The organism is Cyanobium sp. Lug-B (genome assembly GCF_024345635.1).
GTDB classification, from domain to species: Bacteria; Cyanobacteriota; Cyanobacteriia; order PCC-6307; family Cyanobiaceae; genus Cyanobium; species Cyanobium minutissimum.
Genome location: NZ_JAGQBM010000004.1, coordinates 1 through 53,274, shown reverse-complemented (window position 1 = coordinate 53,274; position 53,274 = coordinate 1). Strand labels below are relative to the sequence as shown.

Genomic DNA, 53,274 nt, shown 5'->3' with positions numbered 1-53,274 from the left:
CCATGGCCACTGCTGGCTGAGCCCCAGCAGAAGCACGGCGGCAAACCCATCCCCCGCCCCCACCGTGTCGACCACAGGGCCGGCGGCGGCAGGGGCCACGGAAAGGATCTCGCCGTCACACCAGAGCAGGGCACCGAGGGCGCCGCGGGTGACGACCAGCGTCTCCAGCCGGTGACGCCCGGCAAAACGGTGCATCGAGGCGGCCAGATCGTCCCGATCGTCCCCGGGAGGGACGTCCGGGCTCAGCAGGGCCAGCTCCGCGGCATTCAGCTTGACGTGGTGGGCCCCATCCACCAGGGGCAGAACCGTCTCCGGCGACCACCAGGGTGTCCGCAGATTCACATCCAGGACGATCGGCCCCTGATGGCGCGACGTCAGGCTGGCCAGCGCCGCCGCCGATGCTGCATGGCGAAGGGCCAGGGTGCCGTGATAGAGGATCCCGCTGGCCGGAACCTGGCCAGGCTCGGGCGATGCGATGAAATCGTAGGCGCAGCCCGACACAATCTCATACGTGGGCTCGCCATCCACGAGGCTGACGCTCACGCGACCGGTGCCATGGATCGGATCGGTCTGCAGAGCGGACCCGTCCAGGCCCCAGTGCCCGATGGCGGAGAGAATCCGCTCGCCCCTGGCGTCCCTGCCGACCCGGCTGACGAGTCGGGGAGACTGGCCGAAACCCCTGAGGTGCCAGGCCACGTTGAAGGGGGCCCCGCCGAGGACCTCGGTGCCATCGGGGAAGCAATCCAACAGGACTTCGCCGAAAACGGTGATCGCACAGGGTGCCTGCATCCGGTCACTCCAGCTCCCGCAAGGCATCGGCATGAAAGTGGCCGATTCCTTCCAGGATGCCCGAACTGTAGTTGCCATTCATCCCCAGGAAGCCACCCCTGGCCAGATACAGACGTTCCTGGGTGCCCATGCGCATGGATTCCGCCACGGCCTGTGCCTTCACATCGGGGTGGGCATTGGCGACCAGCACGGCTGGCACGGAACTGGTGAGAACGGACAGGTCATTGCCACTGTCACCGGCAAAGATCGTCTGCTGACAGGACAGTCCCTGCTCGCGCATCAGAAACTCAATCGCCTGAAGCTTGCCCGCCCGCCGGGGAAGGATATCCAGCAGGCCGATGGCAGCGGCTTCATCAACACTGTGAACAAGACAGACGGCGACATCCCGTTCCTGCAGCCGGGCAAGGATCTCTCGGTTCAGGGTCGGAAGATCGGCCTCCCGTGGAACGAAGAAACTGAGCTTGTGGGAGTTCTGTCGGCTTTCCGGCTGCAGAGTCAAACCGGACACATCGGACAGCACCATCGCCAGATCGGACCATCCATCGCCTTGCCAGTCCGCCGAGATGTGCCTGGACCACGCCTCCAGAGGGGACCAGCCACGGTTCTGCCTGGCGTAGATGGAACTGCCCACATCGGCGATGATCCAATCAGGCTCAGGCAGTCCATAGTCATGGATCGCCTCCTCCACCAGGGCCAGATGTCGGCCACTGACGTAGGCCAGCAGCGTCTGGGGCCGGGAGACCAGCTGGGCGAAGGCCGGCCGGGCACCCACCGATTCGGTGGCCTCGCCGTTGGGCAGAAGGGTCCGGTCCAGGTCCGTGCAGATCAGGAGAGGTGGCATCAACGGGTGGCGACGGGCTGCGACATCAACGGAAAAAACCGTAGTGATCAATCGCTTCAAGGATGCCGGCTGCATGCGATCCCTCAGAGAAGTACACCCGCTCGGTATCGTTGAGCTGGTCGAGCTCATCGCGATGGGGGCTGTCCACGACCACGCCCAGCGTGTTGCCCCGGAGCATGTCCTCATCACCCCGGGAGCCTCCGTTCACCAGCACCTTCCCGAGGGGAATGTTCCAGCGGTTGGCCACGTACCGAAGGGCCTGTCCCTTGGAAGCGCGGGCAGGGACGAAGTCAAGGAACTGCCCGAAGGAAAGACTGGTGTGGGCGGACAGCTCATGCTGACGCAGGAGCGTGAGAATCTCCTCGAGGGGAGGCGCCTGGTGGTCATCGTAGTAATAGGAGAGCTTGAACCGGCTCTGGTGCTCCTTCTCCTGCAGGGTCAGTCCAGGCAGGGATTCCATGAGGCGTTGCAGGACCTGGGGGGTCCAGAGATGGTCGATGTGGTGGGTCCAGGCGATGTCCGTGGTCAATTGGGGTGGGGTGTAGATCTCCGTGCCGAGGCTGGTGATCAGGACATCGGGCATCGGGATCCCATGCACCTTCAGGAGTTTGAGCACGGAGTTCAGCCGTCGTCCGGTCGCAATGCCGAACAGAACCCTGCGATGGTGCTGCCGGATCAGCTTCACAAACTGAGCGAGAGCCTCAGGATCACCCAGCAGGGTGTTGTCGATGGCCGTGAAGATCGCGCGGGTGCGGGTCTGCACTGCCGGGGCCTTCGACAGAGGGGCCGGACGGGCCTTTTCGCGAGCCTGGAGGACCAGATCTCCCAGCCGTTCGAGATAGTTCCTGGCGTGGGCTTCCCACGAATAAAACCTGGCGACATTCACCAATCCGTTGCGGGAGAACGTGGACCACAACTCCCCATCCTCAAGAATCTGCAGCAGCGCCCTGCTGATGGAGGTCTCGTCAAGGGGATCAATCAGCAGACCATTTCTGCAGTTCCCGATGATGTCGACCGGCCCGCCCACCTCGGTGGCCACCAGGGGCAGCCCGCTCGCTGCTGCCTCCAGAAGCGTGAGCCCGAAGGGCTCGGTGAGGGCCGGGTTGACAAACACACCCTTGGAGGAGGCCGCTAACCGATAAATGTCGGCCACATCGCTGGGGGAATGGTGCTTGGGCAGGGCTACCAGCCCACTGAGCTCATGGCAGTCGATGACCAGGAGCAATTCCGTGAGGACGTTCTGGGCGCCTTCCTGGAGTTCACGGATGTCATTACGATTGCCGGCAATGATGACAAGATTCGCGAGCTTCTTGAGGCGTTCTGATGTCCCATAGGATTCCAGAAGAGAAACGATGTTCTTGCGTTTATCTGGCCTTGAGAGGGCCAGAATCATGGGCTTATCGGGTTCCCGGAGATACTTGCCAAGGGTGCTGGCAAAGGCGACGGGGCCATCCTCGGGGTCGGGGGGATGGAACTGATTCAGGTCGGTCCCCGGTGGAATGACCGACATCTTCTCCGGGGTGTAGCAATCGTAGAGCTCATATTGGTCTTCAATCTCATTATGCGTACTCGTGATCACAAGGTTGGCACTGTTCAGCACATCCTCTTCGGCACTGATCCTTTCAGCCATCCTGTAGCGCTGTTGAATCTCATCCACCGGCAATCCCAGGGCCAGAAGCCTCCGCAGCTTGTCCCGACCCAGGGAGTGGCCGGTGTGCACAAGGGGAAGGCCGGTGAGGTGGGAGAGGCGGACACCCACATAGCCGGCATCGGCATAATGGCTGTGCAGCACATCCGGTCGACGCGGCTGGCGATGGAGCCAGGAGTGAAGCTCATCTGTGAAGGCATCGAGATGGCCCCAGAGCTCTTCTTTTGGGAGGTAGAGATCCGGTCCGGCAGCGATGCGAATGATGCGTGCCTTCCTCTCAAGAGGCTCAACGGGCCTGGCGTAATCCGCAGACACCTCGGGATCCCGGATGCAGCGGGTGACCAGATCCACCTGGGCAACACCCGGTTGCTGGGCCAGGGCCCTGGTGAGCTCCACCACGTACTTTGTCTGTCCTCCGGTATCGGCATCACGACCCAATTCCAGATCCTCCCCGCGGATCAGGCCATGGATGCTGATCATCAGGATGTAAAGAGAACGGTCGGGGATATCCATCGGCATCGTTTCGGGGTCGGACAACCCTGGGGGCACTTCAAAAAATCACCCGACCCGTCCCATGCGCGACCGCGAGGGCTGGATTGTGGTGAATGAGTTGTGGTGAGAGAGAGGTGGTGATCGGAGCGCTAGACGCGCTGCTCGGTACGCATAGCGATTCTACCGCAAATCGCTGGTGACAACCCTTCCGATGGGGTGACACAGTCGTTGCATGGAGCTCTCACGACAACACCATCGAATAGCACACGAACAAACAAACCAGACCAAAGGTCACGTCCCGTGGTCGCCGCATCGACCCCACGTTGTCACCTGCCCGCCTGGACACGCCACCCTGCCGTCGATCGAGCCGTGGGCCTGACGCACGGGCTCAGCCCAGCAGCCAGCGCAGCATCAGGGCCAGCTGACCGACAATCCCCCTGCCGGTGAGCTCTTCGCCGATCAGGGCCGCCAGGAATCCGATCATCGCCACCCGTCCGTTGAGTCGCTCGACCCCGGCCAGGGCGGACCGATTCCAGGGGCGGGAGGTGGTGAGGCCCTCCCCGAACCGCTCCAGGGGCTCGTAGAGAAACGGCGGCTCGGCCGTGTCCGTACCGGGTTGCTGCCTGCTGTCTTCGTCCACGGATGATGCCCTCGGATGCGTCCAGCCTATGGGTCACCGCCAGAACGGTGGCACGCCCGCATGGTCCGGCTACAGTACAGGTGTACCAGAGGCCCGCCATGGCACCCGGCCAGATCGATCCTGCAGTGGCCCCGCTGCGGCGGGCCAACCCCCAGCGCTTCCGTGAAGCTCGAGCCGGCCACCTGGCCGTCGTCGCCATGGCCGGCAGGCCGTGGTTCATCGGCAGGATCTGCGAGCTCAGCGGCCCCACACCGGCGGATTTCGCCCGGGTGCTCAATATCGACACCGGCGACATCGAGAGAATCCCGGCACCCTGGATTGTCGAACTCATGGGCGACGGTGGACTTCTGAACGAGCGCCATCCTCGCTAGCGGATGATCAGTTCTCGAGCAGATTGATGCGGTACAGCACCTCCTCGAGGGCATCTGCAGCGGAGATGGCGCTGTAACGCTGCGGCTGATCCGGGCCGCAGCAGGAGGGCACCGGCGCCAGGACCGTCCAGGGCCGGGCATGGCAGAACTGCACGACGCTGTGGCGCTCTTCGGTGGCCCCCGGCGGCGCCACCACCCGATGCCAGCCGGTGGGGATGCGGCCGTTGGACAGACGCTCCAGCATCAGACCCGTGTTGATGATCACCCGCCCCTCCGGCGGGGCGGCCTCCACCCATTGCCCGGCCACATGCACCTGCAGCCCCGGCCCGGTGGCCCTGGGCAGGGCAGTGATCAGATTGATGTCCCCATGGGCCGCCGCCCACACATGGCCCTGCCCCGGAGCCTGGGCCATGGGGGGGTAGCGCAGGGCCCGGGTGAGGGTGGGGGCCTCACGCACCATCTCCTCGAAGAAGCCCTCGGCGCAGCCCATGCCCACGGCGATCACCCGCAGAAAGCGGCGCTGGAGATCGGCGATCGCCCGGTGGAACTCCCCCAGCACGGCGGTGATGCCGGGAACGGCCGCCTCCGGCAGGACCTGCTCGGGGTAGAGGGACGGGAACCGGAGCCGCAGGGGATGCCCGGGCGGCAGCGGTTCCGACCAGTTCAGCATCTCCTTCCAGTCCGGCTGGTCGTTGCCCGCGGCCGTCTCCACCAGCACCTCCGTGTAACCGGTCTGGCCGCTGGAGCCCGGGGCCCGGAAGCGCCGTTTGGTGTCGGCCTCGAGGGCGAAGAACCGCTGCAGGAGCCCGTAGGCGGTGTCCAGCAGGTCGACGGGCAGGTCGCTGCTGGTGTAGACGAAGCCGCTGGCCAGGCTGCGCCTCACCCCGTCGACCACGGCGTCGCGGGCGTCCGCGTGACCCCGCTCGAAGGCCAGCAGATCCACATCCAGAATCGCCTCGTGCATCGGGTGTCCCGCTCAGCGGCGGCCGTTGACGATCACCGGGCTGCCGCCGCCCCCGGCCGCCCCCGGCAGGGCCGGCACCACCGAGGTCTGGCCGTCCCACTTGTCGAGGAACAGCTTGTAGAGCACCTGATCGTCGAGGCTGGAGTTGAGGGTCTGGTAGCGCTTGGCCTCCTGCTCGGCGATCAGCACCTCCGTCTGGGCCCGCAGCAGCTGCTGCTCGGCGATCTGCTTCTGCTCGATGGCGGCGCGGTACTCCTCGGCGATCTGCAGACCGGTCAGATCCAGACCCTGCACGGTCACGTAGTCGAACTTGCGCAGCTCCTCGGCCACCTTCTCCTGCACCAGTTCGGAGATGGAGTTCCACTCGGTGGCGATGGTCACCAGTTCGTACTGGGAGAAGACCGACTTGAGGGCCTTCAGCAGGGACGGCTGGATCACCCGCGGATAGATCTGCTGGTCGTCGGTGGCGATGGTTTCGTAGATGCGGCCCGCTTCGGCGGGCTTCATGGCGTACTTCACCGTGGCCGTGGCCTGGATCACCTGCAGGTCCTTGGTGAGGGTGGAGAACTGCTCCGGCCGCACCTGGGTGCGCACATCGAAGAGGGAGGTGTTCTGGGCCAGGGGGATCTTGAGGTTGGCCCCGGGCTGTCGCGGCGCGCCGGTGACCTTGCCGAGGGTGGTGACCACCGCCACGCTGCCCGCCGGCACGATGAAGACCGTCTGGGTGAGCAGCACCAGGCCGGCGAGCGCGGCGGCGAAGACCAGCTGCCAGAGGCCGCCAAAGCCGTTGTCGGCCCCGGAGCGCATGGGGGATTGCATCGGAGACCTGGGCACCTGGGGAAGCGACGACCCTAGGCAGCGCCGCAGACCGGGGGCCGCCATGGTGGGGGCGCCCGATGGCCTGGGGAGGGCTGGTGCTGCGGTTCCTGCTCGAACTGGTCCCGCCCCTGGGTGTCGGCCTGCTGCTGGGGATGCGGTTCCCCGGGCTGCCCGGACGGCTCGCCCCGCCGTTGATCCACTGGGGCATCCCCATCAGCCTGGTGGCCCTGCTGCTGCGGGCGGGCTTCCGGGCCGAGCTACTCACGGCGGCCCTGATGGCGGCGGTCGCCTCGGGTCTGGGCCTGCTGCTGATGCGCCTGCCGGCTCTGGGCCGGCGCATCCCCGAGGGCAGCCTGCAACTGGGCTGCATCGTGGGCAACACGGGCTACTGGGGGCTGCCCGTGGCCCTGGCCCTGCTGCCGGCCGAGGCCATCGGCTTCACGATCGCCTTCGATCTGATGGCCACCCTGATCACCTGGAGCCTCGGTCCGCTGCTGGTGGAACGGCGCGCCAGCGGCGTCCGCCGCCAGCTGCTGGGGCTGGCCACCAGCCCGGCCATGCGGGGGCTGGCGCTGGCCGTGCTGCTGCAGCAGACCCCCTGGAGCGCCGCCCTGGCCGAGTGGCTGTGGTGGCCGGCCCGGCTGGTGGTGCTGGTGGCCCTGGCCCTGGTGGGGATGCGGCTGGGTCTGATGCTGCGGCGCCGCCCGGCCGGCCAGGTCGGGGGGAACGTCCTGGTTGCGCCCCTGGTGGGCAAGCTGCTGGTGCTGCCGGCGGCCATGCTGCTGCTGGCCGGCCTGCTGGGGCTGCCCTCCGCCTTGCGGGACGCGGTGGTGCTGCAGGCGGCGGCCCCCACGGCCCTCTCGGTGCTGCTGCTCACGGAAGCGGCCGGCGCCGGGCAGCGGCCGTCCCCCGAAGCCGGGGGGCCGCAGGCGGTCGAGGCGGTGGCGATGCTGGTGCTCTGGAGCACCGCCCTGGCCCTGGTCTCGGTTCCGCTGTGGTGGTGGCTGCTGAGCGGTCCGCTGGGGAGCTAGGACAGGCCGACACGCACTGCCCGTCCGCCTACGGCCATGGCCGGTTCCCTCGCCCAGCGGCTCGACCGCAGCCTGTCCCGTCTCAAGGGCATGGCCGTGCTGCCGGTGCTCATCCTGGCGGTGCCCTGGGCCCAGGAGATCATCGACCAGGTCTTCTTCGGGGGCCGCTGGAACCTGCCGATGGTGCCGGGGGGCCCCTTCCTCGGGGTGCTCACCGCCCCCTTCAGCCACGGAGGCTTCGGTCACCTGATCAGCAACAGCCTCTGGTTCCTGCCCCTGTCCTGGCTGGTCCTGGCCAAGAGCCGGGGCGACTACCTGGCGGTGTGGCTGGGGGTCTACGCCACGGCCATCCCGGTCTGGCTGTTCTGGCACCAGGCCAGCCATGGCCTCTCCGGGGTCATCTACGGGCTGCTGGGCTACCTGCTGCTGATCGGCTGGCTGGAGCGCCGCCCCCTCTCGATTCTGCTGTCGCTCACCGCGCTGGTCGCCTACGGGGGGGCGCTGCCCAGCCTGCTGCCCTTCCTGAGTCCCCCTGGGGTGAGCTGGATCGGCCACGCCTCCGGTTTCGCCGGCGGCGTGCTCGCGGCCCTGGCGATCCACCGGGAAAGCGGCAGTTAGCACCCATGGCGCCGCCCCCTGCCGAGCCCGGGCGGCCCCGCCCCGACCGCCGCCGCCGGGTGGCGCTTCTGGCGGCCGCCATGGCCATGGCGCTGCTGGTTCTGCCCCTGGCCACGGGTGTCCTGGGCGCGGTGGTCCCGCCACCGCCCACCAGCTACGACCTCGCGTGGCGCGCCCCCTTCAACCGTCCGGACCACTATCCGCTGGCGCGGCGGCCGGATCCGTCCCTCTACCGCCCCCACGGTGACTGGTTCGGTCGCCTGATCCTTCCGTCAGCGGCCGAGATGGTGCAGGGCGGCGGTGACTGGGTGTGGCTGGAGCTGGAGCAGGCCCCGGCGGACCACGAGGGCCTGGTCGGCCAGCGCCTGCGGCTGGGCTGGCGGGACGAACCGATGCTGCGGGCCCTGGTGGGCAAGGTGAGCACCCCGGTGCGGCTCGGGGAGCAGGCCGCTCTGGCGGCGCAGCAGGGCAATGTCGTGCCCAACCGCCTCGACGGCCGCAACGACGTGGGGCCGCTGCAGACCCTGGCGGGGGCCCATCCCCACGACGACATCACCGTGGCGCTGGAGGAGGTACGCGTCGAGCGGCGGGATGGCGACACCGTGCTCCGGATCGGTCGCCCGCCCCTGCAGAGCACGGGACGCTGGGTGGCTCTGGTGCGGCTGCTCTCCCGGGACCCTGCCGACCCGGAGCGCTTCCGGGTGCAGCACTACGACCGGGGCCGGGGGAACTTCGGCGGCCCGATCGAGACGGTGCGACTGCCCCGCCAGCCCCCCGATCGCCATGGCCGGCGCTTCTTCGACCCCCAGGGACTGCTGGAGTCCCCCGTCGGCACGGACGGCTGGTACCTCTATGGCGCCCCGGACAGGGCAGGGACCTTCACCGCCCAGGCCCTGGAACCGCGCCGCCTCACCCGTCTGGAGAGCGACCGGGTTCTGCGGGGCACCGCGGCCGGCCTCAACGCCATCAGCCGGGTCAACTGGAGTGATGGCGAGACCCGGCGCGGCCGCTTCAGCCGGGTGGGCCTGGTTCCCGATGGGGAGCAGGCCCCCTGGCAACCCGGTGACCGCTCCCTGGTGATCCACAACTTCGGAGGCATCGGCGGGCCCGATGGCGAGCCGATCAGCGGCTTCACGGTGACGGGCCACTTCGCCTTCGGCGCCGCCCGGGTCGTGCGCGATCCCTTCACCGGGGAGCCCCGCTTCGACCTGCGCTACCACCAGATCTACGCCAACAATCCCAACGGCATCGTCTCGGGCAGCCAGGACTGGAGCGCCTACACCGGCAACCTGCAGCGGGGCTGGCTCGGGACGCGGCCGATCTCGGACGTGCTGGTGCGCACCGATCCCCTGCTCCTGGAGGAACTGGCGATCCAGGCGGAGGTGCTGATGGCCCGCTACCGCAGCGGTGACGGCGGCGGGGTCTCCCTGGTGTCGCCGGCCATCTCCTGCGTGCAGGATTCCAGCCAGGCCCTCTGGATCGCCATCGACCAGCTGCGCCGCCGCCGCCGCGAGCTCGACGGCACCGAACTGCCCCGGCTCGCCTCCCTGGCCCGCTCCCTCGATGCCCTGCTCACCCCCTTCGGCATGGTGCGCGCCGACTGGCGCCACAACGCCTCGCTGATGGACCGGCCCGGCGATGCACCGGACCGCTTCAGGGCCAGCCCCAGCCTCTGGGATGGCCTGCTCAGCTGGCGCTCGATGCTGCCCCGCCGCGCCCACGACGAGATGGCCCGGGTGTTCCTGCGCCACGGGGATCCGCTCCATGTCCTGCGCACCAACCAGCTCCCCGGCGCCGACCGGCGCCTGGCCCCCCTGGCGCCGACCCAGCTGCTCGGTCAGCTGCCCGTGGTGGGGCTGGCTTTGCCCCGGCTGATGGATGCCTTTTTCACGCCCCTCGCCGGAACCGGCCTTTCCCTGACGGCCCTGCTGCTGGGGGCCTACGCCGCCCTCGCCCTGCCCCTGGGGCGCCGCAGCGGCTTCCTGCCGGCGACGGCTTCAGCGCTGCGGCCCTGGCTGCTGCTGCGCCGGGCCCCGGCCCTGCTGCTGTCCCCGGCCCTGGTGGAGGAGACCCTGTTCCGGGCCGCCCTGCTCCCCCATCCCCTGGAAGGTCTGGGCGCTGCGGCCACCCTCGCCTGGGGGGCCCTGAGCGTGGGGCTCTTCGTCGCCTGGCATCCGCTGGCCGGCCGGCTCTGGTACCGCCAGGGCCGCAAGCTTTTCGACGACGGCCGCTTCCTGCTCCTGGCCGCCCTGCTGGGGGTGACGTGCGTGGCCGCCTACCAGCTCACCGGGTCCATCGCGGCCCCGGTGCTGATCCACTGGCTGGTGGTGCTGGTCTGGCTGGAGCTGCTCGGGGGCCGCCGCTGGCTGGTCGAGGGGGCTCAGGGATAGGCGTTGGGCACGAAGAACTGTTCGTTCATCGGGGGGCGCTGGTAGTCGGCACCGCTCTTGCGGGGCGGCAGTTCGATCGCCTTGGGGGTCATGTCCTCGTAGGGGACCTTGCTGAGCAGGTGACGGATGCAGTTGAGCCGGGCCCGGCGCTTGTCATTGGCCTCGACGGTGAACCAGGGGGCCTCCGGGATATTGGTATGGGCGAACATCTCGTCCTTGGCCCGGGAGAACTCCACCCAGCGGTCCCGGGATTCCAGGTCCATCGGGCTCAGCTTCCAGCGGCGGGCGGGATCCTCCAGGCGGGAGCGGAACCGGGCCTCCTGCTCGTCATCGCTGACGGAGAACCAGTACTTGATCAGGGTGATGCCGCTGCGCACCAGCATGCGCTCGAATTCCGGACAGGAGAGCATGAATTCATCCACCTGCTCCGGCGTGCAGAAGCCCATCACCTTCTCGACGCCGGCCCGGTTGTACCAGCTGCGGTCGAACAGGACGATTTCCCCGGCGGAGGGGAAGTTCTCGACGTAGCGCTGGAAGTACCACTGGGTCTTCTGCTGGTCGGAGGGGGTGCCCAGGGCCACCACGTTGCAGCCCCGCGGGTTGAGCGGCTCGGTGATGCGCTTGATGGTGCCGCCCTTGCCGGCCGCATCCCGGCCCTCGAACAGCAGGATCATGCGGTACCCCACATGCTTGGCCCAGTACTGCATCTTGACCAGCTCCACCTGGAGCCGGGCCAGTTCCTTCTCGTAGAACTTGCGATCCAGCTTGGGGGGGCGTCCCTCGGAATGGTTGGCGAGGTCGTCGAAGATCGGAGAGGGCCTGTAGAGATCTGACTCACTCACACCGGAGGAGGCGAGACCGTTGCCATAGGCGCTGTCCGAGCGGTGCTTGCCTGCGGAGTCCTTCTTCTTCGGCGACTTGATCTTCAGGGTCTTGATCTTGAGACCACTCTTGTCCTTCTTGCCCATACCTTTGCCCTTCCTGCCGACAGTGGTGTGCTGTCTACGGAATAGCGGGTCAAAGGGAGCCCGAGAGCAACAAGGGACACCCGACGGCAAAGCGAGGGATTTTCTTCATGTTGGCGCCGGTGCCGGCGCGCCGCCCGTGGAAGCGAAGAAAGGGGTCGGCAGGTCGGAGGCGGCCACCCACTGGGCGATCAGCTGCTCTTGCCGCACCAGCCGGTAACGGTTCCTCTCGCTGGGATGCTGCCGGTACTGGTCCCTCAGACTCTCCAGCCTGGCCATGAGGGAGTGGTAGACGGGGTGGTTCTTGTTCATCACCTCACGGGGGAGGCATCAACAGGGGGAGGGAGGGCTCAGCCGGCGACGCTGACACCGGGGGCCCACTGGGCGATCAGCTGCTCCTGGCGCACGACGCGGTACCGGTTGAGCTCGTTGGGGAGGTGGCTGTACTGCTCGTTGAGGGAGCGGAGCTGCTGCAGCAGCGCGTTCATCACGGGATGGTCTTCGTACATGCCGGGGATTCGTCTGCTGCCCAAACCTTAACTGAATCGGAAGGGGTGCCACCCCCCGGCGTCGGGCTGGTCAGGGAACCCCCATGGCGCTCGCCTCTGGCCGATCGGCGACCGGCGCGGGAATGTCCCCGGATGGGGGGCGCGCCCCGGCCGCCGATGGACGACAGTGGATGGATCTCTGCGGGGCCTGCCCCGAAGGATGGCCGATGACCGCCCGATCGCTTCCAGCGTCCCTGCCGAAGGTCACGATCCCGAAAGTCACCATCGGTGAACTGGAGGCCAATTATTCGATGTATTGCAAGGCTCTGCGCCTGCTGGTCCGGGAAGGTCGGACCCTCAAAAAGATCCAGCGCACGGTCTGCTGGCACCGGCTCGAGCAGCTGCACCAGTGCCTGCCGAGCCAGTACAAGGACCCGGACTATCTCTTCCTACTGCTGCGCCGCGAGACCAACCGCAAGGCGGCCGGTCTCCCCTGCCCTACCTGAGACCCGCGCCCGAATCCCGTAGCAACCGTCACAACCGTCCCGCCCGGGGGCCTTCAGGATCACTGAGCGGATATTGCTTCTAGGGTTCCGGTCCCCCATTGCAGGCCTTGCCATTTCTGGCACTGCCGGCAACCGGGGGGATGCCTGGTCCGAGAGAAGCGCACCCACCGGATGCGAGAACCCTGTTCTCACCGGTGCGTGGCACGGAGGGACAAAAGCCCGGGAGACCGCCCCATCCCCACCGTGCCCAGAGGTCCGAATGAACGATCCGTCCAGCGGCCGCCCGTCCGATGCGGCCAGCGCCTTCGACCGGGGGCCCCACCCGGCCGGCAGTGAAGGGGCCCGGGCCCTGGAGAAGGAAGCCTCCCTGCCCCTCACCGGCTGGCAACAGGAAGTCGACCTGGGACACCGCTATGGCCTGGAGGCGGCCGCGAGCATCGTCGACCGGCGCATCTCCACCTTCTCCCGCGGTGAACTGCCCCATTTCGCGGGCATCAACACGTTCATGAAGGCGCCCTACATCGAGGATGTGAACCGCGTCGGCGAGTTCGACGTGGCGGTGGTGGGCGTTCCCCACGACAGCGGCACCACCTACCGGCCCGGCACCCGCTTCGGCCCCCAGGGCATCCGGCGCATCTCGGCCCTCTACACCCCCTACAACTACGAGATGGGGGTGGATCTGCGGGAGCAGATCACCCTCTGCGACGTGGGTGACATCTTCACCATCCCCGCCAACAACGAGAAGAGCTTCGATCAGATCTCCAAGGGCATTGCCCACGTGTTCGCCAGTGGCGCCTTCCCGATCATCCTGGGCGGCGACCACTCGATCGGCTTCCCCACCGTCCGGGGCGTCTGCCGCCACCTCGGCGACAAGAAGGTGGGCATCATCCACTTCGATCGCCACGTCGACACCCAGGAGACCGACCTGGACGAGCGCATGCACACCACCCCGTGGTTCCATGCCACCAACATGGCCAACGCCCCGGCTGAGAACCTGGTGCAGCTGGGCATCGGCGGCTGGCAGGTGCCGCGGGAGGGGGTGAAGGTCTGCCGCGAGCGGGGCACCAACGTGCTCACCGTCACCGACATCTGCGACATGGGCCTGGAGGCGGCGGCCAAGTACGCCATCGAGCGGGCCACCGACGGCACCGACTGCGTCTACATCTCCTTCGACATCGACTGCATCGATGCCGGTTTCGTGCCGGGCACCGGCTGGCCCGAACCGGGAGGGTTGCTGCCGCGCGAGGCCCTCAAGCTGCTGGAGCTGATCGTGCGCAACGTGCCCGTCTGCGGCCTTGAGGTGGTGGAGGTCTCCCCCCCCTACGACGTCAGCGACATGACCTCCCTCATGGCCACCCGGGTCATCTGCGACACCATGGCCCACCTGGTGGTGAGTGGTCAGCTGCCCCGCAAGTCAGCCCCCGCCTGGCTCTCCAGGGACTGCAACATGCAGGTCGACCGCGCCTGGAGATAGGGCATGCATGAAGTCGACATGACGCGCTGCCTGCTGCTGTCCATGAACGAGTGGAAGCAGCAGCACGCTCCCCGGGTGCCGGCGGTGGATCGGGTCCATCTCGAAGTGGGCACCTTCACCTGCGTCGAACCCGACCAGCTGGTGGTCACCTGGGCCGATGCCGTCAAGGGCAGCTGGCTCGACGGCGCCGAGCTGGTGATCGAGTCGGTGCCCCTGGTGGGGCGCTGCGTCCGCTGCCAGGCCACCTACAGCCCCGACCCGGCCGACGGTTTCAGCTCCCCCTGCTGCCACCACCCGATGGAGGAGATCGTCAGCGGCCGTGAACTGCGGATCCGCTCCGTCGCCTACAGCTTCGAAACCGCCCCGTCCACCAGCCCCGCCTCGCCTACCGCACCAACCACCGCTTCCCTCCCCACCGCCGCCCGCTGATCCGCCATGCACATGCCCCTCGAAGACACCCTCGGCCTCAACCTGCTGGCGGCCAACCAGCACCGGGCCGACCACAACCGCGAGCACTTCGACGCCTGGAACCTGCTCTGCCTCAACGTGATGAGCAGCCCCGGCGCCGGCAAGACCTCCCTGCTGGAGCGCAGCCTGGCCGCCCTCGCCGGCCGCTGGGCCATGGCCGTGCTCGAGGGCGACATGACCACCCTGCTGGATGCCGAGCGTCTGGAGGCCGTGGGGATTCCGGTGGTGCCGATCACCACCGGTCGTGCCTGCCACCTGGATGCCGCCATGGTCAGCGGCGGCCTCAAGCTGCTGCGCCAGCGGCTCGATCCCGCCGCTCTGGACATCCTCTGGGTGGAGAACGTGGGAAACCTGGTCTGCCCCGCCGAATTCGCCATCGGGGAGCACCGCAAGGTGGCGCTCCTGAGCGTCACCGAGGGGGACGACAAGCCGCTCAAGTACCCGGTCATGTTCCGGGAAGCCGACTGCGTCCTGATCACCAAAGTGGATCTGCTGCCCCACCTGCCGGTGGATGTGGAGCGGATCGAGGCCCACATCCGCCAGGTGAACCCCCGCACCGCCGTGTTCCGCCTCTCCGCCACCACCGGAGAGGGTTTCGAGGCCTGGCACGACTGGCTCGACGCCCAGCGCCAGGCCGTCCAGACCTCCCCCGCCCTGATGCACGCCTGATGAGTCACCAGCATCCCGCCTCCGACCCCACCACGGCCCTGCAGGCCGACCTGCGTTCCAAGGGGGTCCGCTACGCCCTGGCGAGCTTCGTGGATCTGCACGGGGTGAGCAAGGCCAAGGCCGTGCCCCTCGAGCACCTCGGCCAGATGATGGCCGGCTCCGAACTGTTCACCGGGGCAGCCCTCGACGGCGTTCCCCAGGAGGTGAGCGACGACGAGGTGGCCGCGGTTCCCGATCCCGCCAGCGTCACCGTGCTCCCCTGGCAGCCGGAGGTGGCCTGGTTCGCCAGCGACCTGCACCTGCACGGCCGGCCCTTCGAGGCCTGCAGCCGCCACATTCTCGGCCGGGTGCGCCAGGAGGCGGCCGCCATGGGCTTCCGCTTCAACCTCGGCATCGAGACCGAGTTCTTCGTGCTGAAGAAGGGGGCCGCGGGGGGCTGGGTCCCCTTCAGCGACCGCGACACCCTCGACAAACCCGCCTATGACGTGCGCGGCCTGCTCGACAACCTGCCCTGGCTGGACGAACTGGTGCAGGCGATGAACGGCCTGGGCTGGGGGGTCTATTCCTTCGACCACGAGGACGGCCCCGGCCAGTTCGAGACCGATTTCGACTACGCCGACGTGCTCACCATGGCCGACCGGCTCACCTTCTTCAAGCTGATGGCCAAGGAGATCGCCCATCGGCACGGTCTGCTGGCAACCTTCATGCCCAAGCCCTTCGGGGATCGCACCGGCAGTGGCGCCCACTTCAACATGTCCCTGGCGGACGTTCAGACCGGGGCCAACCTGTTCACCACACCCGAGGCGACCCCCGGCAAGGTCACCCGGCTGGCGGAACATTTCATCGCCGGTGTGCTGCGCCACGCCCCCGCCATCTGCGCGGTGATCGCCCCGACGGTCAACAGCTACAAGCGCCTGGTGGCCCAGGGGAGCATGTCGGGATTCACCTGGGCACCGGTGTTCGTCTGCTACGGCAACAACAACCGCACCAACATGCTGCGCATTCCCTCACCCGGTGGCCGGGTGGAATGCCGAGCTGCCGACATTTCCTGCAACCCCTATCTCGGCGCTGCCCTGATGCTGGCGGCCGGGTTGGAAGGGATCCGAGAAGAACTGGATCCCGGCGCCCCCAACCTGGTGAATGCCTACACACTCAGCGCCGCGGAACGGGCCGAACGGGGCCTGAACATGCTGCCCCGAACGCTCGGTGAGGCGGTGGAGGCCTTCGCGGCCGATCCACTTGCCGAAAGCGTATTCGGTGATGCCATGTTCCAGGCGTTTGTCTCCTACAAACGTGAAGAGTGGGAGTCCTACCACTCGGCTGTTTCCGAATGGGAACAGCAGCGTTACCTGGAGTTCTTCTGAGCCTCTTCACGGGGGGCTCCCTTCACCCATCCACCCACGCAACCAGGTCTCGAACCCAGCCCACTTTCCAGTTCACCATCGACTCGGAAACGCGCCTGAACCGGTCGTCTTCCCATCCGAGCAGCCACCGCCCCTCCCCCGATTTCCTGATGTTGAAAGCCACCTTTTTCCGTCGTCAACGCCGGGCCATCGCCCTCGCCCTGATGGCCGCCCTCGGGGGAGGATTGCTGGCCGGTTGCCAGCAGCCGGCCAGCCAGGAGACGCCCGTCAAGATCGGCTACAGCGCCTGGCCGGGCTGGTTCCCCTGGAAGGTCACCGAGGTCAAGGGGCTGTTCGACAAGCAGGGGGTGGCGGCTTCGATGCAGTGGTTCGACGGCTATCTGGATTCGATCAACGCCCTCAACGCCGGCCAGCTGGACTGCAACAGCCAGACCCTCAACGACACGATCAGTTCGGTGGCGGGTGGAGCGGATCTCCAGGTGGTGCTCCAGAACGATTTCTCCACCGGCAATGACCAGATCATCGCCGCGGCCGAGATCAAGTCGATCCCTGATCTGAAGGGCAAGAAGGTCGCCGCCGAGGAAGGCACCGTCGACCACTTCCTGCTGCTGAAGGTGCTCAAGGATGCGGGCCTCTCCGCCAAGGACATCACCTTCGTTCCCCTCGAAACCGGTGCCGCCGCCGCCGCCTTCGCGGCGGGCAAGGTGGATGCGGCGGGCGTTTATGCGCCATTCACCACCCAGGCTCTGAAGCGGCCGGGTAGCCGGGCCCTGGCCACCTCCAAGGATCACCCCGGGGCGATCAGCGATCTGCTCGTCTGCCGCACGGAATTCGTCGCCAAGAATCCCGAGAAGGTCCAGAAGATCGTCAACGCCTGGTTCGCCACGCTCGCCACGATCAAGGACGACCCCGCCGGCACCCTGCCGATTCTGGTGGAACGCTCCGGCGTGAGCGAGGCCGAGTTCAAGGAGTACAACGCCGGCACCACCATCCAGACCCTCGAGGAGAACCGCAGCAACTTCAAGCCGGGCACCACGATGCTGTCGCTGCCCTATGCCGCCGAGCAGATCAGCGCCTTCCTGGTGGAGACGGGCCTGGCCAAGACCAAGCCCGACCTCACCAACCTGCTGAATTCCCAGTTCGTCGACAACGCCCGTTGAGCACCATGGCCCGGTCCCCCGCCCTGCGCCGCCTCCTCAGCCACCCCTGGGTTCTGGGGGTGCTCGGCATCCTCACCGTCTTCCTGATGTGGTGGCTGGTCACCGCCAGCGGCATGGTCGACAAGCTCTTCCTGCCGAGCCCCGGAGCGGTGTGGCTGGCGGGCAGCGACCAGTTCCAGCGCGGCATCCTGGTGGCGGATGCGGTGGCCAGCATCCAGCGGGTGTTCATCGGCTTCGCCATCTCGGCAGGGCTGGCCCTGCCGATCGGCATCGCCATGGGCACGAACCGGACCATCTGCCACTTTCTCGAGCCACTGATGGCGCTGATCCGCTACATGCCGGCGCCCGCTTTCATCCCCCTGCTGATCATCTATTTCGGTCTTGAGGAGTTGCCGAAGGTGATGCTCATCTTCATCGGCACCTTCTTCTTCAATACCCTGATGATCATGGATGCGGTGAAGTTCGTTCCCTCCGAACTGGTGGAAACGGCCCTCACCCTGGGAGGCCGGGGCCTGCCGATCCTGACCCGGGTGGTGGCCCCCTACATCGCCCCCCAAGTGCTCGACACCTACCGGATCAACATGGCCTCGGCTTGGAACCTCGTGATCGTCGCCGAACTGGTGGCCGCCAACGAGGGACTGGGTAAACGCATCAGCCTGGCCCAGCGATTCCTGCGCACCGATGAGATCTTCGTCGGCCTGATCGTGATCGGACTGATCGGCCTGATGATCGATCTGGGTTTCCGGTTTCTGATGCGACGGTCCTGTTCCTGGGCCAATTGAACCCCATGCATCTCCAGGTTTCCCAGGTCTCCAAGAGTTTCGGCGAGGGGCGGGATCGCAAGCTCGTTCTCGAGAACATCAGCTTCGAACTGGTCTCGGGTCAGTTCATGGCCCTGGTCGGCAGTTCCGGCTCCGGCAAGTCCACCGTGATGCGGCTGATCGCCGGTCTGGAGCGGCCCAGCGAAGGCACCATTCAGCTGGATGGCGTGCCGGTCCGGCGCCCCGGCTCCGACCGGGGCATGGTGTTCCAGAAGTACAGCCTCTACCCCTGGCTCACGGCGGCGCAGAACGTGGCCTTCGGCCTGTCGCTCCAGGGACGGGACAAGGCGGAGATCCGCGAGCGGACCGCCTACTTCCTCGACGTGGTCGGGCTGGCGGACGCGGCCCGGCTGCTGCCCCGGGAACTCTCGGGGGGCATGCAGCAACGGGTGGCCATCGCCAGGGCCCTGGCGACAGAGCCCAAGGTGCTGCTGCTGGACGAACCGTTCGGGGCGCTGGATCTGCAGATCCGCGAATCGATGCAGGAATTCCTCCACGACCTCTGGAAGCGCACCGGACTCACCGCGCTGCTGATCACCCACGACATCGAGGAGGCGCTGCTGCTGGCCGGCACCGTTCACATCATGGCGCCGCGGCCCGGCCGGATCGTCCACAGCGTCGATGTCCGTCTGGATCGCTCCGACCTGCGCCACCTGCGCGTGTCCCAGCCCTTCCTGGAGCTGCGGGAGGAACTGGCCAGCCGCCTGCGCAGCCTGGATGGTTCCCTGCTCTGAGCGTTCCGTCCGACCCGTCCTGACCCACCGTTCCATGGACACCGCCACCCGGGCCGCCTTTCTGCCGCCGGATCTCTACGGCTCCCCGGCCGTCGCCGCCCTCGAGCGCGAGCACTACGCCACCCGCTTCTGGCACCCCGTCGCCGCCGCCGCCGATCTGCCGCCGGGGCATGTGCGGGCGCTGGAGCTGCTGGGGCTTCCCGTACTGCTCTGCCACGGCCGTGATGGGGCCGTGCGGGCCTTCCGCAACCGCTGTCCCCACCGGGCCGTGGCCTTCCACGAGCCGGCGGAAGGCAGCGTGGCCTGCCGCCGGCTGGTCTGCCCGTACCACGGCTGGACCTACGACCTGGGCGGAACGCTGCTGGCGGCCGCCAGGGAAGGGGAGTTCGTCGACCCGTTCGAGCGCGGCGCCTGGCCGCTGGAGGCCCTCGACTGCCAGGTGCGGGCCTCCCTGATCTGGGTGGCCCTGGGGGCCGAGCCGATCCCCATCGACGACCAGCTGGATCTGCCGCTGCAGGAAGCCCCCGACGCCCTCGCCCGAACCCTGGTGCCCCTGGCTTTCCACGAACGGGGGCTTGCCTGCAACTGGAAGATCGCCCACGACAACACCCTCGACGACTACCACGTCGCCATCGCCCATCCCACCACCCTGCATCGGCTGCAGGGCCCGGTGCGCGACTACCGCCATCGCTTCGGCACCTGGGCCAACGTGCTGGCCACCCCCTCACCCGAGGGGGACGGTGCGTTTCTCACCTTCGGCCTGCCGCCTTGGAACCACCTGCTGCTGTGGCCCGACGGACGGCTGGCGATGATCCAGTTCCTGCCCGAGACGCTGGACACCTGCCGCATGCAGGTGTGGCTGCTGGGGCCCGCCTCACGCCAGGACGAAGGGGAGGCACTGATGGCGGAGATGGTCCATTTCCTGGCCGAGGACCGGGCCCTGGTGGAATCGGCCCAGCGCGGTTACAGGGAGGGTTTCCGCACCGGCCCGCCGCACAGGCTGGAGGCCCGGATCCTGCACCAGCAGGCGATCTACGCGGCGCTGCTGGAGCCCTGGTACGCGTCGGGGCGGATGCCCAGGTAAGCGGCCTCCTTGAACAGGGCGCGCTTGGCATCGGCGTCCTGGCGCTGCTCAGCGATGGCATAGCGGGCCCGCAGGGAAGCGACCAGGGCGGCCCGGCGGGGATCGGACCCATCGCTGGAGCGGCTGGCCGACGGTGAGACGGTCGGGGCGTCGATCACGTTCATCATGACGTCACTCTGTTCACTATGAACACAGCTTATCGCTGTTTCCGGCTAACGGCTGGCTACGCAACCACTGCGCCATCGCCACGTTGATCGTCAGCAGGTCGGCCACCGGACGGTCGGTGAACGGCAGGGTGGGCATGTAGCCGTCCGGTCCGAACTCGGGGGTGAAGCTGGGCGGGGCAGCACCACGCTGGAGCGCCCTTTCGGTGAACAGGCGCCAGCAGGCCCGGTGGGCCGCGAGTGCCTCCGCATGCTCCGGGGCGAAGGGATGGGACACCTGGGGACCCTGGGCATGGCCCACCCGGGCATGGATGTGGTCGACCCGGTCGGCCATCAACCGCACCGGCGCCAGATCCGGGGTCATCAGCCGCTCCGCCACGACGCACCAGTGGCTCAGGTCGGCCGTGAGCCGCAGACCCGGCACGGCCTCGAGCAGCGGCGCGATCGTCCAGGGCATCCCCAGGCAGCGGGAACGGTGGGTCTCGAAGCTCACCGCCAGGCCACTGGTCGCCGCCAGCGTCTGGGCCTCGGCCAGGAAGGCCTGTTGCCGCTCAAGGGGCCAGGCATCGCTGCCGGTGAGCACGGTCACCCGGTGGGGGCGAAGCGCGGCGCAGCGGCGGAGCTGGTCGTCCAGTTCCGCCAGGTGCTGCGCCGGCGTGACGGCCAGCTCCGGCACGTAGCCGCCGCCGGTGACCACCTCCAGCACCAGGGGTCTGCCGGACCCCAGCAGGCGGGCGGGTCCGGCCGGGTCGCTGACCAGGGATGGATGGAGGATGTTCAGCTCCAGCCCGTCGAAGCCCCCCCGCTCGGCCGTCTCCAGGGCGGTGGCCAGGGGGCCCTCGAAGCCCCAGAGGGAGAAGAACAGCAGGGAAGGCACTGGAGGGGCACGACGCGGGGCCCACTCTTCCCTGCCGCCGGCCGGCGCCCGGTAACCATCCCCACCGCCCCACCCGGAGCAAGTGTTCGTGACGAACGGTGTGCGGCCGACCCCGGGCGGGACAGTGGATCCACGACATCTCCCATGCGCCGGCCGACGGCGACCTTCGTGACCGCCTCCCCACCCTCCGCGCCACCGGCGGCCGGCCCGGGCGCCGCCGAGCCGCTGCTGTCCGCTCCGCTGCTGCAGCGCCTCAACGAGCGTCGCGACGGACCCGGCTGGCGCCGGCTGACCTTCCACCTCGCGGTGCTGGGGCTCGGGGCCCTGCTCTGGGGATGGCCCTGGCCGCAGGCCCTTCCCGGCGCTGGGTCCTGGGCCCTGCGTCTGACGGGCCTGCTGCTGCTGGGCTGGGGCCTGGCCTTCGGCTTCTGCGCCATGCACGAGTGCGGCCACCGCACCGCCTTCGCCGGCAAGGGCCTCAACGACACCGTGGCCTGGTGGGCCGGACTGCTGAGCTTCTACAACGCCGACTACTACCGCCGCTACCACCAGTGGCACCATCGCTTCACCCACCAGCCGGGCCTCGATCCGGAGCTGGAGGAGGCCCCCCCCAGCACCCTGGCCGCCTATCTGCTGGAGCTCAGCGGGATTCCCTGGTGGATCGGCAAGCTGCGGGGCCACACCGCCGGCCTGCGCGGTGACTTCGGCGGCAGGCCCTACATCCCCGCCGAGGCGGCCGCGGCCGTCACCCGCTCGATCCGGCTCCAGGTCGCCGTCTACGCCGCCCTGCTCGCCGCCTCCTTCTGGCAGGGCAACGGCGCCCTGTTCTGGTACTGGCTGCTGCCCCTGGCCGTCGGCCAGCCCCTGCTGCGCTTCGTGCTGATGGCCGAGCACGGGGGCTGCAGCACCGACAGCAACGGCCTCAGCAACACCCGCACCACCCGGACCCTTCCTCCCCTGCGCTGGCTGATGTGGGAGATGCCCTTCCACGTCGAGCACCACCTCTACCCCTCGGTACCCTTCCACGCCCTCGCCGAGGCCCATCGCCATCTGGCCCCCCACGAGGTGCACACAGGCCAGGGCTATCTGTCGGTGCACCGCGACTTCCTGCGCGATCCCGCCCGTCTGGCCCTCCCCTGAATCCCACTCCCTTGCCCGCCAGCCCAGCCCCCCCGCGCCGCTTCGCGCTCGGGGACCTTCCCCTCGCCGCCGGGGGCACCCTTGCCTCCGCCTGGCTCGACTACCGGGTCTACGGAACGCTGGCCAGCGACCGCTCCAACCTGGTGCTCTATCCGAGCTCCTACGGCGCCTGGCCCGAGGACATCGACTGGGTGGTGGGACCGATCCTGGATCCGCAGCGCTGGTGCGTGGTGCTGGTGAGCCAGTTCGGCAACGGCCGCTCCACCAGCCCCAGCAACGCCGGGCCAGGGCTCGTGGCGGGGCGCTGGCCCGTGGATCACCGTGACAACGTGGCCGCCCAGCGCCGACTGCTGGAGGAGGTCTTCCGGGTGGCGAGCCCGGCCCTCATCTACGGCTGGTCCATGGGGGCCCAGCAGGCCTACCACTGGGCCGTGCTGGAGCCGGAGCGGACCCAGCGCATCTGCTGTGTCTGCGGCACCGCGCGCACCACAGCCCACAACCGGGTGTTCCTGCTCAGCCTGCGCCAGGCCCTCACCGCCGATCCCCACTGGGATGGATTGCGGTTTCAGGGCGTGCCGGAGCAGGGCTTGCGCACCTTCGCCCTGATCTACGCCAGCTGGGCCGCCAGCCAGCCCTTCTATCGCCGCGGCGCCCACCGCCAGCTGGGCTACGCCAGCGTCGAGGCCTACGTGGAGCAGGCCTGGCTGCCGGCCTACCGCCGCCACGACCCCCATGACCTGCTGGCCATGCTCGACGTCTGGCTGGCGAACGACGTGGCCGCCGCCGCCGGGATCAGCGCCGCCGGTGGCGATGGCAGTGGCGGTGGCGGTGGCGATCCCGATGCCGACCTGGCCGCGGCCCTGGGCCGGGTCCGGGCCCGCACCGCCGTGATCGCCGGCCGCCACGACCTCTATTTCACCCCCGACGACTGCCAGGCGGAGGCCGCCCTGATCCGCGATGCCCACTTCGAGGTCCTGGAGTCCGACCTGGGCCACCGGGCCGGCAACCCCCGCGACTCCCCGGCCGAGCAGGGCCAGCTGCGGGCCGCCGTGAACCGGCTCTGTGCCGACTGACGGCCCTGCACCGACGGACCGCCTCCGGTCAGCCACCCCCTCACCGCCCCACACCCGCCCACCCCACACCCCCCGATGACCGATCTGGCCCGCTTCGCCGCCACCCATGGCATCCGCCACTTCCTCTTCTCCTTCTGCGACCTGTTCGGGGTGCAGCGGGCCAAGCTGGTGCCGGCGGCCGCGGCGGCCGAACTGGCCCGATCCGGCGCCGGCTTCGCCGGTTTCGCCGCCTGGCTGGACATGACCCCGGCCGATCCGGACGTGCTGGCGATCCCCGATCCCACCAGCCTGATGGTGCTCCCCTGGCAGCCGGACGTGGCCTGGGTGGCCACCGATCTGCAGGTGGAGGGCCAGGTGCTGGAGCAGTCGCCCCGCCGGGTGCTCCAGCGCCAGATCGCCCGGGCAGCGGCCCTGGGCCTGCAGTTCCGCAGCGGCGTGGAGGCGGAGTTCATCCTGATGGACCCGGAACGGGACGCCATCGCCGATGGCCTCGACCGGCAGTCCAAGCCCTGCTACGACCAACTGGCCCTGATGCGCCACTACCCGCTGATCAGCGAACTGCTGGACGGCATGGAGAGCCTCGGCTGGGGCCCGTACCAGGCCGATCACGAGGACGCCAACGGCCAGTTCGAGCTCAACTGGACCTATGCCGAATCGCTGCTGACCGCCGACCGCCATGCCTTCTTCCGGGTCATGGCGGCCGCCCTGGCGGAACGCCATGGGGTGCGGGTGAGCTTCCAGCCCAAGCCGATTCCGGCCCTCACCGGCAACGGGGCCCATCTGCATGCCTCCCTCTGGGACGAGGGGGGGCGCAACGTGTTCCACGACCCGGCCGGGGAGAAGGGCCTGTCGGAGATCGCCTACCGCTTTCTGGCCGGTCTGCTGGCCCATGCGCCGGCCCTGTGCGCCCTCACCAATCCGGTGGCCGGCAGCTACCGGCGGCTGGCCCGGTCCGTCACCAGTTCCGGCGCCACCTGGTCCCCCTCCTGGATCAGCTACGGCGGCAACAACCGCACCCACATGGTCCGCATCCCCGACGACCAGCGGATCGAGCTGCGGCTCGGCGACGGCGCCGCCAACCCCTACCTGCTCCAGGCGGCGGTGCTGGCGGCGGGCCTGGACGGCATGGAACGGCAGCTCGATCCCGGGGCCCGCAGCGACGTGAACACCTACGTGGAGTCGCCGGCGGGGGCGACCTCCCTGCCCACCTGTCACGCCGATGCCCTCGAGGCCTTCCGCCACGACGCGCCCCTGCGGGACGCCCTGGGGGAGCCGTTCTGCACCGCCTATGAAGCCCTGGTGGCCCAGCGCAACGACGAGTGAGGGCGCCGGGAGCTGGCCCGCCCCCCGCAGGGGCGAAGACCGGCACGATTGCCTATGGCCAGGGCGGCGGGGAGGGGTGAAAGTGAGTTCAGAAACCAGGAGGCTCCAGCGATGGATGACACCCCACCCGGTCAGATGTCAGGAGTGTGCTGACGGCAGGCCCCTGCTCCAACAGTCTTGTTCCCATCAACGGTTTCCCGGTCGTTCACCGATCACCCGATGCATCGTTCAGGTGCCCACGGGTTCATGGAAACCGGCCCCTGGATGCCTCGGCCCCAGGTGCCTCCCTCCGCAGCTCCGACTCCGAAACCCACCCCCGGGGACTCCGATGGATCCCCAGCCCCGCTGACCTCCCATTGATGGCGCGCCCATGGCGGAGGAGCATCCTCGGCTCCCCCCCCATCACCCATCCACGGTCCCCAAGGACCCGATCGTCAGCCCTTCTGAACAGCTCGTCAGACCCTTCATCTGATCGTCAATCATCAGTGATAGTGCTGGAACAGCTTCGTTCCGCCCCAAGCCCGGCGATCCTGGACGCCGGGCTTTTTCATGGGCCATCGCCAGTCGGGCGGCCGGATCCCGCCGGCCCGGTTCAACCGCCTAGGTTGTCTTAACAATTGGTCAGGGTCGATGACACGCCTGCCCTGGGCCGTGCTGCTGCTGACACTGCTGGGGGCCCGCTACCTGGCCTGGCGCTTCACCGCCAGCCTCAACCTGGCCACCCCGCTGGCCGCCAGCCTGAGCCTGCTGACCCTGGCGGCGGAACTGGTCCTGCTGGCCGGGTTCTTTCTGCAGCTCTGGTTCACGCTCCTGCCCGAACGGCCGGCGCCCGCCGCCGGTCCGATCCCCACACCTGCCCCGTCCGTCGACGTGCTGGTGCCCAGCTGCGGCGAACCGGCCGATCTGGTGGAGCGCTGCCTGCGGGGCTGCCTGGCGATGGACTACCCCAGCCACACGGTCTGGCTGCTCGACGACAGCGACCGGCCCGAGCTGGCGGAACTCTGCGATCGCCTCGGCTGCCGCTATGTCGCCCGCCGGGAGCACGCCCATGCCAAGGCCGGCAACCTCAACCACGCACTGCGCCTCTGCAAGGGGGAGCTGGTGGCGGTCTTCGACGCCGACGTCGTGCCCCTGCAACCCTTCCTGCGCCGCACGGTCGGCCTGTTCGCCGACCCGGCCGTGGGTTTCGTGCAGACGCCCCAGAGCTACATGAACGCCGATCCGGTGATGCGCAACCTGCGCCTGGAGCGCTGGCTGCTGCCGGACGAGGAAAGCTTCTACCGCTGGATCCAGCCCACCCGCCAGAACCTCAATGCCGTGGTCTGCGCCGGCACCTCCTTCGTGATGCGGCGTGAGGCGCTCGATCGGGTGGGCGGTTTCGAGACGGCCACCCCGTCGGAGGACCTGGCCACCGGCATTCGGATCACCGCCGCCGGTTACCGCAACCATTACCTCTCCGAGAAGCTGAGCGCCGGTCTGGCCCCCTTCACGGCCACGGCCATGGCGCGGCAGCGCTGCCGCTGGGGCAGCGGCTCCCTGCAGACCCTGCGCACGGGCGCCGATCCGCTGCGGATCCCCGGGCTCAGCCCCCTGCAGCGACTGGCCTACAGCGAAGGCATCCTGCACTGGTTCACCTTCCCGGCCCAGCTGGTGCTGCTCTGCACGCCGCTCAGCCTGGGCCTGCTCGGCGTCGCCCCGATCCTCTTCAGCGGCGATGCCCTGCTCACGGTCGCCATGCCGTTCGTTTGCAGCCAGCTGCTGCTCACCCGCTGGTTGAGCGGCCACGCCCGCGCCGCGATCTTGCCGGAGCTGTACCGGTGGATCTTCCTGGTGCCGATCTGTGCCGCCGTGGTCGCCACGGCCCTGGGCCGGCCGCGGCGCTTCCGGGTCACCCCGAAGGCGGTGGTCGGCCGGGGGGCCTCCGGCCCGGATCCGGGCCTGCTGCTGCCGCTGCTGGTGCTGCTGGCGCTGCAGCTCGTGGCGCTCTGGAACCTGGCGCCGGGTCGGCTGCCGCTGCTGGCCGGCCAGCAGGGGGTGCTGCCGGTCTCGGCCGCCACGGTCGGGGTGGTGCTGGGCTGGAGCCTGCTCAACGGCCTGCTGCTGCTGCTGGCGATCCGCAGCTGCTGGGATCGGCCCCACCGGGATGGGGTTCCCTGGTTCGCCCTGTCGGTGCCGGTGCGGCTCCGTCACCGCGGCGGGATCGTGCACGGGCGCCTGCGGGCCGTCAGCGCCACGGGCGCCGAACTCGGCCTGGAGCGGGCAGAGGATGGGCCGACGCTGCAGGCGGCCGACAGCCTCAGCCTGGAGGGTCTGGTGCCCGGTGTGGCGCTGCCGTTTCTGGCGATGGCCCTGGAATCGGGTGCCATCGGCGGGGTCTGGGGACCGCTCACCCCGTGGCAGCGGGATGAGCTGGACACTCTTCTCTACCGACGCGAGGGACTCTGGCCCACCCTGCGGGCCCCCTTCGAGCTCCGCACCCTGCCCCTTGTCCTGCTGCGCACCCTGCAGCGGGTGGCACCGGAGAGCTGGTTCCGCCGCAGTCTCATTCCCCAGCTTCCACCGCTGGTGGGGCTGCCGCTCCCCAGGCGTGCAGACCTTCCAGCACGGGCAGCAGCGCCCGACCCCGCTCGCTGAGGTCGTACTCCACCCGCGGCGGCACCTCACCGAAGACGTGCCGGCAGACGACGGCATCGGCCTCCAGCTCCCGAAGCTGGGCGGTCAGCACCTTGTGACTCACCCCCGTCAGGGCCCGCTGCAGGGCCGAGAACCGCTGGGGGCCCTCGCGGAGCCGGCAGAGGATCAGCAGCTTCCAGCGGCCGCGCATCACCTGCAGGGCCAGCTCGGCCGGGCAGAGCTCGGAGCCACCGGAGGGTTCGGGATCGGAAAGGGAGGCCGTCACGGGTCTCGGTTACCGGTGGGTGCCCCAGGCACAAGCCGGTGCGTTCTTGTCAGTCAGGGTGCGTGTCCGCCAGAGTCCCCCCATGACCTTAACAATCCCTTACGGCCCGGGGCCTTCCCGCCCCGGCCGGCCGGTCACCGCCCCATGAGCGACCTGTTCACCCCCCTGACCGTGGGCCCGCTGCTGCTGCCCAACCGGGTGCTGATGGCCCCCCTCACCAGATGCCGGGCCGAGCCGGACCACGTTCCGGGCCCGCTGATGGCCACCTACTACCAGCAGCGGGCCAGCGCCGGCCTGCTGATCGCCGAAGCCACGATGGTGATGGAGGGCAACTCGTCCTTCTGGCACGAGCCCGGCATCCATTCGGCGGCCCAGGTGGCGGGCTGGCGGCTCACCACCGACGCGGTCCATGCCGCCGGTGGGCGCATCGTGCTGCAGATCTGGCACGGCGGCCGGGCCTGCCACCCCCTGCTCAACGGGGGCCGCCAGCCGGTGGGGCCGAGCCCGATCGCCATCACCGGCGATGAGGTGCACACCCCGGAAGGGAAACAGCCCTATGTCGTTCCCCGGGAGCTGGCTGACGACGAACTGCCCGCCATCGTGGAGGGGTTCCGCCAGGCCACCCGCAACGCCATCGACGCCGGCTTCGACGGGGTCGAGGTGCATGGCGCCAACGGCTACCTGCTCGACTCGTTCCTGCGGGACGGCAGCAACCGGCGCCAGGGTCCCTACGGCGGGCCGGTGGCCAACCGGGCCCGGCTGCTGCTGGAGGTGCTGGAGGCCGCCCGGGCCGAATCGCCCCTGGTGGGCCTGCGGATCTCGCCGCTCAACGGCTACAACGCCATGGTCGACAGCGACCCCATCGGCCTGTCGGGCTGGCTGGCGGAACGGCTGGAGAGCACGGGCCTGGATTACCTGCACGTGATGCGGGGGGACTTCCTCGGCCAGCAGCACGGCGATGTGCTCACCCCGATCCGGGCCGGCTTCAGCGGGGTGCTGGTGGGGAACATGGGTTACACGGCCGAGGAGGCCAACGCCGCCATCGCCGCCGGCCAGCTCGATGCGGTGGCCTTCGGCACGCCGTTCCTGGCCAACCCGGACCTGCCCGAGCGCCTGCTCCGCGGCGCACCCCTGCAGGCCGCCGATCCATCCACCTATTACACCCCCGGTCCGGCCGGCTACACCGACTACCCCTTCCTGGAATCCGCCTGACATGTCCCCCGATCTCCTGGTGCTCAGTGCCAGCAACGGCGAGAACCTGAAACTCGCCGAGCGTTTCGCCGCCGCGGGCCGCGCCCGCGGCATGGCCGCCGAGGTGCTCGACCTCACCAGCCTGCCGCTGCCGCTCTACAACCCCCGCACCCACGCCGCGTCCGGCCTGCCCGCCGAAGTGGAGGGGCTGAGCCGCAGGCTCGAGACCGCCCCCCGCTGGGTCATCTGCGCCCCCGAATACAACGGCTCCCTGCCGCCGGTGCTGACCAGCGCCATCGCCTGGCTCTCGGTTCAGGGGGACGGCTTCCGCACCCTGTTCAACGGCCGGCCGGTGGCAATCGCCACCCATTCCGGCGGTCCCGGCATCGAGGTGCTGGCCGTGCTGCGCATCCAGCTGGCCCACCTCGGGGCCCACGTGGTGGGTCGCCAGCTCTCCAGCAGCCGCAGCAATCCCGCCAAGGACACCAGCATCGACGACATCGTGCATCGCCTCCAGCGCATGGAACCGATTCAACCCTGAGGACCCGCCCCATGACCCTCGTCTTCCGCCCCGCCGCCGAGCGCTTCCACAGCCAGCTTGACTGGCTGGACAGCTGGCACAGCTTCTCCTTTTCCCACCACCACGATCCGGCCTGGATGGGGTTCGGACCGCTGCGGGTGATCAACGACGACACCATCGCCGCCGGCCGCGGCTTCGGCATGCATCCGCACCGGGACATGGAGATCGTCACGGTGATGGTGGATGGCCAGCTCAACCACCAGGACTCCATGGGCCACAGCGAGGTGCTGCGGGCCGGAGAAGTGCAGGCGATGAGCGCCGGCACCGGGGTGGTCCACAGCGAGATGAACCGGGGCGCCATCCCCTGCCGGCTGCTGCAGATCTGGATCGAGCCGGACCGTGCCGGCCACCCGCCCGCCTACCGCCAGGAGCCGTTCGTGCTCCGGCCCGGCTGGACGCCGCTGCTCGATCCGGACGGCCGCGATGGGGCCCTGGCCATCAACCGGCCGGTGCGGCTCTGCCGGGCCCGGGCCGGTGCCGGCGAGCGGCTGGAGCTGGCCATCGCCCCCGACGCCAACGGCTGGCTGCAGATGATCGAGGGGGAGGGCACGGCCTTCGGGCGGCCGCTGCGGCGGGGTGACGGTCTGGGCTTTGCGGCGGCCCCGGCGGACAGCTTCCTGGCGGGCCCTGACGGGGCGGATGTGCTCCTGTTCGAACTGCGCTGATCGGCCCCCCGACGGCCCCGGCGGACGCCGCCCCCGGCACGGCCCCAGGATGGGGGGACCAGCCCGACGTCATGGCCCGTTTCCTGCTGCTCTTCAGGCCCCGGGTCCCCCTGCCGCCGACGGAGCTCATCGGTCGGCTGGATCCCCTGGTCCTGCGGTTCCACGCCGATGTGGAGCACCGCTCCCCCGCCCATCTCAGCGCCATCGTGCGGGGGGAGCACGAGACCCTGCGGCTGCAGCTGATCGCCGACGTGCAGGCCAAGGCGGATGGCCCCGTGCTGGAACTGGTGCTGATGAGCCGGGAGGCCATGGGGGCGGGGGCGCCCCACACCAAGGCGCTGTTCGAGACCCTGGTGGCGATCGCGGCCGAGGTGATGCCCGACCTGGAGCTGGTGTTTCGATCCGACAGGGACGGCGCGCTCCCTGACCGCAACTGAGAGAATCCATCGGATGCAGACGCTCTCACCGACCCCTGCCGCCCTTGCGGAACTGCAGCCGCCCCGCGGCTACCGGGTGCTCGCCTGGCTCGGCCTGGTGGCCAACCTGCTGGCCCTGCCGCTGGGCCTGGCGGCGATCCTGCTCTCCAGCCTCTGGCGGACGGCCAATATCGTCGTCTACACCAGTGCCGTGCTGCCGGCGGTGGCCCTGGGCGTCGTCGCCTGTGTCGCCCTGCTGAAGTGGCGCCTCTGGGGACAGGTGGTCGCGATCGTGGCGCTGTCGCTGGATCTGGCGATCGAGATGGCCTACGGCATCGTGCGCCTGGCGCTGGTGGGTGAGGAACGGCTCCTGCTGGCGGTGGCCGCCCCCCTGGCCTGGGGCCTGACCCTGGCGGCCCTGGTGTTCTGGTGCCGCCCTGCGATCCGCTCCTACCTGCGCTGAGGGCCTCCGGGCAACCTGCCGTTCTGTATCAACGGCTCCACCCATGGGGCAGGACACAAGGATTGGATACCCCCCAGCCGACCCAAGCTGTTTCCATGCCCAGCCCCCAACGCTTCGCCGCCATTCAGGAGATTCACCAGCGCCCCCCGGTGGTGACCCCCCCCATCGAGTCGCTGGATGAGCTCTGGGCCAGCGACGTGTTCAGCCTGGCCAAGATGAAGGCGGCCCTGCCCAAGGACATCTTCAAGTCGGTGCAGCGCACCATCAAGGAGAACGGCAAGCTTGACGTCTCGGTCGCCAACGTGGTGGCCCAGGCGATGAAGGAATGGGCGACCAGCCGCGGCGCGCTCTACTACGCCCACGTCTTCTACCCCCTCACCAACGCCACCGCCGAGAAGCACGACGGCTTCATCTCGGTGCAGGGTGACGGCTCGGTGATCACCGAGTTCACCGGCAAGGTCCTGGTGCAGGGCGAACCCGACGGCTCCTCCTTCCCCAGCGGCGGCATCCGCACCACCTTCGAGGCCCGCGGCTACACCGCCTGGGACATCACCAGCCCGGCCTTCCTGATGGAGACCCCCAACGGTCTCACCCTCTGCATCCCCACCGTCTTCATCTCCTGGACCGGCGAGGCCCTCGACAAGAAGACCCCCCTGCTGCGCTCCAACGCCGCCATGAACAAGCAGGCCCAGCGGCTGCTGCGGCTGCTTGGGGAAAGCGACGTGGCCCCGGTCAACTCCAGCTGCGGCGCCGAGCAGGAGTACTTCCTGGTCGACAGCGCCTACGTGCCCCTGCGCCCCGACCTGCTGCTGGCGGGCCGCACCCTCTTCGGCAAGCCCTCCGCCAAGGGCCAGCAGTTCGACGACCACTACTTCGGCGCCATCCCCCAACGGGTGCAGGTGTACATGCAGGACGTGGAGCGTCAGCTGTACAAGCTGGGCATCCCCGCCAAGACCCGCCACAACGAAGTGGCCCCGGGCCAGTTCGAGATCGCCCCGTTCTTCGAGGCGGCCAACGTGGCCACGGATCACCAGCAGCTGATCATGACCATTCTCAAGAGCACGGCACGCCGCCACGGCATGAACTGCCTGCTCCATGAGAAGCCCTTCGAAGGCATCAATGGCTCGGGCAAGCACGTCAACTGGTCGGTGGGCAATGCCACCCAGGGCAACCTGCTGGATCCCGGCAGCACCCCCCACGAGAACATGCAGTTCCTGCTGTTCTGCGGCGCCGTCATCCGCGGGGTGCACAAGTTCGGTCCGCTGATGCGGGCCGTGGTGGCCACCGCCGGCAACGACCATCGCCTCGGTGCCAACGAAGCTCCGCCGGCCATCATCTCCGTCTATCTGGGCAGCCAGCTGGAGGACGTCTTCCGCCAGATCAAGGAAGGGGACGTGAAAGGCTCCAGCAACGCCGGCGTGATGCAGCTGGGCGTCGACACCCTGCCGGAATTCCCCAAGGATCCCGGCGACCGCAACCGCACCTCCCCCTTCGCCTTCACCGGCAACCGCTTTGAGTTCCGGGCCGTCGGCTCCAACCAGTCGGTGGCCGGCCCCCTGGTGGCCATGAACACGATCCTGGCGGACTCGCTCGCCTACGTGAGCGACCAGCTGGAGCAGAAGATGGCCGCGGGAGAAAGCCTGCCCGGCGCCGCCTTCTCCGTGCTCAAGCAGATCATGACCGACCACGGCAACGTGGTCTTCGGCGGCGACGGCTATTCCAGCGAATGGCACCGCATCGCCGTGGAGGAGCGGGGCCTGGAGAATCTGCCCACCACCGCCGATTCCCTGCCCGTCCTGCAGCGGCCTGAGGTCCGCGACCTCTTCGCCCAGCAGGGTGTGCTCACCCCTCTCGAGCTGGAGAGCCGCTTCGAGGTCTACGCCGAGCAGTACGTGCTCGCCATCGACGTGGAGGCCAAGCTGGCCGTGCAGATCGCCCAGACCCAGATCTATCCCGCCGCCATGCGCTATCTGGGAGAGCTGGCCAGCTCCCTGCAGCTCCAGACCTCCATGGGCCTCCAGGTGTCCTCGGAAACCCAGACCAAGGTGGCGTCCCTCAGCGCCAAGCTCATGGAGCTCAGCAGTGCCCTGGAAAGCGCCATCGGCAACGCCCCCCACGGCACCATGGCCCACATGCGCTATTCGGCCGACACGCTGCTGCCGCTGATGCACCAGCTGCGGGAGGTCGTCGACGCCCTCGAGGCCGTGGTGGACGACAACCTCTGGCCCCTGCCCTCCTACCAGGAGATGCTGTTCATCCGCTGATCACCCCATCGGTCCCGGCGGCGAGGGCCCTCCGGGGCCCTCTTTTTTTGCGCTGGTCCTGCCCGCGGGTTGGGCCGCCGGGGCGAAACCTCACGATCTGTCCGCTTGGTTCCCCTCGTCACAGTCGCTGTCCGAGCGGAAGTGCTGGAGTCGATGCATGAGCGTTCCCTCCGACCAGCGCCCCAGCGCCGACCGGTCCCGCGACCTCCCGGACCTGGATGAGCACTACGGCTCCTACTGCCGGGCCATGCGGATGCTGGTGCGGGAGGGCAAGAGTCTCAAGACCGTGCAACGGACCGTCTGCTGGCTGCAGCTGGCCCGGCTGCACGACTGCCGTCCGGCGCGGTACCAGGAGCCGGACGCCCTGTATCTGAGGCTGTGCCGTGAGGGCGGGGCTGCCGGCGGCGGCGCCGCGAAGCGCTGAGGAGCTCACCGGGGCGGCGGGGATCCTTTCCCGGATTCGGTCGCATCGGCCACTGACAGACACCCCTGAAGCGAACGATGACAGGGGGTCCCAAGCTTTCCACGTTGTCCATGGACGCACCTACGGCCTTCGCCGCGGTCGCTCTCGCCGCCGTCTCCTGGGACGGTGCCCTCACCATGGCGGGCACGCGGGCCCTTCGCCACGCCCTTGATTACCGCACCCCCTTCAAGGGCAGGAGCGATAAGGAGATGATCAGCCTGATGGATACCCTGCTCCAGGGGCTGCGGGCCAAGGGCGCGATCGGCCTGATGGAGGAGGCGGCCGCGGTGCTCGACGACCGGCAGCGGCACACGGCCTATGCAGTGGCGGCGGAGATCATGCGCTCCGACGGCCCTTTGCAGGACCAGGAGCAGGCGATCCTCGCCGACCTGGCCAGCACCCTGCGCCTGGACCCGGAGGAGACCACCAAGGTGCTGGAGGTGATGGACGTTCTCCATGCCAGCATCCTGGAGCCCGCCGTGAGCGCATGAGTTCCGCCCCCGCCGGCCTCCGCATCGCCGTGGTGGGGGCCGGCAGTTCCGGCCTGCTGCTCGCCCTGATGCTGCAGCGCCAGGGCCACCGGGTCTGCCTGTTCGAGCGCTCCGCGCGGCTGCGCACCGAGGGCTGCGGGATTCTGCTGGTGAAGAGCGGTGTGGAGGCGGTGGCGGCGGCCGCCGTCCCGGGCCTGCTCGACGACCTGCTGGCGGGCGGCCATCCGGTGCAGCGGTTCGTGTTCCGCAACCTCCGGGGCGACCTGATCGAAGCCAGCCCGGCCGAGCGGGAGGCCGGGGAGCCGCCCTCCCTGCTGATCCACCGCCGCGCCATTCTCGATGCCCTCTGGGGCCATCTGGATCCCGCCTGCTTCCACGGCGACCATGCGCTCGTCAGCTGGAGCCAGGGGGAGGACGGGGTCGTGGCCCGCTTCGCCGACGGCCGGCAGTGGACCGGGGATCTGCTGGTGGGGGCCGATGGAATCTTCTCCCGGGTGGCGGCCCTGCTCTGCCCGGATCGGCGCCTGCAGTACCTGGGGGACCGGGTCTGGCGGGGGGTGGTGACCGACGAAAGCTTCTGCAGCGGCGGGGATTTCTTCGTCTATGCCCGGGGCCGGGGCATCTACGCCAATTTCTTCGACCTGGGCCCCGACCGGGAGGGCCGGGGGCGCACCCACTGGGGCTTCTTCCAGGAGGAGGAGCTTCCCGACGACCGGGAGACCCAGCAGCGGCTGCTGGAAGAGGGGGTGCCCGCCGCCGCCCTCGCCAAGCTTCCGGCTGATGCGGCCGCCGTGATCGCCGCCACAGCTCCGGAGGACGTGGTGGCCAACTGGTCGTTCGACATCGATCCCCTGCCCGCCATCGTGGCCGGGCGGGTGGCCCTGATCGGCGACGCCGCCCATGCCATGAGCTCCTCCCAGGCCCGGGGGATGACGGCAGGGCTGGAGGATGCGGTGGCCCTGGCGGCAAAGCTCGCGCCGGGCGCCGCCGCCACACAGCAGCTGGCGCTGCAGGCCTACGAGGAGGAGCGGCTGGCGGTCGTCCACCGGTACCAGGAACGCAGCCGCCAGGTGAGCCATCGCACGGGAAGGAAGCGCCCTCCCACCCGGGCGGCCAGCGCCGCACCGGTTGCGGAGCAACACCGAAAGATGTTGTGAAGGTGACAGTTCCGATCTGGCACAGGGGCCAGAATGCCAGTCCTGTATACGAGGCAAGACGTGGCGATCTCCTTACCTCAATCCTCCCGCTCGCGCAGCATGTCCCAGACGCGCAGCAGCGGCCAGACGTGCCGCACCTACCGGCTGGTGGATCTGCAGGGTGAGCCCCATCCCATCCTCGACGACCTCTACGAATCCCTGGATGCCGCCTGGAGCGAGGCCCTCAACTGGTGGCAGGAGGAGTTCGGCCCCGTCCAGGGTCCTGTGGGCATCGGCGTGGAGGTGAGCACCCTCAGCGGCGAGTGGCGCACCCTGCGCTATCCCGGCACCTGATCGTCGGGCCCCTGGGGCCTCAGGCCACCGTCACCCCTTTCCAGAACGCCACCCGGCCCCGGATGTTGCTGGCCGCTTCCTTCGGCTCCGGGTAGTACCAGACGGCGTTGGCATTCTCCTTGCCGTCGACGATCAGGTCGTAGTAATGGGCCTCCCCCTTCCAGCCGCAGAACGAGCGGTGGCTGGAGGCCCGGATGCAGGCCGGGTCGAGGGCATCGGCCGGGAAGTAGGCATTACCTTCCACCGTCACGATGTCGTCACTGCTGGCGATCACCTTTCCGTTCCAGCTGGCCTGCATCGTGGGCATCCTTTGGGGGCACCATCCTGGCGCCTGACCAGGGACACCGGCCGACCGTCTCACCACTCGTTCGGCTGGTAGATCCTCAGGGTCCCCACCCCCACGGGGCTGGGAACCGGCCCGGGGCCGGCCGGGATCGCCGTCACCTGGAACAGGTAGGTGTCGGCCTGGACGGGATTGGTCCAGGGCCGCAGCGACACCGTGACCGTCGCGCCGGGCGGCACGGGCTCGGGGAAGCTGAGGTTGAAGCGCCTGGCCGCAGGATCGAACCCGGCCTGCACCGGGATCCGGGGCCCCTCACGGCGGGGCACCCCGAGAAAGGCGCGGGTGCGCTCGACGGCAAACGGGAACTGCCAGTCGGCGCCGCGGATCTGCTGAATGGTCAGGCCACCGAGGGAGGCCCCTGCTCCCGCTTCGAGGCTGAGGGTGAAGAAGTACTCCGCGGGCGACTGGCCCACGTTGGTGGTGTAACTGGTGAGGATGACCTTCCAGGGGGCCCGCAGGAACTGGGTGCGACCGCCCGGTTCCTGGGCGGGGGCGGCAGGGGCGGCGGGGGCGGCGGCCGCCATGGCCAGGGTCAGGGCCGCCAGGGGCGGCACCAGCCGGCGGAGACCCCCCAGGGAAGCGGGAGCTGAATCGTCTGCCATGCTCTCCACCGGTACCGGGGCCAACGCTAGGGGCCGCCGCCCGAAGGGCGGCTGGCGATGGCCAGGAAGGGGGATGGATCCTGGTCGCGGCGATGCTGCACCAGGATCGGTTCTCCCGCCGCCGAGGGATCGGCCGGATCGAGGCGGGCGGTGGCCTCCAGGGAACGGCGCAACAGGCGGGCCGCGTGCAGCGGCATGTCCCGGGGCACGCTGATGCGATCCCGCAGGTAGCGCAGGCCCCGGGCCGAACCGGGGGGAGGCGGACAGTCCAGGCCCGTGATCAGCCGGGTGAGGGCGCAGCGCAATGGCCGCTCGAACCCCTCGGCTCCAAGGGGATTGCGCGCCAGGAGAGCCCCCCGGTGCCGGAGCACCCGGGCCAGGGCCACCGAGGCCGCGTCATCCGGCTCGCTCTGGCTGGTTTCAGGGTCGGCGCCGGGTGGCGCCACGATCGGCCAGGGGCCCGCATCGATCCGGTCGGCCAGATCCCGCTGCTCGCCAGTGCCGCTGGCGTAACAGCCCCCCATCTGGGGGGGCAGGTCATGGGCGTGGGTGTGGAAATCGCTCTGGGTGCCGAGGTAGGTGGAGCGCTCCTCGAGGGCCCGGAACCAGCGATCGATGGCCGGATGGCGCTCCCGCAGCAGGTAGCCCTTGTAGTAGGCCAGGCTGGCATTCATGCGCTCGACGTAGGGCACGAAGATCAGATCCACCGTGCCCAGGTCCCCGAGCAGAAAAGCTCCCGGCTGGGCGTCGAGGGCGGTCGCGAAGCGCTCCGCCCAGCGGTCGAAGCCCTCCCGGCCCCGGGCCTCCTCGGCGGCCCCCCGGGCCGGGACGCAGAGCCACTGGCACCAGGCCCGGAACAGCTGCCGCTCCAGCTGGCGGAGCGGCAGGGCCCGGGACGACTGCATCGCCTCCCCCAGGGAACCGAAGCTCTGCTCAAGGGCCTCGAGGATGCGGTCGCTTTCGGTGATCAGCCGACCATCCAGCTCCAGGGCCGGCAACATGCCGCTGGGCACCCGCTTGGTGTACCAAGGCTCCTTCTGCCCGTAGCAGAACATCGTCACCTTGCGGATCCGATAGGGAATCCGCTTCTCCTCGAGCCACAGCCAGACCTTCTGGCAGTACGGACACCAGGCGTGGTGATCGCGGTACAGCGTGACCCGGACCTCCGCCTCCGGGCGGCCGAACAGCCGCAGCTGGGCCTGGGGGCTGGCGGGACCGGCCGTTCGATCGCTCGGCAGCGGGCTGGCCGCCAGGGCCAGCGCACCCCAGTCCATCGGCTCGGGAGGCATGGTTGCGGAGCCGGCCATGCGGGGGGGCGGGGCCCACCAACCTAGTCAGGCCGGCAGGGGCGCTTCCTCCGGCGCGCTCGCACCAACAGGGCCGGCGAATCTAAAGTTCACATCTCCACGCTCCCCAGCAGCTCCCATGTTCGACGCCTTCACCAAGCTCGTCGCCCAGGCCGACGCCCGCGGCGAATTCCTCAGCCCCGGCCAGATCGACGCCCTGGGAGCGATGGTGGCCGAGAGCAACAAGCGGATGGACACGGTCAACCGCATCACCTCGAACGCTTCCAAGATCGTCACCAACGCTGCCCGCGATCTGTTCGATCAGCAGCCCGCCCTGATCGCCCCCGGCGGCAACGCCTACACCCATCGCCGCATGGCCGCCTGCCTGCGCGACATGGAGATCGTGCTGCGCTACATCACCTATGCGATCTTCACCGGCGACGCTTCGGTGCTCGAGGACCGCTGCCTCAACGGCCTGCGGGAGACCTACCTGGCCCTTGGCGTGCCCGGTGCCTCGGTGGCTGAAGGCATCCGCAAGATGAAGGACGCCGCCATCGCGATCGCCAACGATCGCAACGGCATCACCCCCGGCGACTGCTCCGCCCTGATGTCCGAAGTGGGCACCTACTTCGATCGCGCCGCCGCCGCCGTCGCCTGAGTCGGGTCTCCCATCTGCCATCCCGCCGGGGCCACGCCCCGGCTTTTTTGTGACCGTTCGCTGGTGGGAGGGTCTGTTTGTTCGTTTGGCTACATAGCCATCCTTCCCATGCGTTGAGGGTGATTTTGGCCTTTTCCAAGGTTTCACCCCCCTTTTCCGATGCATGGATCTCCGACTGGTGCATCGTCGTCATCCGCGCCATCCGCGCTGACGACCTTCGATCGCCTCCGCAGCCGTTGTCTGGGTGGTCTTCAGGACCAACGACTCAGGCGGATCGCCTTCTTCCTGCTGGCGGTGGGGGCCGGCATCGGCCCGCTGCTGGCCGGATCGGCCAAGGCGGCCTTGGCCATGGCCCCCACCGACGGCGCCGACACCCTGCTGATGCTGGTGGGTTCGGCCCTGGTTCTGCTGATGACCCCGGGTCTGGCCTTTTTCTACGGGGGCTTCACCCGTCCCAAGAACGTGCTGAACTGCATGATGATGAGCTTCTTCCTGATGGGGCTCATTGGTGTTCTCTGGGTGGTGGTCGGCTACAGCTTGGCCTTCGACGTCGGCTTCGGCAGCCCCTTCATCGGTGGGCTGGGATCGATGTTTCTCCATGGGGTCGGCGGTGAACTCGGCGACCAGCCCCTGGCGGCCGGCTTCCCGATCAGCGCCACCTCCTTCGCCCTGTTCCAGGGGATGTTCGCGATCATCACCCCAGCCCTGATTTCCGGGGCTCTGGTGGAGCGCGTCAGTTTCAAGGCCTGGTTCTGGTTCTGCCTGATCTGGAGCCTGCTGATCTATTCCCCCATGGCGAAGATGGTGTGGGGCGGCGGCTTCATCGGCCCGTTCGGCGCCATCGGCGCGATCGATTTCGCCGGCGGCACCGTGGTTCACATCGCTTCCGGCGTGGCGGCCCTGGTGGCGGCGGCCATCATCGGCCCACGCAGCACCTGGCCCAACAGCAAGCGTCCGCCCCACAATGTGCCCTTCATTCTGCTGGGGGCCGGTCTGCTCTGGTTCGGCTGGTTCGGCTTCAACGGGGCCAGCATGTTCGCCTCCAAGACGGCGGGGTACCCCTTCCTCACCACCACCACGTCCGCCTCGGCGGCCCTGCTCACCTGGTGCCTGATCGAATGGTTCAAGGACGGCAAACCCACGGCCGTCGGTGCTGCCACCGGTGCCGTCGCCGGCCTGGTGGGCATCACCCCGGCGGCAGGCTTCGTCTACATGGAGCAATCGCTGCTGATCGGCGTCCTCACGGCGGCGGCCTGCTTCATCGCCGTGCGGGTCAAGGCCGCCATCCAGTTCGATGATTCCCTTGACACCTTCATGGTCCATGGGGTGGGCGGGACCGTGGGCGCTCTGCTGACCGGGATTCTCGCTTCCACGACCCTTGTGCCCGCCGATTACTTCCCGTTGTCGGCCAAGATCCTTGAGGAATCAGGAAACTTCGGCCTGTTCATCGCCCAGCTCAAAGCCGTTATCCTCACCTATGGATTTGTCGCGCTGGGTACGGCTATTATTCTCTGGATTCTCGGTGCCCTGATGCCCCTGCGCGTCAGCATCGAAGAGGAAGAGCGCGGTCTCGACTTCGTGGCTCACGGGGAAGAGGCGTACGATCCAATGACCAACTGACGACAAACCTTCCATGAAAATGATCACGGCCATGGTCCGCCCCTCCAAGGTGGATGCCATCAAGACTGCCCTCGTCGCCCTTGACATCATCGGCATGACGGTCACCGACTCCCGTGGATTCGGTCGCCAGAAAGGCCAGGTGGAGCGCTACCGGGGAACGGAGTTCACCGTCGAGTTCCTTCCCAAGGCAAGGATCGAGATCGTCGTCCCCTCCGCCAAGCTGGACGCGGCGATCGCCGCCATCACCCAAGCGGCCCACACCGGTGAAATCGGCGACGGCAAGCTCTTCGTCACCCCGGTCGAATCGGTGATCCGGATCCGCACCGGCGAATCCGGCGAATCCACCCTCTGAGCCTCAGCCGCCGGCATCGGCGCCCCCCACCCGGAGCTGGCCATCAAGGTCAGCTTTTTTTTTGGCTCCCGACATGGACATCCGACGGTCACCAGACCCACCGCGATCCGACCCACCAGAGGTCCCAGCCGGATCCCCCTGGCCGCCCCCGGCCGCCCCCCTGGTCATCGGCCAGGATTTCCGGATCCGTCGTCGCCGGCCATGGAGCAGCCCCGCACCCTGCTGATCAGCGGCGCCAGCCGGGGCATCGGCCGGGCGATCGCGGAACGGGCCCTGGCCGAGGGCCATCGGCTCAGCCTCGGCCTGCGCGATCCTGCCGCCCTGCCGGAGGGCCCGCTCCGGCAGGCCGCCAACCGGCGGAGCGACCGACTGTTCGTCCATCCCTACGAGGCGCGCGACCCCGGCCAGGCGACCGCCTGGGTGGCGGCGACGCTGGCCCGGTTCGGCGCCATCGACGGGGTGATCCACTGCGCCGGTCTCTTTTCCCGGGTGGGCCTGCTGTTCGCGCCGGGGGACGAGCAGGAGATCGAGGACCTGTGGCGCGTCAATCTGATGGGTCCCTGGTGGCTCACCCGGGCCGCCTGGCCGGCGTTGGTGGCCAGTGGCGACGGCCGGGTGATCACCCTGGTGTCGATGAGCGGCCAGCGGGTGAAGGGCTCCCTGGCGGCCTACCCCTGCAGCAAATTCGCGCTGATGGCCCTGTGCCAGTCGATGCGCAACGAGGGCTGGGACGCCGGGATCCGGGTGACGGCGATCTGCCCGGGGTGGGTCAACACCGCCATGGCCTCCCAGGTGACGGCCCTGCCGGCCGGCGCCATGACCCAGCCCGAGGACCTGGCCGCCCTCACCGCCCAGCTGCTGCGGCTGCCCGCCAGCGCCGTGCCCTTCGAGCTGAAGATCAACTGCGTGCTGGAACCCTGCTGAGGCCGCTCAGATCAGCCGCGAGCCGGAGGCCGCCTGGCGCTGGGAGGGGTCGAACACGGCCGCCACGGTGCGGATCAGCCAGCGACCCGAGGTGGTGACCTCCACCAGGCCGCGGCCATCGGCCCGACTGAGCCGCACCAGCCCGTCGTCAGCCAGGGCCTCGAGGGCAGCCCACTCGGCGGCGTAGCGCTCCGGATCGATCGCCACCTTGAACTGGCACATCACCTCGCGGATCAGCTCCCGCCGCTCCAGCACCTCCGGATCCCTCACCACCAGCCCCCGCTCCACCGGCAGCTGACCGGCGGCGATGCTGGCGGCGTAGGCCTTGAGATCCCGCTGGTTCTGGCTGAACAGCCCGGGGAACTGGCTGATCGCCGTCGGGCCCACCCCCAGCAGCTCCAGCTCCCCGCCGGTGGTGTAGCCCTGGAAGTTGCGGTGCAGGCGCCCCTCTCTGGCCGCCACGGCCAGGCTGTCGCCGGAAAGGGCGTAGTGGTCCATGCCGATGGCGTCGTAGCCGCAGCTGCCCAGGCGGGCCGCGGCACTGTCCAGCATCTGCAGCCGCTGGCGCTGACTGGGCAGATCCTGCGGCGCGATCTTGCGCTGCAGGGGCAGCTGCTCGGGCAGGTAGGCGAAGGAGAACAGAGAGACCCGGTCGGGGCGCAGCTCCTGCACCAGGGCCAGGGTGGCGTCGAACCGCTCCGGGGTCTGGAGCGGCAGACCGCAGATCAGATCGACGTTGACGCTGGCGAAGCCCGCCTCCCGCATCCAGGCCATGGCCCGGCGCAGCTGGTCCACCGGCACCACCCGGTTCACCGCCTGCTGCACCAGGGGGTCGGCATCCTGGATGCCAAAGCTGATCCGGGAGAAGCCCAGCCGGCGCAGCTCCATCACATCCTGGCGGCTGAGGGCCTCCGGATTGACCTCGATCGAGGCCTCCAGATCGCTCGCCAGATCGAAATGGCGCTCGATCAGACCCCAGAGGCGCTCACGCTCGGGGATCGTCAGATAGTTGGGGGTGCCCCCGCCCCAGTGCAGCTGGGCGAGGCGGCGGCGCTGGGCGGAGTGGCGGGTGATCAGCTCCAGTTCCGCGGCCAGGGCCTCCAGGTAGGGCTCCACCACCTTCGAGCCGGCGCCTGTGGTGATGCGGTTGCAGCCGCAGAACCAGCAGGCGTTGCGACAGAAGGGCACATGCACGTAGAGCGACAGCGGCGCGTCGGTGGGGCGGGCCAGCTGGGCCTCCAGATCGGCCGCGCTGACGCCGCCGTGGAACGCCGCGGCCGTGGGATAGCTCGTGTAGCGGGGGACGGGCCGGTCGTGCTTGAGCAGCAGATCGATCGGGGTGGCGGGACGCGGGGTGAGGGTGGCCGCAGGGGTCATGGGGAAGGGAGTTGGGGGCGGAAGGGGTTGGAGGGGCCGATGGGTTGTGGAGGGGCGATCAGGCGGCGAGGTCCCCCAGCTCCGCCAGCAACCGCTGGGTGTCGTGGAAGGCGATCACCGATTCCTCCAGCAGTTCCAGCTCCTCGTCAGCGCTGAGGTCCATCCGCTCGATGGCGTCATGGAGCTCCTGCTTCAGTTCGGGGATGGGGCGCTGGAACTCCCAGAACTGCAGGGGCGGCAGGCCCTGGGCCGCGAGGATGGCGTTGGCCTGCTCGGCCAGCTGCTGGCCCCCGGAGAGATCGCCGCCGTAGCGCACGTAGACGTGGGCCATGAACCGGTGCGGGGCCTGCTGGGCCAGGCGCTGCAGGTGCTCCAGCCAGATCGCGGCCGCCGCGGAAGCGGGCGTGGCCGGGACCACGGCCAGCCTGGCGATGTCCCCGTCCAGGGCCCGGGTGCGGGCCAGGTCGGCCCAGGGGAAACCCTCCGCTCCCAGGGCGGCGGCGAGCAGGGGGCCCCGGGCCTCGATCAGGTCGTAGGCGGGGGCAAGGGCACGGATCAGGGCCGCCAGCTGGAGGGGGTGGGCCTGCCCCGCCAGCAGCGACCGGGAGAAGGCCATGCCCTCGGCCTGGTGGTGGGCGGCACCGATGCGGCCATGGAGCCGGCGCACCCGGGGGCCGAACCCCTTGTGGGCGAGGACATCGGCGGGCCTGGCGTGGTCGGAGATGGCGGCAGGGATGGCGGCGGTCATGGGGAACGGAACCGATGGAGAACGGGCCGGGTGGGGCACTGATGCCTACGATATAACGGTACTGTTGTTCCATGCTTCTGTGGCAACAGATTCGTTGCAACCCACCCCATCCACCATGTCCTTCACCACCCAGGCCCCGGCCGCCGCGCCCCTGCGCTCCCTCTCCTTTCTGGTGGCCCCACGGGGCCAGCTCAGTGGGGACGGCCAGCTGCGGGAGCTGATCGAGGAACGCCGCCAGCGCAAAGGCGCGGACGTGGAGCTCTGGTATCTGGGACCGGAGCTGGTGGAGGAACTGCACCTGGCTCAGGCCTTTCACCATTCCCCTGCGAAAGACCAGGACCAGACGCGGCCACAGGACCCCATCGAAGCGATCGTGGCCGGTGACACCGCCGTGATCACCTGGCTCCAGCTGCGCTTCGGTGGCTGCACCGGGACACTCGCTCTGACGACGGGCTGGCTGCAGAAGCGGGCGGGGGCACTGCCCCCCCGGGCGCCGGCCGCCGACACCGCGACCAGCAGCGCTGGCGCCGAGAGGACCTAGAGGGGGGATCGGGCCGCCACCGACCAGCGGTGGCTGGCCGCGCAGAACACCCCCAGCGGTGGTCCCGGAGCCGTGACAGCGACCCTCAGGGGTGTTTCTTTGGGCTGACGGCCCGATTCCCCGGGCGGAGGCGCAGTGAACCCAACCGCAACGACCCGTTCGGGCCATTCCCAGGCCCCTGCCGCCGGTGCCTGATCTCACCCCGGCCGTCGGCGGCACCTCCGCCGCCCCTTTCTGCAACCTGCTGCTGCCCACCGGCGCCCAGGCGCGGGGGCGCACACTCCCCGGGCGCAAAGTGGTGATCGTGGGCTGCGGCGCCGTGGGCATGGCCTGCGCCGTGGCGATCCTGCACCGGGGCTGCCAGGAGGAGCTGGTGCTGGTGGATGTGGCCCATGACCGGCTGGAGGGGGAGGTGATGGACCTCTGCCACGGCCTGCCTTTCCTGCCCCGCACCGACCTGCGGGCAGGGAGCGTGGAGGAGGAGGGACGGGACGCCGATCTGGTGGTGATCACCGCCGGCGTGGCCCAGCAGCCGGGGCAGTCACGGCGGGAGCTGGTCGAGCGCAATGCGGCCCTGTTCCGCAGGCTCATACCGCCGATCGCGCTCCACTGCCCCCGGGCGGTGCTGCTGGTGGTGAGCAACCCGGTGGATGTGCTCACCCACATCGCCGGCCAGCTGAGCGGCTTCCCCGCCCATCGGGTGATCGGCTCGGGAACCGTGCTCGATTCCGCCCGCTTCCGCATGGCCATCAGCCGCCGGCTGGGCATCGATCCCCACGACGTCCAGGCCTGCGTGATCGGCGAACACGGCGATTCCGAGGTGCCGGTGTGGAGCCGGGTGGTGGTGGCTGGCTCCGGACTGGTGGATGGGGGCTGGGAAGGCAGCCGCACCCTGGCGGATCCGGAGCTCCAGGAGCTCTTCCATGGCGAGGTGCGCCAGGCGGCCGACGCGATCATCCGGCTCAAGGGCAGCACCTCCTGGGCCATCGGGCTGGCCACTGCCGAGATCGTCGAGGCGGTGCTGCGCAGCAAGGACCAGATGCTCACGGTGAGCAGCCGCAGCCACGGCCACTACGGCCTGCCCGATGTCTGCCTCAGCCTGCCCACGATCGTCAACGACAGCGGCGCCGCCGCCCTGGTGCAGATGGCCCTGACCGAGAAGGAGATGGGGCAGCTGCGCCACAGCGCCGGGGTGCTGCGGAGCATGCTCGATGCGGCGGGGTTCTGACCTACGCCGCCGCCTGCGCCGCCCGGCCCGCCAGTCGCGCCACCAGGGCGCGGGCCTGGGACGGCGGGAAGCCCACCGTCTCGATCGCCGCCTGGAAGCAGCCCACGAATTCGCCGACCACGTCGGCGGGATCGATGCCGATGGCCTTCAGGTCGTCGCGGACGCTCTGGAGCATCCCCATCACGATCGGGACGGCCCGCTCACAGCAGGCCGCGATCGGTGCGGCCACCTCCGGAAACCAGGCCGCCAGCCAGCGCCCGCCGTACTCCAGGTGTTCGGCCTCATCGGTGAGCACCGACTGGATGATCGGCGCGGCGAAGGGGTCGGCCACCGGCTGGTAGCAGCGGTAGGCGGCCACGGCGAAGCTCTCCACGATCAGGCACTGGATCACCAGGGCGCTGACGCGGTCGCCGCTGCGCACGGCCTCACGGAACAGCCGGTGCAGGGGCGCGAACAGGCGGCGCGCCAGCGGCAGATCCGGGCGGATCCCCAGCTGCCTGCCACAGCCGGAGAAGTCGCGGGCATGGTGCCCCTCCATGGCGGCGAGCCGCATCAGGTCGTCCCGGTCCTCCGGAAGGAGGCCGGCCAGCAGGCGGAAGTGGCTGTCCGCCAGGCCCTCGCCCACGATCACCAGGGCGTTGATGCGGCTGTAGGCGTCGCGGTAGGCGGCGCTCAGATGGGGCTGGGGCATGGGAAAAGAGGCGAGGGAACAGAAGCTGAACGATCCGCTGGTGGAGGCCGCAGGGAACGCCGCGGGCAGCCCGGGCTCAGCCGGCCTCCGCCCGCACCATCGGCTGCCAGAACTGCTGCCACAGCAGCCCGCCGAAGCGCAGCCGCAGGCCCAGCTGGTGCAGGGGGCCGGCCCCCCGGCGGCGGGCGGCGCCCATCTCCTGGAAACAGGCGACGAGGCGGTCCCGCAGGGCGATGAAGCTGCCGGACTCCAGATCGAACACCCAGGGGAAGGCCCGGCGGGCGGTGCGGTTGGTCTGACGCATCACCTCGGCGTCGAAGGCCTCCGGGTCCATCCCCAGGATCCGGTAGAACTCGCCCCGCTCACAGACCGTGAGGCTGTGGGTGAGAAACACCGACCACAGAAAGAAGCGACTCAGCAACTTGCCGCGCAGCCCCTGGCGCAGGGCGGGCCAGCAGCGGATCAGCATGTTGAAGATGTCGCCATGGCGGTTCTCGTCCTGGCACCAGGGTTCGAAGAAATCGAACAGGGGCGCGAAGTTGCTGTCGGGATGGGCCTTGAGATGGCGGTCGATGAGGATGTACCGCCAGTAGCCGATCTTCTCCGACAGGAAGACGCTGTAGAGCACCCAGCTGAGGGGGAACCAGGTGATCGGCCGCTTGGTGCTGAGGCTGGGCAGGTCGATCTCGATGCCCTCGGCCACCAGGGCCCGGTTGAGGAAACCGGCATGGCGGGCCTCATCCCGGGCCATCAGCTGGAACAGCCGCCCCATCTCGGGACGCTGCGCCTGGAACAGCCGCCGGGAAAGCTCCTTGAACAGCAGGAAGCCGGAGAACTCCGACACGCAGGAGCGCACCAGGTAGCTCTCATACGCCTCCTTCTCCTCGGGGCTCAGGTCCCGGAGCCGGTCCAGCGGTGCCTTGCGATCGAAATGGTCCCGGTTGTAGTCCGCCTCCATCTCGGCGAGCATCGCCTCGAAGGCCGGCCGCTGCGGCTCCAGATCCGTGCGGGCCGCCTTGGCGATCTGGGTCGTGTAGAACCGCGGCGTCAGCAGGTCTTCCCGCAGGTGGGGCGCCGCAGCTGGGGAGGAGAGAGTGGCGGTCATCAGGGAGCGACGCTGCTTCACGTCATAACGACAACGTGATACTACGTGATCCAGGTGTCGCAGACCTGTGGTTTCACGTTTCTGTATCAACAGTCTGAGATGCAAGCGTGGTAACCTCAGCCGATCACGGGCTGCGCGGCGGTCGATGGAATCTCTGGCCGACTACTTCAAGGTGTTCTCCGAGCCCAACCGGCTCACCGTGCTCGAGACCCTGCGCCAGGGGCCGCTCAACGTCACCGCCGTCGTCGAGAAGACCGGCCTCAGCCAGGCCCTGGTGTCCAAGCACCTCAAGCTGCTGACCATCGCCGGGATGGTGCGCCGCCGTCCCGAAGGCAGCCTGGTGTTCTATGAAGTGATCGACAAGGGCGTCTTCCAGCTCCTGGCCCAGGCCCGGAAGCTGATGCTCGCCTCCCGCCGCCAGCAACTCGATGCCCTTGCGGCCATCCTCTGACCGTCCCGCCGACCTGCCGGACGACCTCCCCGCCGATCTGGACGCCCTCAAACGCGCCCTGGCCGGGGGCCGCCGCCACTTTGCCGGCCTGCGGCTGGGGGATCTCGATGGCGTGGCGCTGGATCTCGGTGACTGCGACCTGAGCGGCGGCTGCTTCAAGGAAGGCCGCTTCGGCCACGCCCGGCTGGCGGGAGCGAACGTGGAGGCCGCCTGCTTCCAGCAGGCCCTGCTCTGGGGGGCCGACCTCTCCGATCTCAAGGCCGGCGGCTCCTTCTGGCACGACGCCGACCTCTCCTCGGCCCGGCTGCAGGGGGCCGATTTCGGCGCCGCCCTGATGCACCGCTGCTGCCTGCGGGGGGTGCTCGGGGCCCACAGCCGCTGGCGAGCCACCCGGCTGGTGGAGGCCGACTTCCGCGGTGGACTCGACCAGCGCACCGACCTGGGCGGAGCCGATTTCCAGGGGGCCGACCTCAGCTTCGCCCAGATGCAGGGGGCCCTGCTGCAGGGGAGTGATCTGCGCGGTGCCTGCCTCTACGGCACCAACATGGGAGGCGCCGACCTGCGCGAGGCCGATCTGAGCGGCTGCGACCTGCGGGACACCGATCTCCGGGACGCCATGCTGGAAGGCACCCTGCTCCACGACGCCCTGCTGCCATGACCGACTGCTTCGATCTGATCGTCCTCGGGGCGGGCTCCGGTGGCCTGGCCGCCGCCAAACGGGCTGCCTCCTACGGGGCCTCCGTGGCGATCGTGGAGGGCGACCGGGTGGGGGGCACCTGCGTGATCCGCGGCTGCGTGCCCAAGAAGCTGCTGGTCTACGGCTCGGCCTACCGCCACCTGCTCGGCGATGCGGCCAGCTACGGCTGGCAGCTGGAGGGCTTCCGGCCGGATGCCTCAGTGCTGCTTGCCAACGTGCGCCGCGAGGTGGACCGGCTCAATGAGCTCCATATCGGCCTGCTGGAGAAGGCGGGCGTCCAGCTGGTGCGGGGCTGGGGCCGCTTCGCCGATCCCCACCACATCGATATCGTCCAGGGTGGCGAGACCACCCGTCGGCTCAAGGGGGAACGGATCCTGATCGCCGCCGGTGGCCGGCCGCACCGTCCCAGCTTCCCCGGGGCCGAACTGGGCTGGGTGAGCGACGACATGTTCCTGCAGGAGCGCTTCCCGGACCAGGTGGTGGTGGTGGGGGCGGGCTTCATTGCCTGTGAATTCGCCTGCATCCTGCATGGCCTGGGCGTGGCGGTGACCCTGCTGGTGCGGGGCGACCACCTGCTGCGGGGCTTCGACCGGGAGGCCTCCGCCGCCGTGCAGGAGGCCATGGAGGCCGAAGGCATCGAGATCCGCTTCGCCCACAGCCCCGCCGCCATCACCGGCGTCCCCGGCGCCCTGGAGGTGGTCACCCAGAGCGGCGAGCTGCTGCCCTGCGGCGGCGTGCTGCTGGCCACGGGCCGCCGGCCCTTCCTCGAGGGCCTGCAGCTGGAGTGCGCCGGGGTGGCGGTGGAAGGGCACCGCATCCCGGTGGATGCCGACCAGACCACCAACGTGCCCCACATCCATGCCGTCGGCGACGTGACCGACCGCATCAACCTCACCCCGGTGGCGGTGGATGAAGGCCGCGCCTTCGCCGACACCGTCTACGGCAACAAGCCCCGCCAGGTGAACCACGACCTGGTGGCCAGCGCCGTCTTCAGCCAGCCGGAACTGGCCGGGGTGGGGCTGAGCGAGGAGGCGGCGATCGAGCGCTTCGGTGCCGAGGGCATCCGGGTGCACCGGGCCCGCTTCCGCCCCATGGCCCAGGCCCTGCCGGCCCGGGGCCCCCGTGTGCTGCTCAAGCTGATCGTGGAGGCCGCCACCGACCGGGTGGTGGGTTGCCACATGGTGGGCGAGCACAGCGCCGAAATCATTCAGATGGCGGCGATCGCCATCGGCATGGGCGCCACCAAGGCCGATTTCGACCGCACCATGGCGCTGCATCCCTCGGTGGCCGAGGAGTTCGTCACCATGGCCGGCTGAACGGGACCGGGACGATCAGAGCTCCTCTTCCACCCCCGGCTGGATGGTGCAGTCGGAGAGGGGGTAGCTGACGCAGAGCAGGGCGAAGCCTTCGCCGATCTGGTCATCGTCGAGGAAGCTCTGGTCGGACTGGTCGACGCTGCCGGAGAGGATCTTGCCGGCGCAGGTGCTGCAGGCCCCGGCGCGGCAGGAATAGGGAAGATCGATGCCCTGCTCCTCGGCCGCGTCGAGGATGTAGGTGTCGTCGGGACAGGTGAAGGATGTCCCTCCTTCCAGGCTGATCGTGAAGCTCGCCATGGTGCCGCAGGAGGACGATCAGCCAATCCTTGGGGGAACTTCGGGCGGCGGTATGTATCGCAGGGAACAGGGTGCGCGGGCGGACACGCGCGGCGATCAGGCCACGGGACCGCTGGAGGGGTCGGCGGGGAAGCCCCAGGCCCGGCGGAGTCCCGGGTCGGACAGTTCCCAGGCATGTTCGCTGGCCACCACGGCGGCCCGCACCCCTTCCCCCGTCAGCCCCCTGGCCGCCCGGCAGCGCTCCAGCAGCTGGCGGAAGCGCAGGCTCTCCTGCAGCAGCCGCTCGACCCGCTCGCCCCCCCCGGCGCTGGCGAGCATCGTCGGCTGCCGGGCGCAGAGTTCGAGGGTCTCGATGTGCTGCTCCAGCCAGGCGGCCTCATAGTGCAGCATGGCGTCGCTGCAGTCCTCGAGACGGGCGGCATAGAGGGTCAGGTGCTCCTCCAGCACGGCAGGGTCCCCGGAGCGATCGACCGGGACCGGAGCGGTGCTGCGGTCATGGAGCCGCTGCATGATCTGACGCAGGTAACTCATCGGCGGTGGCCTCGCAGCACTCGATCGGTCGGTGGGGTCAGACGGCCGCCAGGCCCCGTTCGTTGAACACCCCTTCGAACAGCACCGAACTGAGGTAGCGCTCGCCGGAGTCGGGCAGCACCACCACGATCGTGCGGCCCTCGAAGGCCGGCTCCCTGGCGAGCCGCAGGGCGGCCACCGTGGCGGCGCCGCAGGAGATGCCCGCCAGGATCCCCTCCTCCTTCATCAGGCGGCGGGCCATGGTCACCGCCTCCTCATCGCTGACGGCCTCGACCCGGTCGACCAGGCTCAGGTCGAGGTTGGCGGGAACGAAGCCGGCGCCGATGCCCTGGATCTTGTGGGGGCCGGGCCGCAGGTCCTCACCCGCCATCGTCTGGCGGATGACGGGACTGTTGAGCGGCTCCACCGCCACCGACACCAGCGGCTGGCCGAGGGTGGTCTTGATGTAGCGGCTGACGCCGGTGATGGTGCCGCCGGTGCCGACGCCGCAGACCAGCGCATCCACCACGCCGCCGGTGTCCGTCCAGATCTCGGGGCCGGTGGTGTCGTGGTGGATGCGGGGATTGGCCGGGTTCACGAACTGCTGCAGCATCACCCAGCGGTCCGGTTCGGACTCCGCCAGCTCCCGGGCGGCGGCGATGGCCCCCCCCATGCCCTGCCGCCCTTCGGTGAGCACCAGGTGGGCGCCGTAGGCCGTGAGCAGCTTGCGCCGCTCCAGGCTCATCGTCTCCGGCATGGTGAGGGTGAGGGGGATGCCCCGGGACGCGGCCACGAAGGCCAGGGCGATGCCGGTGTTGCCGCTGGTGGGCTCGATCAGTTCCTTGCCGGGCCCCAGCAGACCATCCTTCTCGGCCTGCCAGATCATGGCCGCGCCGATGCGGCACTTGACCGAGTAGGCCGGATTGCGGCCCTCGATCTTGGCGAGCACCCGGGCGCCGCATCCCTCCGTGACGCGATGCAGCTCCACCAGCGGGGTCTGCCCGATGCTGAGGCTGTTATCGGCGTGGATGGGGCTCATGGCGCTCCCTCTGGATCCGGTCCATGGGCACCTTAGTCAGCGTCCGATCCCCGGGGACTGTCAAGCAGCTGGGGCACGTCGTCCGGGCGACGTCGGCCCATACCATCGCCCCCGTCGGATGCAGCGTCGTCAGGGGTGAAGACACCGGTCCCCGGGATCCATGGACCCATCGCCCTGCTGCTGCTGCTGCTCTCCATCGCAGTGGTGACGGTGGTGATCGACCGGGGGCGGTACTGGTGGTCGTGGTGGCGCGGCCGCGCCTCCCGCCGCCAGCAGTGGGAGCGGGTGCTGGCCGACCACGGGGAGCCGGCCGCCGGACGTCTGCTGGAGGACTGGGAGCTGGAGATGCGCTTCGGCGAACCGCTGCTGCAGGCGGCCATCGTGCTGGCCCCGCTGCTGGGGCTGGTGGGCACCGTGCTCGGTCTGATGCAGGTGCTCGCCAGCCTCGGCCCCCAGCTGCTGCTGCCGGCCGGGGCCAACCTGGCCGGATTCGGCCAGGTGTTGCTGAGCACGGCCCTGGGGCTGATCCTCAGCCTGATCGCCAGCACCGGGCTGTTCGCCAACCAGTGGCTGCGGCGCAGCCAGTGCCTGCGGCTGCAGCGGCTCGGCCGTGCCTGGGCACCGCCGGCATGAACCACGCCCTTGCCGCCCTCGTGGGGTTGACCCTGCTGCTGTGCGGGTCGGTGGCGGCGCTGGCCGACCTGGCCCGGCAGCGCCAGCCGCGGCTGCGGCCACCGGGGGGCCCGTCTCTGACGGGCGCCGTCTGGGTCGTGCAGGCGCCGGGCGATCGCTGGTTCGTGAACGGGGAACCCGTCTCCCGCGGCCGGCTGCCGGGCCTGCTGGGCTCCCAGCCGGCCGGCAGCGAGATCCACTTCCTGCCGGCGGCCCGCCTTCCCCTGGGCGAGGTGGCCCGGTCCCTGGCCCACCTGCGTTCGATCAGCCCCCGGCCAGTGGGGCTGGCGCTGCCGGAGGCAGGGCCATGAACGCCGACACCGGCCAGACACCTGCCTGGGGGGCCGCCCTTGACGCCGTGGCCCTCGGGGCCATGGCCACCGGACTGGCCCTGCTGTCCCTGGCCCTGGTGCTGGTGCCCCAGCGGCTGGCCCAGCGTCCGGCCCACCAGGGGGTCGTCAGCCTGCACCTGGACGTCGACGGCCGGCTGCGGCTCTGGAACCAGCCGGTCCCGCCCGGGCAGCTGGCCGCCGTGCTCCAGCGGCTCCAGGATGGCCCCGGCCAGCCGACCCTTCGTCTGATCCCTGATCGAGACGTCCCCTGGGGATCGGTGCAGCAGCTGATGGAGCGCCTGGGCCGTTCCGACCTGCCCCTGGAGCTGCAGCTGCCATGACCATCAAGGCCAGCTTCCGCTTCCCCCGTTGGCGCCATCTGCGCCTGCCCCTGCTGGGGGCCCTGGCCCTGAACGGGCTTCTCGTTGTGGCGGCCCTGCGTCCGCCCGCCAGCACAGCACCCGCTGCGGCGGCCCCACCGGCGGATGACACTCCGGAATTGCTGCGGTTCAGCCGCCAGCAGGCGCGGGAGCCGGCCCTGGCGGCCCTGCCCCTGCCCCCGCTCAGTGCCCTGCCGCCGCCCCCGCCGACGGATCTGCCGTCGCAACCGCGTCGCGGGGCCGACAGGGGCGCGGCCCGTGCCCGGGCAG

General features: G+C 69.4%; 62 protein-coding genes and 1 riboswitch (1 of these 63 only partly in view). Of the genes, 40 read left to right on the top strand and 22 right to left on the bottom strand.

Annotated features, from left to right (window positions below):
* The 4 genes from KBY81_RS01775 to KBY81_RS01760 all read right to left on the bottom strand — a co-directional run.
* Positions 1-747: the 5' portion of a PfkB family carbohydrate kinase gene (locus KBY81_RS01775; RefSeq protein WP_254975408.1), read on the bottom strand. Its footprint begins 117 nt before the window's first position; 747 of the gene's 864 nt are visible here — the first part of the coding sequence; the start codon lies at positions 745-747; its stop codon lies off the left edge, out of view.
* Positions 748-793: 46 nt separating this feature from the next.
* Entirely contained in the window at positions 794-1,690 is an 897-nt protein-coding gene (locus tag KBY81_RS01770) for an HAD-IIB family hydrolase (protein ID WP_254975407.1), read from the bottom strand.
* Complete coding sequence (locus KBY81_RS01765; protein WP_254975406.1) at positions 1,656-3,791, bottom strand: HAD-IIB family hydrolase; 2,136 nt, start codon at positions 3,789-3,791, stop codon at positions 1,656-1,658. The genes KBY81_RS01770 and KBY81_RS01765 overlap by 35 nt, the downstream gene beginning before the upstream one ends.
* Positions 3,792-4,158: 367 nt before the next feature.
* The gene (locus tag KBY81_RS01760; RefSeq protein WP_106222864.1) at positions 4,159-4,410 is read right to left on the bottom strand and encodes a chlorophyll a/b-binding protein; all 252 of its coding nucleotides are present in this window, start codon (positions 4,408-4,410) and stop codon (positions 4,159-4,161) included.
* Between the two features lie 98 nt (positions 4,411-4,508).
* Here KBY81_RS01760 and KBY81_RS01755 point away from each other — a divergent pair, with 98 nt between their 5' ends.
* Positions 4,509-4,781 carry a hypothetical protein gene (locus KBY81_RS01755; protein WP_254975405.1) on the top strand — a complete coding sequence of 91 codons (273 nt, stop codon included), beginning with the start codon at positions 4,509-4,511 and terminating at the stop codon, positions 4,779-4,781.
* A 7-nt stretch (positions 4,782-4,788) separates the two neighbouring features.
* On the opposite strand, the gene KBY81_RS01750 is transcribed toward KBY81_RS01755, so the two are convergent.
* The gene (locus tag KBY81_RS01750) at positions 4,789-5,745 is read right to left on the bottom strand and encodes an isopenicillin N synthase family oxygenase (protein ID WP_254975404.1); all 957 of its coding nucleotides are present in this window, start codon (positions 5,743-5,745) and stop codon (positions 4,789-4,791) included.
* Between the two features lie 12 nt (positions 5,746-5,757).
* Positions 5,758-6,564 carry a prohibitin family protein gene (locus KBY81_RS01745; protein WP_181280220.1) on the bottom strand — a complete coding sequence of 269 codons (807 nt, stop codon included), beginning with the start codon at positions 6,562-6,564 and terminating at the stop codon, positions 5,758-5,760.
* A 77-nt stretch (positions 6,565-6,641) separates the two neighbouring features.
* Here KBY81_RS01745 and KBY81_RS01740 point away from each other — a divergent pair, with 77 nt between their 5' ends.
* From KBY81_RS01740 to KBY81_RS01730, 3 genes are read left to right on the top strand one after another with little or no spacing between them, the layout of a single operon-like run.
* Positions 6,642-7,595, top strand: coding sequence for a malate transporter (locus KBY81_RS01740; RefSeq protein ID WP_254975403.1), 954 nt, complete (start codon positions 6,642-6,644; stop codon positions 7,593-7,595).
* 36 nt (positions 7,596-7,631) lie between these two features.
* Positions 7,632-8,213: a rhomboid family intramembrane serine protease gene (locus KBY81_RS01735; protein ID WP_254975402.1), complete on the top strand. Its 582-nt coding sequence runs from the start codon at positions 7,632-7,634 to the stop codon at positions 8,211-8,213.
* A gap of 5 nt (positions 8,214-8,218) precedes the next feature.
* Positions 8,219-10,603 carry a type II CAAX prenyl endopeptidase Rce1 family protein gene (locus tag KBY81_RS01730; protein ID WP_254975401.1) on the top strand — a complete coding sequence of 795 codons (2,385 nt, stop codon included), beginning with the start codon at positions 8,219-8,221 and terminating at the stop codon, positions 10,601-10,603.
* On the opposite strand, the gene ppk2 is transcribed toward KBY81_RS01730, so the two are convergent.
* From ppk2 to KBY81_RS01715, 3 genes are all read right to left on the bottom strand, one after another.
* A complete protein-coding gene (ppk2, locus tag KBY81_RS01725; protein WP_254975400.1) occupies positions 10,594-11,571 on the bottom strand; it encodes a polyphosphate kinase 2 in 978 nt (325 codons plus the stop codon). The two genes, KBY81_RS01730 and ppk2, sit on opposite strands and share 10 nt — an antisense overlap.
* Before the next feature lie 105 nt (positions 11,572-11,676).
* Complete coding sequence (locus KBY81_RS01720; protein WP_106222857.1) at positions 11,677-11,880, bottom strand: hypothetical protein; 204 nt, start codon at positions 11,878-11,880, stop codon at positions 11,677-11,679.
* A gap of 38 nt (positions 11,881-11,918) precedes the next feature.
* A complete protein-coding gene (locus KBY81_RS01715) occupies positions 11,919-12,056 on the bottom strand; it encodes a hypothetical protein (protein ID WP_219904507.1) in 138 nt (45 codons plus the stop codon).
* A 227-nt stretch (positions 12,057-12,283) separates the two neighbouring features.
* Here KBY81_RS01715 and KBY81_RS01710 point away from each other — a divergent pair, with 227 nt between their 5' ends.
* The 9 genes from KBY81_RS01710 to KBY81_RS01670 all read left to right on the top strand — a co-directional run bounded on the left by KBY81_RS01710 (position 12,284) and on the right by KBY81_RS01670 (position 20,336).
* A complete protein-coding gene (locus KBY81_RS01710; protein ID WP_106222890.1) occupies positions 12,284-12,562 on the top strand; it encodes a DUF3136 domain-containing protein in 279 nt (92 codons plus the stop codon).
* Positions 12,563-12,630: 68 nt separating this feature from the next.
* Positions 12,631-12,790: riboswitch (guanidine-I (ykkC/yxkD leader) on the top strand.
* A gap of 31 nt (positions 12,791-12,821) precedes the next feature.
* The gene (gene speB, locus KBY81_RS01705; RefSeq protein ID WP_106222856.1) at positions 12,822-14,036 is read left to right on the top strand and encodes an agmatinase; all 1,215 of its coding nucleotides are present in this window, start codon (positions 12,822-12,824) and stop codon (positions 14,034-14,036) included.
* A gap of 3 nt (positions 14,037-14,039) precedes the next feature.
* Positions 14,040-14,465: a hydrogenase maturation nickel metallochaperone HypA gene (locus KBY81_RS01700; protein ID WP_254975399.1), complete on the top strand. Its 426-nt coding sequence runs from the start codon at positions 14,040-14,042 to the stop codon at positions 14,463-14,465.
* A gap of 6 nt (positions 14,466-14,471) precedes the next feature.
* Positions 14,472-15,173 carry a hydrogenase nickel incorporation protein HypB gene (gene hypB, locus KBY81_RS01695; RefSeq protein ID WP_106222854.1) on the top strand — a complete coding sequence of 234 codons (702 nt, stop codon included), beginning with the start codon at positions 14,472-14,474 and terminating at the stop codon, positions 15,171-15,173.
* Positions 15,173-16,537: a type III glutamate--ammonia ligase gene (gene glnT, locus KBY81_RS01690; RefSeq protein WP_254975398.1), complete on the top strand. Its 1,365-nt coding sequence runs from the start codon at positions 15,173-15,175 to the stop codon at positions 16,535-16,537. Before hypB ends, glnT (KBY81_RS01690) begins: the two co-directional genes overlap by 1 nt.
* A 149-nt stretch (positions 16,538-16,686) precedes the next feature.
* The gene (locus KBY81_RS01685) at positions 16,687-17,697 is read left to right on the top strand and encodes an ABC transporter substrate-binding protein (protein ID WP_106222852.1); all 1,011 of its coding nucleotides are present in this window, start codon (positions 16,687-16,689) and stop codon (positions 17,695-17,697) included.
* Positions 17,698-17,702: 5 nt separating this feature from the next.
* Complete coding sequence (locus KBY81_RS01680) at positions 17,703-18,479, top strand: ABC transporter permease (protein ID WP_106222889.1); 777 nt, start codon at positions 17,703-17,705, stop codon at positions 18,477-18,479.
* 5 nt (positions 18,480-18,484) lie between these two features.
* Positions 18,485-19,252 (top strand): ABC transporter ATP-binding protein, encoded by a 768-nt coding sequence (locus tag KBY81_RS01675; RefSeq protein WP_254973169.1) that lies wholly within the window; start codon positions 18,485-18,487, stop codon positions 19,250-19,252.
* A gap of 34 nt (positions 19,253-19,286) precedes the next feature.
* On the top strand, positions 19,287-20,336 hold the full coding sequence (locus KBY81_RS01670) for an aromatic ring-hydroxylating dioxygenase subunit alpha (RefSeq protein WP_254975397.1): 1,050 nt from the start codon (positions 19,287-19,289) through the stop codon (positions 20,334-20,336).
* Here KBY81_RS01670 and KBY81_RS01665 read toward each other — a convergent pair.
* Both KBY81_RS01665 and KBY81_RS01660 read right to left on the bottom strand, forming a co-directional pair.
* On the bottom strand, positions 20,285-20,500 hold the full coding sequence (locus KBY81_RS01665) for a hypothetical protein (protein WP_254975396.1): 216 nt from the start codon (positions 20,498-20,500) through the stop codon (positions 20,285-20,287). The genes KBY81_RS01670 and KBY81_RS01665 overlap by 52 nt on opposite strands.
* A gap of 19 nt (positions 20,501-20,519) precedes the next feature.
* Positions 20,520-21,377 (bottom strand): sugar phosphate isomerase/epimerase, encoded by an 858-nt coding sequence (locus tag KBY81_RS01660; RefSeq protein WP_254975395.1) that lies wholly within the window; start codon positions 21,375-21,377, stop codon positions 20,520-20,522.
* A 144-nt stretch (positions 21,378-21,521) separates the two neighbouring features.
* Here KBY81_RS01660 and KBY81_RS01655 point away from each other — a divergent pair, with 144 nt between their 5' ends.
* From KBY81_RS01655 to KBY81_RS01640, 4 genes are all read left to right on the top strand, one after another.
* Positions 21,522-22,517 carry a fatty acid desaturase gene (locus KBY81_RS01655; RefSeq protein WP_254975394.1) on the top strand — a complete coding sequence of 332 codons (996 nt, stop codon included), beginning with the start codon at positions 21,522-21,524 and terminating at the stop codon, positions 22,515-22,517.
* A gap of 11 nt (positions 22,518-22,528) precedes the next feature.
* On the top strand, positions 22,529-23,590 hold the full coding sequence (locus KBY81_RS01650; RefSeq protein ID WP_254975393.1) for an alpha/beta fold hydrolase: 1,062 nt from the start codon (positions 22,529-22,531) through the stop codon (positions 23,588-23,590).
* Between the two features lie 75 nt (positions 23,591-23,665).
* Positions 23,666-24,913, top strand: coding sequence for a type III glutamate--ammonia ligase (gene glnT / locus KBY81_RS01645; protein ID WP_254975392.1), 1,248 nt, complete (start codon positions 23,666-23,668; stop codon positions 24,911-24,913).
* Positions 24,914-25,543: 630 nt separating this feature from the next.
* Entirely contained in the window at positions 25,544-27,547 is a 2,004-nt protein-coding gene (locus KBY81_RS01640) for a glycosyltransferase (RefSeq protein ID WP_254975391.1), read from the top strand.
* On the opposite strand, the gene KBY81_RS01635 is transcribed toward KBY81_RS01640, so the two are convergent.
* Positions 27,456-27,812 (bottom strand): helix-turn-helix domain-containing protein, encoded by a 357-nt coding sequence (locus KBY81_RS01635; RefSeq protein ID WP_254975390.1) that lies wholly within the window; start codon positions 27,810-27,812, stop codon positions 27,456-27,458. The genes KBY81_RS01640 and KBY81_RS01635 overlap by 92 nt on opposite strands.
* Before the next feature lie 144 nt (positions 27,813-27,956).
* Here KBY81_RS01635 and KBY81_RS01630 point away from each other — a divergent pair, with 144 nt between their 5' ends.
* The 10 genes from KBY81_RS01630 to KBY81_RS01585 all read left to right on the top strand — a co-directional run bounded on the left by KBY81_RS01630 (position 27,957) and on the right by KBY81_RS01585 (position 35,835).
* Positions 27,957-29,024, top strand: a complete 1,068-nt coding sequence (locus KBY81_RS01630; RefSeq protein WP_254975389.1) for an alkene reductase — start codon at positions 27,957-27,959, stop codon at positions 29,022-29,024.
* Position 29,025: 1 nt separating this feature from the next.
* Positions 29,026-29,544, top strand: coding sequence for an NADPH-dependent FMN reductase (locus tag KBY81_RS01625; protein WP_106222844.1), 519 nt, complete (start codon positions 29,026-29,028; stop codon positions 29,542-29,544).
* Between the two features lie 11 nt (positions 29,545-29,555).
* Positions 29,556-30,248, top strand: a complete 693-nt coding sequence (locus KBY81_RS01620; protein WP_254975388.1) for a pirin-like bicupin family protein — start codon at positions 29,556-29,558, stop codon at positions 30,246-30,248.
* Positions 30,249-30,319: 71 nt separating this feature from the next.
* Positions 30,320-30,685, top strand: a complete 366-nt coding sequence (locus tag KBY81_RS01615; protein WP_106222842.1) for a hypothetical protein — start codon at positions 30,320-30,322, stop codon at positions 30,683-30,685.
* Between the two features lie 13 nt (positions 30,686-30,698).
* Positions 30,699-31,127 carry a Hepatitis C virus core protein gene (locus KBY81_RS01610; RefSeq protein ID WP_106222841.1) on the top strand — a complete coding sequence of 143 codons (429 nt, stop codon included), beginning with the start codon at positions 30,699-30,701 and terminating at the stop codon, positions 31,125-31,127.
* 95 nt (positions 31,128-31,222) lie between these two features.
* Positions 31,223-33,391: a glutamine synthetase III gene (locus KBY81_RS01605; RefSeq protein ID WP_254975387.1), complete on the top strand. Its 2,169-nt coding sequence runs from the start codon at positions 31,223-31,225 to the stop codon at positions 33,389-33,391.
* A gap of 157 nt (positions 33,392-33,548) precedes the next feature.
* Positions 33,549-33,815 carry a DUF3136 domain-containing protein gene (locus KBY81_RS01600; RefSeq protein WP_106222839.1) on the top strand — a complete coding sequence of 89 codons (267 nt, stop codon included), beginning with the start codon at positions 33,549-33,551 and terminating at the stop codon, positions 33,813-33,815.
* Between the two features lie 110 nt (positions 33,816-33,925).
* Positions 33,926-34,345: a tellurite resistance TerB family protein gene (locus KBY81_RS01595; protein ID WP_219904506.1), complete on the top strand. Its 420-nt coding sequence runs from the start codon at positions 33,926-33,928 to the stop codon at positions 34,343-34,345.
* Positions 34,342-35,502 (top strand): NAD(P)/FAD-dependent oxidoreductase, encoded by a 1,161-nt coding sequence (locus tag KBY81_RS01590; protein WP_261357001.1) that lies wholly within the window; start codon positions 34,342-34,344, stop codon positions 35,500-35,502. The genes KBY81_RS01595 and KBY81_RS01590 overlap by 4 nt, the downstream gene beginning before the upstream one ends.
* 99 nt (positions 35,503-35,601) lie before the next feature.
* Positions 35,602-35,835, top strand: a complete 234-nt coding sequence (locus KBY81_RS01585) for a hypothetical protein (RefSeq protein WP_219904504.1) — start codon at positions 35,602-35,604, stop codon at positions 35,833-35,835.
* A gap of 19 nt (positions 35,836-35,854) precedes the next feature.
* Here KBY81_RS01585 and KBY81_RS01580 read toward each other — a convergent pair whose 3' ends face one another.
* Genes KBY81_RS01580 through KBY81_RS01570 form a run of 3 tightly spaced genes read right to left on the bottom strand, consistent with a single transcriptional unit; the run spans position 35,855 to position 38,087 of the window.
* Positions 35,855-36,133, bottom strand: a complete 279-nt coding sequence (locus tag KBY81_RS01580) for a DUF427 domain-containing protein (RefSeq protein ID WP_106222885.1) — start codon at positions 36,131-36,133, stop codon at positions 35,855-35,857.
* 59 nt (positions 36,134-36,192) lie between these two features.
* Entirely contained in the window at positions 36,193-36,780 is a 588-nt protein-coding gene (locus tag KBY81_RS01575) for a DUF2808 domain-containing protein (RefSeq protein ID WP_254975386.1), read from the bottom strand.
* A 26-nt stretch (positions 36,781-36,806) separates the two neighbouring features.
* Positions 36,807-38,087, bottom strand: a complete 1,281-nt coding sequence (locus KBY81_RS01570) for a glutathione S-transferase family protein (RefSeq protein ID WP_254975383.1) — start codon at positions 38,085-38,087, stop codon at positions 36,807-36,809.
* A 118-nt stretch (positions 38,088-38,205) separates the two neighbouring features.
* Here KBY81_RS01570 and KBY81_RS01565 point away from each other — a divergent pair, with 118 nt between their 5' ends.
* The 4 genes from KBY81_RS01565 (at position 38,206) to KBY81_RS01550 (ending at position 41,620) form a co-directional block, all read left to right on the top strand.
* On the top strand, positions 38,206-38,724 hold the full coding sequence (locus KBY81_RS01565; protein ID WP_015108656.1) for a phycocyanin subunit beta: 519 nt from the start codon (positions 38,206-38,208) through the stop codon (positions 38,722-38,724).
* A 294-nt stretch (positions 38,725-39,018) separates the two neighbouring features.
* Positions 39,019-40,344 (top strand): ammonium transporter, encoded by a 1,326-nt coding sequence (locus KBY81_RS01560; RefSeq protein ID WP_254975381.1) that lies wholly within the window; start codon positions 39,019-39,021, stop codon positions 40,342-40,344.
* A gap of 13 nt (positions 40,345-40,357) precedes the next feature.
* Positions 40,358-40,696, top strand: a complete 339-nt coding sequence (locus KBY81_RS01555) for a P-II family nitrogen regulator (protein ID WP_106222833.1) — start codon at positions 40,358-40,360, stop codon at positions 40,694-40,696.
* Positions 40,697-40,897: 201 nt separating this feature from the next.
* Positions 40,898-41,620: an SDR family NAD(P)-dependent oxidoreductase gene (locus KBY81_RS01550; RefSeq protein WP_106222832.1), complete on the top strand. Its 723-nt coding sequence runs from the start codon at positions 40,898-40,900 to the stop codon at positions 41,618-41,620.
* A 6-nt stretch (positions 41,621-41,626) separates the two neighbouring features.
* Here the strand turns inward: KBY81_RS01550 and hemN are convergent, their stop codons facing one another.
* Entirely contained in the window at positions 41,627-42,997 is a 1,371-nt protein-coding gene (gene hemN, locus KBY81_RS01545; protein WP_254975380.1) for an oxygen-independent coproporphyrinogen III oxidase, read from the bottom strand.
* A gap of 58 nt (positions 42,998-43,055) precedes the next feature.
* On the bottom strand, positions 43,056-43,745 hold the full coding sequence (locus tag KBY81_RS01540; protein WP_254975378.1) for a biliverdin-producing heme oxygenase: 690 nt from the start codon (positions 43,743-43,745) through the stop codon (positions 43,056-43,058).
* A 115-nt stretch (positions 43,746-43,860) separates the two neighbouring features.
* On the opposite strand from KBY81_RS01540, the gene KBY81_RS01535 reads away from it, so the two are divergent.
* Both KBY81_RS01535 and KBY81_RS01530 read left to right on the top strand, forming a co-directional pair.
* On the top strand, positions 43,861-44,286 hold the full coding sequence (locus tag KBY81_RS01535; RefSeq protein ID WP_254975376.1) for a hypothetical protein: 426 nt from the start codon (positions 43,861-43,863) through the stop codon (positions 44,284-44,286).
* A gap of 295 nt (positions 44,287-44,581) precedes the next feature.
* Entirely contained in the window at positions 44,582-45,514 is a 933-nt protein-coding gene (locus tag KBY81_RS01530) for an L-lactate dehydrogenase (protein WP_254975433.1), read from the top strand.
* A gap of 1 nt (position 45,515) precedes the next feature.
* On the opposite strand, the gene KBY81_RS01525 is transcribed toward KBY81_RS01530, so the two are convergent.
* Together KBY81_RS01525 and acsF are read right to left on the bottom strand one after the other, a co-directional pair.
* Positions 45,516-46,205 carry a long-chain fatty aldehyde decarbonylase gene (locus KBY81_RS01525; protein WP_254975374.1) on the bottom strand — a complete coding sequence of 230 codons (690 nt, stop codon included), beginning with the start codon at positions 46,203-46,205 and terminating at the stop codon, positions 45,516-45,518.
* A gap of 76 nt (positions 46,206-46,281) precedes the next feature.
* Positions 46,282-47,310, bottom strand: a complete 1,029-nt coding sequence (acsF, locus tag KBY81_RS01520; RefSeq protein WP_254975372.1) for a magnesium-protoporphyrin IX monomethyl ester (oxidative) cyclase — start codon at positions 47,308-47,310, stop codon at positions 46,282-46,284.
* 145 nt (positions 47,311-47,455) lie between these two features.
* Between acsF and KBY81_RS01515 the strand changes: the two genes are divergently transcribed.
* From KBY81_RS01515 to gorA, 3 genes are read left to right on the top strand one after another with little or no spacing between them, the layout of a single operon-like run.
* The gene (locus KBY81_RS01515; RefSeq protein ID WP_254975370.1) at positions 47,456-47,761 is read left to right on the top strand and encodes a metalloregulator ArsR/SmtB family transcription factor; all 306 of its coding nucleotides are present in this window, start codon (positions 47,456-47,458) and stop codon (positions 47,759-47,761) included.
* Positions 47,739-48,419, top strand: a complete 681-nt coding sequence (locus KBY81_RS01510) for a pentapeptide repeat-containing protein (RefSeq protein WP_106222822.1) — start codon at positions 47,739-47,741, stop codon at positions 48,417-48,419. Before KBY81_RS01515 ends, KBY81_RS01510 begins: the two co-directional genes overlap by 23 nt.
* Complete coding sequence (gene gorA, locus KBY81_RS01505; protein WP_106222821.1) at positions 48,416-49,774, top strand: glutathione-disulfide reductase; 1,359 nt, start codon at positions 48,416-48,418, stop codon at positions 49,772-49,774. The genes KBY81_RS01510 and gorA overlap by 4 nt, the downstream gene beginning before the upstream one ends.
* A gap of 15 nt (positions 49,775-49,789) precedes the next feature.
* Here the strand turns inward: gorA and KBY81_RS01500 are convergent, their stop codons facing one another.
* The 3 genes from KBY81_RS01500 to cysK all read right to left on the bottom strand — a co-directional run bounded on the left by KBY81_RS01500 (position 49,790) and on the right by cysK (position 51,620).
* Positions 49,790-50,071, bottom strand: coding sequence for a 2Fe-2S iron-sulfur cluster-binding protein (locus KBY81_RS01500; RefSeq protein ID WP_106222820.1), 282 nt, complete (start codon positions 50,069-50,071; stop codon positions 49,790-49,792).
* 96 nt (positions 50,072-50,167) lie between these two features.
* Positions 50,168-50,602, bottom strand: coding sequence for a hypothetical protein (locus KBY81_RS01495; RefSeq protein ID WP_254973218.1), 435 nt, complete (start codon positions 50,600-50,602; stop codon positions 50,168-50,170).
* A 37-nt stretch (positions 50,603-50,639) separates the two neighbouring features.
* Positions 50,640-51,620, bottom strand: coding sequence for a cysteine synthase A (gene cysK, locus KBY81_RS01490; RefSeq protein WP_106222818.1), 981 nt, complete (start codon positions 51,618-51,620; stop codon positions 50,640-50,642).
* A 135-nt stretch (positions 51,621-51,755) separates the two neighbouring features.
* Here cysK and KBY81_RS16580 point away from each other — a divergent pair, with 135 nt between their 5' ends.
* From KBY81_RS16580 to KBY81_RS01470, 4 genes are all read left to right on the top strand, one after another.
* A complete protein-coding gene (locus tag KBY81_RS16580; RefSeq protein WP_254975367.1) occupies positions 51,756-52,253 on the top strand; it encodes a MotA/TolQ/ExbB proton channel family protein in 498 nt (165 codons plus the stop codon).
* Complete coding sequence (locus KBY81_RS01480; RefSeq protein WP_106222816.1) at positions 52,250-52,603, top strand: hypothetical protein; 354 nt, start codon at positions 52,250-52,252, stop codon at positions 52,601-52,603. Before KBY81_RS16580 ends, KBY81_RS01480 begins: the two co-directional genes overlap by 4 nt.
* Positions 52,600-52,965, top strand: coding sequence for a biopolymer transporter ExbD (locus KBY81_RS01475; protein WP_106222815.1), 366 nt, complete (start codon positions 52,600-52,602; stop codon positions 52,963-52,965). The genes KBY81_RS01480 and KBY81_RS01475 overlap by 4 nt, the downstream gene beginning before the upstream one ends.
* On the top strand, positions 52,962-53,274 hold a 313-nt coding region (locus KBY81_RS01470; protein WP_254975366.1), incomplete at its 3' end, for a hypothetical protein. The genes KBY81_RS01475 and KBY81_RS01470, both read left to right, overlap by 4 nt.

Excerpts from the sequence above, each read along its gene's own strand:
- KBY81_RS01765 (WP_254975406.1), bottom strand. The coding sequence starts at position 3,791 with ATGGATATCCCCGACCGTTCTCTTTACATCCTGATGATCAGCATCCAT.
- KBY81_RS01755 (WP_254975405.1), top strand. The coding sequence starts at position 4,509 with ATGGCACCCGGCCAGATCGATCCTGCAGTGGCCCCGCTGCGGCGGGCC.
- KBY81_RS01750 (WP_254975404.1), bottom strand. The coding sequence starts at position 5,745 with ATGCACGAGGCGATTCTGGATGTGGATCTGCTGGCCTTCGAGCGGGGT.
- KBY81_RS01745 (WP_181280220.1), bottom strand. The coding sequence starts at position 6,564 with ATGCAATCCCCCATGCGCTCCGGGGCCGACAACGGCTTTGGCGGCCTC.
- KBY81_RS01740 (WP_254975403.1), top strand. The coding sequence starts at position 6,642 with ATGGCCTGGGGAGGGCTGGTGCTGCGGTTCCTGCTCGAACTGGTCCCG.
- KBY81_RS01735 (WP_254975402.1), top strand. The coding sequence starts at position 7,632 with ATGGCCGGTTCCCTCGCCCAGCGGCTCGACCGCAGCCTGTCCCGTCTC.
- KBY81_RS01730 (WP_254975401.1), top strand. The coding sequence starts at position 8,219 with ATGGCGCCGCCCCCTGCCGAGCCCGGGCGGCCCCGCCCCGACCGCCGC.
- ppk2 (WP_254975400.1), bottom strand. The coding sequence starts at position 11,571 with ATGGGCAAGAAGGACAAGAGTGGTCTCAAGATCAAGACCCTGAAGATC.
- KBY81_RS01720 (WP_106222857.1), bottom strand. The coding sequence starts at position 11,880 with ATGAACAAGAACCACCCCGTCTACCACTCCCTCATGGCCAGGCTGGAG.
- KBY81_RS01715 (WP_219904507.1), bottom strand. The coding sequence starts at position 12,056 with ATGAACGCGCTGCTGCAGCAGCTCCGCTCCCTCAACGAGCAGTACAGC.
- KBY81_RS01710 (WP_106222890.1), top strand. The coding sequence starts at position 12,284 with ATGACCGCCCGATCGCTTCCAGCGTCCCTGCCGAAGGTCACGATCCCG.
- speB (WP_106222856.1), top strand. The coding sequence starts at position 12,822 with ATGAACGATCCGTCCAGCGGCCGCCCGTCCGATGCGGCCAGCGCCTTC.
- KBY81_RS01700 (WP_254975399.1), top strand. The coding sequence starts at position 14,040 with ATGCATGAAGTCGACATGACGCGCTGCCTGCTGCTGTCCATGAACGAG.
- hypB (WP_106222854.1), top strand. The coding sequence starts at position 14,472 with ATGCACATGCCCCTCGAAGACACCCTCGGCCTCAACCTGCTGGCGGCC.
- glnT (WP_254975398.1), top strand. The coding sequence starts at position 15,173 with ATGAGTCACCAGCATCCCGCCTCCGACCCCACCACGGCCCTGCAGGCC.
- KBY81_RS01685 (WP_106222852.1), top strand. The coding sequence starts at position 16,687 with ATGTTGAAAGCCACCTTTTTCCGTCGTCAACGCCGGGCCATCGCCCTC.
- KBY81_RS01680 (WP_106222889.1), top strand. The coding sequence starts at position 17,703 with ATGGCCCGGTCCCCCGCCCTGCGCCGCCTCCTCAGCCACCCCTGGGTT.
- KBY81_RS01675 (WP_254973169.1), top strand. The coding sequence starts at position 18,485 with ATGCATCTCCAGGTTTCCCAGGTCTCCAAGAGTTTCGGCGAGGGGCGG.
- KBY81_RS01670 (WP_254975397.1), top strand. The coding sequence starts at position 19,287 with ATGGACACCGCCACCCGGGCCGCCTTTCTGCCGCCGGATCTCTACGGC.
- KBY81_RS01665 (WP_254975396.1), bottom strand. The coding sequence starts at position 20,500 with ATGAACGTGATCGACGCCCCGACCGTCTCACCGTCGGCCAGCCGCTCC.
- KBY81_RS01655 (WP_254975394.1), top strand. The coding sequence starts at position 21,522 with ATGCGCCGGCCGACGGCGACCTTCGTGACCGCCTCCCCACCCTCCGCG.
- glnT (WP_254975392.1), top strand. The coding sequence starts at position 23,666 with ATGACCGATCTGGCCCGCTTCGCCGCCACCCATGGCATCCGCCACTTC.
- KBY81_RS01640 (WP_254975391.1), top strand. The coding sequence starts at position 25,544 with ATGACACGCCTGCCCTGGGCCGTGCTGCTGCTGACACTGCTGGGGGCC.
- KBY81_RS01630 (WP_254975389.1), top strand. The coding sequence starts at position 27,957 with ATGAGCGACCTGTTCACCCCCCTGACCGTGGGCCCGCTGCTGCTGCCC.
- KBY81_RS01625 (WP_106222844.1), top strand. The coding sequence starts at position 29,026 with ATGTCCCCCGATCTCCTGGTGCTCAGTGCCAGCAACGGCGAGAACCTG.
- KBY81_RS01620 (WP_254975388.1), top strand. The coding sequence starts at position 29,556 with ATGACCCTCGTCTTCCGCCCCGCCGCCGAGCGCTTCCACAGCCAGCTT.
- KBY81_RS01615 (WP_106222842.1), top strand. The coding sequence starts at position 30,320 with ATGGCCCGTTTCCTGCTGCTCTTCAGGCCCCGGGTCCCCCTGCCGCCG.
- KBY81_RS01610 (WP_106222841.1), top strand. The coding sequence starts at position 30,699 with ATGCAGACGCTCTCACCGACCCCTGCCGCCCTTGCGGAACTGCAGCCG.
- KBY81_RS01605 (WP_254975387.1), top strand. The coding sequence starts at position 31,223 with ATGCCCAGCCCCCAACGCTTCGCCGCCATTCAGGAGATTCACCAGCGC.
- KBY81_RS01600 (WP_106222839.1), top strand. The coding sequence starts at position 33,549 with ATGAGCGTTCCCTCCGACCAGCGCCCCAGCGCCGACCGGTCCCGCGAC.
- KBY81_RS01595 (WP_219904506.1), top strand. The coding sequence starts at position 33,926 with ATGGACGCACCTACGGCCTTCGCCGCGGTCGCTCTCGCCGCCGTCTCC.
- KBY81_RS01590 (WP_261357001.1), top strand. The coding sequence starts at position 34,342 with ATGAGTTCCGCCCCCGCCGGCCTCCGCATCGCCGTGGTGGGGGCCGGC.
- KBY81_RS01585 (WP_219904504.1), top strand. The coding sequence starts at position 35,602 with ATGTCCCAGACGCGCAGCAGCGGCCAGACGTGCCGCACCTACCGGCTG.
- KBY81_RS01580 (WP_106222885.1), bottom strand. The coding sequence starts at position 36,133 with ATGCAGGCCAGCTGGAACGGAAAGGTGATCGCCAGCAGTGACGACATC.
- KBY81_RS01575 (WP_254975386.1), bottom strand. The coding sequence starts at position 36,780 with ATGGCAGACGATTCAGCTCCCGCTTCCCTGGGGGGTCTCCGCCGGCTG.
- KBY81_RS01570 (WP_254975383.1), bottom strand. The coding sequence starts at position 38,087 with ATGGCCGGCTCCGCAACCATGCCTCCCGAGCCGATGGACTGGGGTGCG.
- KBY81_RS01565 (WP_015108656.1), top strand. The coding sequence starts at position 38,206 with ATGTTCGACGCCTTCACCAAGCTCGTCGCCCAGGCCGACGCCCGCGGC.
- KBY81_RS01555 (WP_106222833.1), top strand. The coding sequence starts at position 40,358 with ATGAAAATGATCACGGCCATGGTCCGCCCCTCCAAGGTGGATGCCATC.
- KBY81_RS01550 (WP_106222832.1), top strand. The coding sequence starts at position 40,898 with ATGGAGCAGCCCCGCACCCTGCTGATCAGCGGCGCCAGCCGGGGCATC.
- hemN (WP_254975380.1), bottom strand. The coding sequence starts at position 42,997 with ATGACCCCTGCGGCCACCCTCACCCCGCGTCCCGCCACCCCGATCGAT.
- KBY81_RS01540 (WP_254975378.1), bottom strand. The coding sequence starts at position 43,745 with ATGACCGCCGCCATCCCTGCCGCCATCTCCGACCACGCCAGGCCCGCC.
- KBY81_RS01535 (WP_254975376.1), top strand. The coding sequence starts at position 43,861 with ATGTCCTTCACCACCCAGGCCCCGGCCGCCGCGCCCCTGCGCTCCCTC.
- KBY81_RS01525 (WP_254975374.1), bottom strand. The coding sequence starts at position 46,205 with ATGCCCCAGCCCCATCTGAGCGCCGCCTACCGCGACGCCTACAGCCGC.
- acsF (WP_254975372.1), bottom strand. The coding sequence starts at position 47,310 with ATGACCGCCACTCTCTCCTCCCCAGCTGCGGCGCCCCACCTGCGGGAA.
- KBY81_RS01515 (WP_254975370.1), top strand. The coding sequence starts at position 47,456 with ATGGAATCTCTGGCCGACTACTTCAAGGTGTTCTCCGAGCCCAACCGG.
- KBY81_RS01510 (WP_106222822.1), top strand. The coding sequence starts at position 47,739 with ATGCCCTTGCGGCCATCCTCTGACCGTCCCGCCGACCTGCCGGACGAC.
- gorA (WP_106222821.1), top strand. The coding sequence starts at position 48,416 with ATGACCGACTGCTTCGATCTGATCGTCCTCGGGGCGGGCTCCGGTGGC.
- KBY81_RS01500 (WP_106222820.1), bottom strand. The coding sequence starts at position 50,071 with ATGGCGAGCTTCACGATCAGCCTGGAAGGAGGGACATCCTTCACCTGT.
- KBY81_RS01495 (WP_254973218.1), bottom strand. The coding sequence starts at position 50,602 with ATGAGTTACCTGCGTCAGATCATGCAGCGGCTCCATGACCGCAGCACC.
- cysK (WP_106222818.1), bottom strand. The coding sequence starts at position 51,620 with ATGAGCCCCATCCACGCCGATAACAGCCTCAGCATCGGGCAGACCCCG.
- KBY81_RS01480 (WP_106222816.1), top strand. The coding sequence starts at position 52,250 with ATGAACCACGCCCTTGCCGCCCTCGTGGGGTTGACCCTGCTGCTGTGC.
- KBY81_RS01475 (WP_106222815.1), top strand. The coding sequence starts at position 52,600 with ATGAACGCCGACACCGGCCAGACACCTGCCTGGGGGGCCGCCCTTGAC.